Genomic DNA, 55,535 nt, shown 5'->3' on the forward strand with positions numbered 1-55,535 from the left:
AGCGGACCCGGCACGGCTGCTGCAACTGCACCACCATCTTGGAGTGGTCGTTGCGGTAGGTCTCCGACGGCTGCGCCAGCTCGAATTCCCAGTCCCGCAACAGGATGGAGAAGATCGCCTTGAGCTGCATGAGCGCGAACGGCGCGCCCACACAGCGGTGGCGGCCCGCACCGAAGGGGATCCAGGTCCAGCGATTGACCAGATCCTCCTGCCGCGGATCCAGATAGCGGCCCGGGTCGAAGGTGTCCGGGTCCGGGAAGTCCTCCGGTATCCGGTTGGAGATGGCGGGCGTGGCGGCCACCATGTCGCCCGCCTCGATCCGGTGCCCGCACACCTCGAACCGGGCACGGGCGATACGCATGAGGATGATCAGCGGCGGGTGCAGGCGCAGCGCCTCCTTGAGCGCGGCCTCCAGATTCGGAATCTGGCGCAGCGCATGGTGACTGACCTCCGCGCCGTCGGCGTACAGCTCGTCGAGCTCGGTCACCACCGCGGCCAGCGTCTCCGGGTGGCGCAGCAGTTCGATGATGGTCCAGGCCGCGGTGCCGGAGGTGGTGTGGTGCCCGGCGAACATCATGGAGATGAAGATGCCGGTGATCTCGCTGGCCGAGAAACGCGGCACGCCGTTCTCGTCCTTGACCGAGATCAGGACGTCGAGCATGTCGCGGTCGTCCTTGCCGGTCGGCGGATTCGCCTCACGCTGATCCATGATCGCCTGCACCAGCTCGACCAGTGCGGCGCGGGCCGCGTCGCGGCGGCGGAAGCTCTCGATCGGCGCGTAGGGGTCGACGTAGGCCAGTGCGTCGGTGCCCTGCTCGAGTTCGTGGTAGAGATGCGCGAAGCGGGAGTCCAGCTGCTCGCGGAACTTGCGGCCGATCAGGCAGGCCGAGGACGTGTAGATGGTCAGCTCGGCGAAGAATTCGAGCAGATCGATCTCGCCCTCGTCCGCCCAGCCGGCCAGCATGCGATCCACCTCGCGGGCGATGGTGGTCGCGTGCCCGCGCATGTGGTCCGCGCGCAGCGCCGAATTGTGCAGCATCTCCTTGCGGCGTTCGGGCGGCGCGTCGAAGACAACGCCCTCGCCGAAGATCGGCTTCATGAACGGATAGGCCGCACCCTGATCGAGGTCCTCGTCGCTGGCGCGGAAGAAGAACTCGTTGGCCTCGGCGCCCGACAGCAGGATGACATCGCGCCCCGCGAGTTCGAAGGCTCCGATATCGCCGCATTCGGCGCGCACCCGCCGCATCAGCGCGATGGGATCGGTGCGGAACTCCTCCAGGTGTCCGTGCTCATCCGCGCCCCCGGACACTCGCTGCGGCTTGACCAGCGTCATTGGAAATCCTTCCACGAATAACCTTGTCCAGACACATGGTGGACATGTGTCCGGACGGTACTATGGTTGGCGGCGCGCGACAAGGTCTGTGGCCGGCGTCGGACGTTGAATCGGATCGGCGGACGCGCTTTCGCGGCGTGTGCGTGCTCCGATGACCAAGGGCCACTTGGTGATCGGCTGCACGCGAAGGTGCCCAGCCCCTGGTTGCGATGGGTGACCGGTGGGGCTCGTGGTGTTCATCGGGATCGGTGTGTGACGGTTCGCCGCCCGTCGATCACTCGGTTGCGGGAGCTGCCAGCAGTCGCCGCGCGGACGCTTCCAGGAGATCGGCGACCTGCTCGTAGGAGAGCAGGCCCATCCCGGCCTGGAGCAGCGCGCCGGCGTAGAGCAGCTCCAGCATCGAAACCCGTTCGGGGTCATCGGATCCCAGTGCCTCGGCGAGGCGGCCGCGGATTTCCCGGCCGATGCGCACCCGCAGATGCCGGACGTCGGGATCGTCGCCCAGCAGTGCGTTGCTGACCGCGCCGGCGAGAGCTGGGTCATGGGCCACGAGCAGGGATACCTGGCGCAGCACGGCGACCACCCGGGTGGCCGGGTCCCCGGTGGCGGTGTCCAGTTTCGGGGTTGCGACCAGTCGCCGCCAGAACACCTCCGAGATCAGGTGCTCCTTGGACGAGAAGTACGTGTAGGCGGTGGCGGTGCCGACTCCCGCGGCCGCGGCGACGAGCCGAATCGTCGTGCCGGAGAAGCCTTCCCGGGACAACACCTCGACTGCCGCCGCGGTGAGGCGGTCGACGGTGTCGGCCTGCTTCTCGGTGAGACGCCGTCGGGTTGCCTCGATGCCGGTGGATGCGAGTTCGGACATGTGTCTGGATGATACTGAGGCCCGGAAGTCTGGACTAGTGTCTGTATTGGCTTCCAGGTCTGTGATAACGTCGCTGGACCTGCGAAAGGGCCGGCATGCAGATCACCGACGCGATGATGGACGGTCAGCTGCGTGCGACCGGTGTGTGGTTGCGGCGCATGGGGTCTCGGCACAGTGAACGGCGGCTTCGCGCCGCCGGGGCTCTGGTCGACGGGCTGCTGTGGCTCGCGCGGGCCCGCCGTCCGAAAACCCTGCGGGTCGAGGAATTCGGAATCGATCGCGGCGACGGAACGCGGCTGCGCGTGGTCGTCTATTCGCCGCCGGCGCCCACCACGGCCGCGGCCGGGCTGCTCTGGCTGCACGGGGGCGGATACTTCCTCGGGCGACCGGAACAGGACATGCGGATCTACCGGCGATTGGCCGAGCGGACCGGCTGCGTGGTCGTCGCGCCCGACTATCGGCTCAGCGTCGCCCACCCGTATCCGGCGGCCCTCTACGACGGCTACGCCGCCTTGATCTGGATGCGCGACAACGCGATTCGGCTCGGCATCCGCGAGGATCAGCTGGCGGTCGCGGGGGAGAGCGCCGGCGGGGGACTGACCGCCGCGCTCACCCTGCTCGCGCGGGACCGTGGCGAGGTGAACATCGCCTTCCAGATGCCGATCTATCCCATGCTCGACGACCGGCAGTCCACCGAATCGGCGCGCGAGAACGACGCGCCCCTGCTCGATTCGGTCACGCTGGCCTCGGCGTGGAAGCTGTATCTGCGGGATCTGCATGGGACGCAGCGGGTTCCGGTGTACGCGGCGCCCGCGCGGGCCGGTGATCTGCGAGGTCTGCCACCGACCTTCACCTATGTCGGGGGCCTCGAGCCGTTCCGGGACGAGACGATCGCCTACGTGAACGGCCTGCGATCCTGCGGCGTGCCGGTGGAGTTCGAGGTCCATCCCGGCTGCTGGCACGGGTTCGACCGGCTCGTTCCCCGCGCCGCGGTGAGCCGGCGGGCGTTTCGATCGCGGGAACGGTGGCTGCGTCGTGCGCTGGACACCTACGTCGCGCCACAACCCGGAACTGACCGGGACCGGGCCTGAGGGCATCCCAGCCCCCTACCGGACAAACGAATACACGACTCTCTGTGCGCAGTGGGAGGGCAGCAGGCATGGTCAAGCCGCCGCTATCGATGAAGCCGACGGGATGGTTCCAGGTGGCCTGGTCGCCGGAGATCGCCGTCGGGGACGTGCACCGGATGACGTACTTCGGCCGTGACCTGATCGCCTGGCGTTCCGCGGCGGGCGCGGTGACCGTGATGGACGCCTACTGCGAGCATCTCGGCGCGCACCTCGGATTCGGCGGCCGCGTCGACGGTGAGCGCATCGTCTGTCCCTTCCACGGCTGGGAATGGGACCGCGACGGGCGCAATGTGTGCATCCCCTACGAGAACCGGCCCAACCGGGGACGGCGCATGCGCACCTATCCGGTGACCGAGCGCAACGAATCCATCTATATCTGGCACGATATCGACGGTCGCGCACCGTATTTCGATGTGCCCGACGTCTTCGCGGGATTCGGCGACGCCGGCAGCGCGGCCGACTACTACCCGGCCCATCCGCAGGGCACCCTCTACCGGGAGCGGCTCGAACTGCATCCGCAGTACGTGCTCGAGAACGGCGTCGACTTCGCGCATTTCACGTTCGTGCACAAGGTTCCGTTCGTTCCCGAGTTCACCCGCCACGACTTCGACGGCCCGGTGTCCCATTTGGACTTCACCGTGACCTTCGGCGACGCCACCGGGATGACCGCCGACGATATGGCCAGCGGTGTCGAGGCGATCAATGCCGGACTCGGCGTCGCGGTGACCAAGAGCTGGGGCATGATCGACAATCGCACCATCTCCGCGGTCACTCCGGTCGACGACGACACCTGCGATGTCCGCTTCACCGTGTGGGCCGGGCGTACCCCCGGTGACAACAGTGCCACCGCGCCGCCGTGGGCCGAGCGGGTGATGCGGGCGGTGATCGACCAGTTCCTGGCCGACGTGCATATCTGGTCGCACCAGCGCTATTCGGATCCACCCGCGCTGGCCCGCTCCGAATACGACGGATTCATGGCCCTGCGCACCTGGGCCGCCCAGTTCTATCCGCAATCCTGATCACACGAAAGGCGATGCCGCCCATGGTATCTGCGTTCCCCCGGCGGCCGATCCGGGTCTTCCAGGTGGCGACCGGCAATGTCGGCACCGAGATGATCAAGCGCATCGGCGCCCATCCCGACCTCGAACTGGTCGGATTGCACTGCTACACACCGGAGAAGATCGGCCGCGACGCCGGCGAGCTGGCCGGGCTCGAGCCCATCGGGATCACCGCGACCGGCTCGGTCGACGACATCATCGCCGCACGGCCCGACGTGGTGACCTTCCACGGCGTGTTTCCCGACGAGGACCTCTATGTCCGGGTCCTCGAGGCCGGAATCGACATTGTCACCACAGCGGATTGGATCACCGGTCACCACCGCGACAGCAATCATCCGCACCCCTCCGGTCGGCGGACGTCCGAGGTTCTCGAGGAGGCCTGCCGCCACGGTGGGTCGACGTTCTACGGCACCGGCATGAATCCCGGGCTGACCCAGATCCTCGGCGTGGTCCACAGCTGCGATGTCGCCGATCTCGAGAACGTGACCGTCATCGAATCGGTCGACGTGTCCTGCCACCATTCGGTGGGCTCCTGGCAGATGGTCGGATACGGCCGCCCCGTCGACGATCCCGCGATTCCTGCCATGCTGGAGAAGGGCACTCGCGTATTCGCCGACGGCGTCCACCTGATGGCGGACTGCTTCGGCCTGGAACTCGACGAGGTCACCTTCGGCTACGAACTCGGCGCCTGCACCAAGGACATCGATCTGGGCTGGTATCAGCTGCCGAAAGGTTCGCTGGGCGCCAACTACATCAAATACCAGGGCCTCGTTGCCGGCGTGCCGAAGGTGGAAGTCCACGTCGAATGGCAGATGACCCCGCACACCGAGCCGCACTGGAACGTCCAAGGCTGCTACATCACGAAAATCACCGGCGACCCCTGCATTTCGAGCAAACACCGCGTCCTGCCCAAATGTGGCACCGACTTCACCGACCCCGCCGCCTTCGCCTCCGTCGGCATGACGGTCACCGGCCTCCCCGCCCTCAATGCCATCCCCGCCGTCGTCGCCGCCCCACCGGGCATCATCACCAGCGCCGACCTCCCCTTGCGCGCCTTCGCCGGGCGATTCGAGCAGTAGCCGGCCATCGCAACGGCTCTGCGACGTCGATGACCTCGTGACCCTCTGCGCGATGCTCGGTGCGCGCCGGACTCACGTAGTATCGCCCGAGGTAGTTCGCTCCTCGAAACCCGTTGCGGTGGCGGGTGATCGGGACCTGACAGGGGGTTTGCATGGGCAAGGACTGGGTGCGTGAGGCGGAGTCGCTGACCGCGGAGGTGCTCGAAGGGCGCGCCGCGGAGGTGGATCGCGGCGGGCTGATTCCGCCCGCGCACTTCGAAGCGCTCGCCGAACGGGGGTTCTACGGGTTTCCGCTGTCGGACGGTATGACTCCGGAAACCCTGATCGATACCGCGGCGACCGTCATCAGCGGTTGCCTGGCAACGGGGTTCGTGTGGGCGCAGCACCTGGGTGCGCTGCGCTCGGTCGTGGCCGGCAGCAATCGGGACCTGCTTGAGCGGTACCTCGCCGAGATGATGAGCGGCGCCTATCGCTGCGGTGTCTCCTACGCGGGAACTCGCACCGAGCCGACTCTGTTCGCCGAGCCGGTCGACGGTGGATACGTGCTCACCGGCACGACGCCCTTCGTGACCGGGTGGGGTTACATCGATGCGGTCGCCACCGCCGCGCGCGTGCGTGAGGGGGCGGCCGAATCGGTGGTGACGCTGTTGGTGCCGGTGCGTGAGGCGGAGAACATTCGCGCCGAACGGCTCTCGTTGATCGCTGCGGACGCCAGTGCCACGGTGAGGCTGACCTTCGACGGCGCGTTCGCGGGTGACGAGCTCGTGCTCGACGTGAAAGCTGTCGCAGTCGGGCCGGAAGGCGGTGTCGCGCTCAGTGATTGGGTCAATGGCGGACTGGTACTGGGCGTCCTGATGCGTTGTGTGCGATTCCTGGAGGACTTCGGCGCGGAGGCTGCCCCGCACGCGGCGCGGCTCGCCGGCCTGCGGGAGCGCTACGGCCGGGCGATCGGCGACATCACGGCGACCCACGCCCTGCGCGCGGAGATGGCGCACGCCGCGGTGAATGCCGCAGCGGCGGGCGTCGTCTGCTCCGGCAGCCGGTCCGCCGTTGCCGGCGCGACCGCGGAGCGACTGCTCCGGCAGGCGACCTTCGCCCTGATCGCCACGACTCGCGATCCCATCAAATCCGCGCTGCTGCAGGCGCTTCAGCCCAGCCCGCAGCCGGTCGGGAGCTGACCGGAACGCGTCGCGGCCGCCGGCTACCGCCTCGCTGCTCGGGTCGAATCAGCACGGGGTGGCGACCAGGCGCATCCCGGGCCACGGATCCGGTGGAGGCCGCGACCTGGTGACAGAAGCCGGCCGATCCGAACTGTGATCGAGGTCAGGCGATGACCTGTTCGGCCCGTTCACGCTCGGTGTACAGGGTCCAGTAGGTCTGCGCGATCTCGTCGGGGGAGCGGTGGGGGATGCCGTCGGGGGCAGTCGCCGCGATCATGAGGTTGATGGCGGTGGTGGCGGCGTAGATGCCGGTGCCGGTGAGCGCGTTGTGCAGGTTGAGCGCCCAGTTGCGTAGGCCGGCTTGGGCGATGTTCACGGTGGCCAATTGCGGATACGGCGAGATCGCGCCGCCGCCGGTGGTGAACAGCAGCGTGCCCGAACCGGCGGCCAGCATCGCGGGCAGTACCGCCTGGGTGGCGGCGACCGCGCCGAACAGGTACTGGTCTATCTGGGGTCGCAGATTCTCGATCGTGACGTCCTTCGGCTCGACCACGACCAGGCCCGCGTGCGGCGAGAACTCCAGGACGTCGATGGCACCGAAACGTGCTGCGGCATCGGTCAATGCTGTGGTGAGAGCGGCGTGGTCACCGGTGTCGGCGGCGAATCCGGCCGCGGTGGTGCCGGATTCGGCCAGTTCACGGACCAGGGCGTCGAGTGAATCCTTGTTGCGGGCGATCAGGGCGACGTCGAATCCGTTGCCGCCGAAGACTTTCGCGAGGGACAGTCCCAGACCGGGTCCGGCTCCGACGATGGCGATAGTGGGCATGCGAGTACTCCTCGATGATCTGATGGGAACGGCCGCCGAGTCAGGAACGCTCGGGGTCGATGGCGGCCAGGAGACGCTCGGAAATAGCGCCGAGCTGCCGCTGCTGGGTCTTGGTCAGAGCATCGAAGACGAGTCGGCGCACCTCCTCGACATGCGAAGGCGCACTGGCGACAACCTTGTCCCACCCGTCCGGGGTCAGGACAGCACGCGTCGCGCGCCCATCATCCGGATCCGGTTCCCGCCGCACCCACCCGCGCTTCTCCAGCTTGGCCACCACATTGGACAGCCGCGACAGCGATCCGCCCGTGAAATGCGAGAGCCTACTCATCCGCAACGCCCCCTCTGAATCCGAGGACAGCGCCGACAACACCAGATAGTCGAAATGGCTGATATCAGCATCCCGCTGGATCTGGGTGTCCAGTGCGGCGGGCAGCCGGATCAGCAGATAGGCGAAGGCATGCCAGATCTGCTGCTCGTCGGCATCCAGCCACTGCGGTTCGCGCTGCTCTCCCATGACCCCACCATAGCTTCAAACTTGAAGTGTTTGGAAGTGACTATTACTACAATGTTGAAGTTACTGGGGTCGGTCGATGCGTGCCCGCCCGGAGGCGGAAATGCGGTTCGCACAGGGTCTGCCGTGATGGCCGCAGGTGCGGTCGCCGGATCTGGCGCGGTGTCACTGCGAGCGCGACGGTGTCGGTGAGGTGGCGGTGGTTTTCGAGCGCCGTCGTACGGCCCTGCCGGGATGACACGCGGGATTGATCAGCGGCTGAGGATTCGCCGGATCCAGGTGTCGCGGGCGGTGTCCTGATGACCCTGGCACCACTGGTCGGCCGGTATGGCGGCGCGAACCTGGGCGACGTGGGCGCCGCAGCCGGACCAGGTGGTTTTGCCGCAGGACCGGCATCGGGTGGGGTGGCACATGAATGGTTCCTCCGGGGGTGTCAGGCGGGGGATTCGCCGGATTCGACGGCGTCGGCGAATTCGCAGAACGCCTCGTAGGCGCGGGCGCCGTGAATAGTGGCGGGGCCGCCGTGCATGAGGAAGGTGACGCCGATTGCCTCGGCCGCCTCCTGCCTGGTCGCGCCGGCGCGCGCCGCGGCCTGACCGTGTGAGGCGATGCAGCCGTCGCAACCCTCGACCACCCCGATGGCCAGCGCGATCAGCTCCTTGGTCTTGCGGTCCAGCGCGCCCGGTGCGAACGCCGCCTTGCTGAGCTCGCCGAAACCCTTGTACACCTCGGGAATCGCACGCCGCAGCTCCCGATGGAGCGGAGACAAATCGTTCAGGACGGCCTTACCGTGCGGCGAGGCGTGGATGACATCGGTCGGTGCGGACATGGCTACTCCTTCGGCTGCTTCGGCGAGGCACGGCATCGTCGGATCGGCCGCGTCGCGGATACCCCATGGGGTATGAATGCAGGCTAGCATACCCCTGGGGGTATATGCCGCGATGTGCCTCACACCGGCCGTCCCGGCTGCTGAAGCGAGGTGCTGACCGTCAGTCCAACCCGAGGACCACTGCGTTGCCGTCGTGATCGTCGGTAGAGGCAGTGGCGGTCCGGATCTTGGATCGTTCACGCCGATCCCGGCGACTCACTCACCGTGGCGGCGTTTAACCAGGTGGTGAACCAGTCGCGTGCGAGCTCCGCGGCCTTGTGCAGGGTGCCGGGTTCCTCGAACAGGTGCGTCGCGCCCGGCACCTCCATCAGCGCAGTTTCACACGACATCGCCTCGGCCGCCTGGCGATTCAGATCCATCACGAGGTGATCGCGGCTGCCGACGATGAACAGGGTCGGAGCGCGCACCGCGGTCAAGGCATGGCCGGCCAGATCGGGTCGCCCGCTCCGGGACACCACCGCGGCCACGTTCACGCGCGGGTCGGCGGCGGCGTACAAGGCCGCCGCAGCCCCGGTACTGGCCCCGAAGTACCCGACCGGCAGACCTTCGACGTGCTGCTGGCGGGTCAGCCAGGCGGTGACGTCGATCAGTCGCCGGGCGAGCAGGTCGATGTCGAACACGTTGGCGCGGTTGATTTCCTCGGCCGTGGTGAGCAGGTCGAACAGCAGTGTGGCCAGCCCGGCCTGCTGCAATAGCTCGGCGACGTACCGGTTGCGGGGGCTGTGGCGGCTGCTGCCGCTGCCATGGGCGAATACCACCACACCGATCGGATGCTCCGGAACGGTGAGGAGTCCGGCGAGTTCGATCTTCCCGGCCCGCACACGCACCTCCTCGTCACGCAGTGGCGGATCGGCCGCCGGATCCCGTTGGGGTAACGCGGCCCGTGCCGCGGCGTGGTCCAGCAGTTCGACGACCTCGTCGTCGGTGGTTTGCCCGAAATGGTGATACCACCGGCCGACCGCATAGAAGAACGTCGGCTGCTCGATACAGATCACCTCGTCGGCCTCCCGCGCCAGCGTTTGCAGCGCATGTCTGGACGCGACCGGGACCGCCAGCACGACCTGGGAGGCGCCTTGCGCCCTGGCGACCTGACACGCTGCGCACGCGGTGGCCCCGGTCGCGAACCCGTCGTCGACGATCACCGCGATGCGGTCGGTCAACGGGATGTGCGATCGCCCGGCTCGGAAACGGGCTGCGCGGTGGTCCAATTCCCAGCGCTCACGTTGCTCCACCAGCGCCATCTCCGTGTCGGTGAGATCCGCGCGCTTCACCACGGCGTCGTTGATCACCCGGATCCCGTCTTCCCCGATGGCGCCGAAAGCAAGCTCCGGCTGGTGGGGCACGCCCAGTTTCCGCACGACGATGACATCCAGCGGTGCGTCCAGCGACCGGGCCACTTCGTACGCGACGGGGATGCCGCCGCGGGGCAGCCCCAGCACGACGACATCCTTGCCGCGCAGCGTCACCAGCCGTTCCGCCAGCCGTCGGCCCGCCTCGGCGCGATCCTCGAAGAACATCGAAACCTCCTGGTAGACAGGCCCCTTCAACCTCAAAATCGCGACCCTCAACGGCAGATCCGACTGTCACCGGTTGAGCGGGTCGATGGTTCTCGGTGACCGATCACGGGCCTTGAAACGCGGGAACAGCCCCGCCCATCGGCGCATGCGGCCGTGGTGTCCGTGCTGCATATCGCGCGCTGTAGTCCTGACGCACTTCGTTTCGGATCGGTGTCGAACACGGCGGCAGCAAACCTCATCATCGAGGGCGGCCGGACCCCACCGCGAGAGGCGAAAGTCCTGGCCTGCGCCCTTTCATCGATCGCGACGGAGCTGCGCTGGATGGCCGGCCAACTCGAACCGATTGCTCAGTCGTGCCGCCGGGGCCCTACCGCCTGGGGCGGGGTGCCGTTCCCGCGTGCATGAGCGGTGGCTCGTCGTGGCGGGGCGTTTGGTCGACGCGGGAGGAATTGCGGCCGAATGGCTTCGGCGCGATGTCATTCGCCGCTCATCAGCGCTGGACCACGTCCTTTCGGGCCCTCCGGCAGGCGAACGGGGACCTTTGCCGCTCCCGATCCGGCACCGCCCCCGGCCAGACTCGAAACCGTACGACGAACCAGCGACTGTTCGGCGAACAGGGGCTCCACATGACCATCGGTGAGACCGTGACCATCGACCGGACGGGCCTTGATCGACTTGTCGACGTGCTCGGAGAGCACGGCTATCGAGTAATCGGCCCGCAGGTCCGCGATGGCGCGATCATCCTGGACGAACTCGACTCGGGTGCCGCGCTACCCGACGGGTGGGGCGTGCGCACCGAGCCGGGACGGTATCGGCTGTACCGCCGCGACGACGAAGCCGTCTTCTCGCATTCGGCGGGACCGGGATCGTGGAAAGAGTTTCTCCAGCCGCCGCACCGCAAGCTCGCACAGCTCGACGCGGACCTGAATTCCGAAGCGGTACAGGAGATTCCGGTGCCAACCGCATTCCTCGGCGTGCGCGGCTGCGATCTCGCCGCGATCGCGGTCCTGGGCCGAGTGCTGGGCGGCGTGGATACGGCCTTCGCGGCCCGGAGCAAGGAGCTGTTCATCATCGCGGTGAACTGCACCGAGCCCGGCGGGGTGTGCTTCTGCGCCTCGATGGGCACCGGCCCGGGTGTCTCCTCCGGCTACGATCTCGCCCTCACCGAACGCCTCGACGACACCGGACACCGGTTCCTCGTCGATGCGGGCACCGATGCGGGCACTCGGATCATCGCCGAACTCGTCACCGAACCGGCCTCGGACGCCGAGATCTCGGCGGCGCGGACCGACGTCGCGGCGGCGGCCGGCCGAATGGGCCGCAGCATGCCGGACGTCGATGTGCGCGAGGTGATTCGCCGCTCTCGCGAGTCCCCGCACTGGGAGGACGTCGCGAGCCGCTGCTTCGCCTGTGCCAATTGCACCATGGTGTGCCCCACCTGTTTCTGTACCACCACCGAGGATGTCACCGACCTCACCGGCGCCCACGCCGAACGCTGGGAGCGCTGGGCCTCGTGTTTCGAACTGGACTTCTCCTATCTGCACGGCGGCAGTGTCCGGCAGTCCGGGGAGAGCCGGTACCGGCAGTGGCTCAGCCACAAACTGGGCACCTGGTACGACCAGTTCGGCAGTTCCGGCTGTGTGGGCTGCGGGCGATGCATCGCGTGGTGCCCGGCGGGCATCGACCTGACCGTTGAGCTCGCCAGGCTCGCCGAACTGGCGGAGGCTGGTGATGATGACCACCGCTGACGACCTGTCCACCTTCTCTTCGCTCGCCGCGCTGGATCACGCGAAACTCGAGACCCTCGCCCGTGCGGGGCGGGACGTCGACTATCCCGCCGGGCAGCGCCTGATCGCGGAAGGTCATCGGGCGGACCGGTGCTGGCTCATCCGCTCGGGAAGCGTGGTGCTGGACGCGACGGTGCCCGGACGCGGCGATGTTGCGATACAAACTCTCGGCCCCGGCGATTTGCTGGGCTGGTCCTGGCTGGTGCCGCCCTACCGCTGGCACTTCGGTGCCGTCACCACCGAACCCGTGCACGCGATCGAATTCGATTCGGCCCGGCTGGCCGAGTTCGCCGACACCGACCCGAAATTCGGGCACGCGCTGACGCTGTTGCTCTTCGAAGCACTCTTGGAACGGCTGCAGGCCACCCGGGCCAGGCTGCTCAACCTCTATCGCAACTCGGGCGAAACCTGCACGACCGCGCCGCTGCGCCTGGGTGAGGCCGGAGGTAGGCGATGAGCTGCGCGCTACCCACTCACCCGACACCGGATCCCGACATCATGCTCCGTTATCGTCTGGCCGACCGTGTCCCGCAGACCGCCGACACCGTGACCCTGTTGCTCGCACCGATCGACGCTGCGGCACAACGATTCCGGGCCGGGCAGTTCATGATGCTCTACCGGTTCGGGGTCGGTGAGATCGCCATCTCGATCAGCGGGAATCCCTGTGGCCCGGATGATCTGCTCGAGCACACCATCCGCTCGGTCGGCGCGGTGAGCGCCGCCCTCCACGATGCCCCGGTCGGTGCGGTGATCGGCGTGCGCGGACCGTTCGGCACCGGATGGGATCTCGACTCCGCCGCCGACCGCGATCTGATCATCGTCGGTGGTGGGGTCGGTATGGCACCCTTGCGCCCGGTGGTGCTGGAGGTGCTGGCGCGGCGCGCCGAGTACCGGAGGGTCGTGCTGATCACCGGTGCTCGAACCCCTGACGACATCCTCTTCCGGCACGACCAGCGCTCGTGGTTCCAAGGCGGCGCGATCGAACTGCACCAGACGGTCGACCACCCGGCTCCGGGGTGGACGGGACGGATCGGGTTCGTCACAGAACCCCTCGGAAAGCTCGTCGTCGACCCCGCGCGCACCACCGCGTTCCTGTGCGGACCGGAACCGATGATGCGGTTCTGCGCGCAGACATTGCTGCGTAAGGGCATGCCCCCCACCGACATCCGGATGTCCCTGGAACGTAATATGCAGTGCGGCGTCGCCCGGTGCGGCCACTGCCAGCTCGGTCCGCTACTGGTCTGCCGGGACGGCCCGGTCGTGGACTACGCGGTGGCCGGACCACTGATCTCGGTGCGGGAGCTGTAATGGCCACCCCGACCCTCGCGGTATGGAAGTTCACCTCCTGCGACGGCTGTCAGCTCACCCTGCTGGACTGCGAAGACGAGCTGCTGACTCTCGCGGGCCGGGTCCGCATCGCCCATTTCACCGAGGCATCCAGCACGGCCGAACCCGGGCCCTATGATGTGTCGCTGGTCGAGGGTTCGGTTTCCACACCGGAGGAGCTCCGTCGGATCGCCGAAATCCGTGCGCAGTCGCGAATTCTCGTCACGATCGGTGCCTGTGCCTGCCACGGCGGCATTCAGGCGCTGCGCAATTTCGCCGACGTCGCCGAGTTCGCGTCGGTGGTGTACGCCAGCCCCCAATACATTTCGACGCTGGCCACCGCGACACCGATCGCCGCGCACGTGCCGGTGGACTACGAGCTGCGGGGCTGCCCGATCGACCGCCGCCAACTCCTGGACACCCTGACCGCCCTGCTGGCCGGGCGGGCCCCCGACCTGCCGGACACCAGCGTGTGCACCGAATGCAAGCGCCGCGGCACCACCTGTGTCATGGTCGCCGACGGCATACCGTGCCTCGGTCCGGTCACCCAGGCCGGCTGCGGCGCCCTGTGCCCGGCCTACCATCGGGGCTGCTACGGCTGCTTCGGCCCGATGGCGCGGCCCAATATCGGTGCGCTGCTGCCGATCCTGCGCGTCAACGGCATGTCCGTCGACGATACCGACCGAGTGTTCAGCACATTCGCGGTGGGCGCGCCGCCCTTCGCGGAGAGGAAGCGGGATGAGCCATCGCAGTAGGCAATTGCGGGTCAGTTCGCTGGCCCGGGTGGAGGGCGAGGGCGCGCTGCGGGTCGTTGTCGAAGGCGGCCGGGTCGAGCGCGCGGAACTGAACATCTATGAGCCGCCGCGGTTCTTCGAGGCGTTCTTGCGGGGCAGGGGTTACACCGAGCCGCCCGATATCACCGCCCGAATCTGCGGTATCTGCCCGGTGGCCTACCAAACCAGTGCGTGCAACGCCCTCGAACAGCTCTGCGGCATTGAACTCGACGCGCCGCTCGCCGCTCTGCGGCGGTTGTTGTACTGCGGCGAATGGATCTCCAGTCACACGCTCCACATCCACCTGCTGCACATCCCGGACTTTCTCGGATATCCAGACGCCATCACCCTGGCCCGCGACCACCGGGAACTGGTGGAACACGGGCTGGCATTGAAGAAGGCGGGCAACGGTCTGCTCGAACTCATCGGCGGGCGCCCAATCCATCCGATCAACGTCCGCGTCGGCGGCTTCTTTTCCGTGCCCGCTCGCGCCGAGCTGGACGCGATCGCCGAACAGCTCCGCCGCGCACAGGAATACGCGCTCGAAACCGCGTATTTCGTTGCCGGATTCGAGTTCCCCGATTTGGAATTCGAGCACGACCTGCTCGCCGCCACCACACCGGAGCGTTACGCCATCGAGAACGGGACCGTCCAGACCAGCGCCGGATCGTCCTTTCCCGCCGCCGATTTCGGTGCCCACGTCATCGAGGAACAAGTGCCGCATTCCACCGCGCTGCACGCGCGGCTGGACGGCAGGCGCTACCTGACCGGTCCACTCGCCCGGTACAGTCTCAACTCCCGGCAGCTGTCACCGCTCGCGCGCGAGGTCGCCGCCGCGGTCGGTCTGGGATCGGAATGCCGTAACCCGTTCCGCAGCATCGTGGTTCGTGCTGTCGAAGTCGTGTATGCCATCGATGAAGCGCTCCGGCTGATCGGCGACTATGAACCGCCCGCCCGCCCGTTCGTCCCGAGCGCGCCGCGCGCCGGTATCGGACACGGGGTCAGTGAAGCCCCCCGTGGACTGCTTTATCACCGTTACGAAGTCGACGACAGCGGAACGGTACGCGCGGCCACCATCATCCCACCCACCTCTCAGAATCAGTCCGCGATCGAGGACGACCTGCGCCGGGTGGCCGAGAACAATCTCGAACTGGACGATGCGGCGCTGACGCGCCTGTGCGAACAGACAATTCGCAACTACGACCCCTGTATCTCGTGCTCGGCGCACTTCCTCGAACTCGACGTGGTGCGCCGATGAACCGGCCACGGGCGGTGGTGATCGGTGTCGGCAACGATTACCGGCGCGACGACGGCATCGGCCCGGAGGTGGTTCGCTACCTCGAAAAGCTCGGTCTACCGGGTGTTTCGGTAGAAATATGTGACGGCGAGGCCACCGGCCTGCTGGACCTGTGGGCCGATGCCGAGCTGGCGGTGGTGGTGGACGCCGTGCTCTGCGAGCCCTCGACCCCCGGCCGCATCTGGCGTACCACCGTCGACACCTTGCGCGGACTCACCCATGCCACCAGCTCTCACGCCCTGGGCATCCCCGATGCCCTGCCATTGGGCCGCATGCTGGACCGTGTCCCAGCGGAACTGGTCGTCATCGCGGTCGAGGCCCAGCGCCTCGATCTGGGTTTCGGCCTCTCCGGACCCGTGGCCGCCGCCCGCCCGGACGTAGTAGCGGCCGTGCTCGCCGAACTCGCCCGTCTGGGCATCACACCCAGCCACACGCGCTGACTCGGTCCGGGCCGGAGTCCGGGCCGTCGGGGCCCGGATCTCGTCGTCGCGGCCCGAAAACAGGGGCTGGGACACTAGGCTGACCGGCCGATCCGCGGAGCGATCGACGCCGGTAGGGATGCCACCCATGCGCCCGCAGGGCGAAGGTCCCCCCGAGGACGGGCCCGGGGACCCTGTGCGTGGCGAGGCTGGGCGAGGAGAGTGGTGCTCGACGGCCACCGCGAGCCGCGGGGGTGCCGCTGCCAAGGGAATCATGACGGTGACGGTGCCGCTCGGAGAACCCCCGGCCGCGGTCAAGACCGTCGAGGTGAAGATCGCCGAGTGAATCCGAAGCCGGTGCCTTCGACACTGCCGACCGCATGTGGCCGGTCGGCTGAAACGTTATCGGGCAACAAATTCGGACGCCCCGGAGGTAGTCGATCGTCAAGCGGCACAGAAAGGTTCGGATCATGCATGCCAAACCAGGGGACTGGCTGATCGTCGAACACACCACCGTCGGCGGTGCGGTGCGGCACGGTCTGATCGAGGAGGTGCACGGCGATGACGGAGAGCCGCCATATCTGGTGCATTGGACCGACACGGGGCACCGGGCGCTGATGTATCCCGGACCCGACGCCTACGTGCTCAGCGCCGAGGACCTACGGACCCGAGAAGAGCTCGAGTCCGCGCACCTGTCCTCCATGCAGCACCGCCCCGGTCGTGCTGCGGGTCCCGGCGTGAGCTGATTGCCGACTACAGTCGAGCTGATTGCCGACTACAGTCGGTGGCCCGTCGGACGGCCGACCTTGCAGCCGCCATAGGTTCACGCATCGCTATGGCTTTCGCCGCACTTTCAGGGGCCGTAGACCCATGACAATCGGTGCGGGCCGGTCGAGACTCGAAATGCCACGAAACCCCGGTCGTCTGCCCGAGACTCTGCCGAGGCGGCCGGTCAGTGGAGCGGGGCCGACCAGCGGAGGCGGGTGCCGGTGTCGTCGGGGTTGGGGAGGATGGTGAAGGTGCCGCCCAGGTCCTGGGCTCGGCGGGAGAGGTTGGAGAGGCCGCTGGGGGTGATGTTGTCGGGAATGCCGGTGCCGTCGTCGGAGACGGTGATGGTGAGGTCGTCGGCTACGTCGAGGGTGACGGAGAGGGAGTGGGCGTTGGCGTGGCGGACGGCGTTGGAAACCGCTTCCCGGACAACGGCTTCGGCGTGGTCGGCGAGGACGGGGGCGACGACGGAGAGGGGGCCGGAGGCGCGCAGGGAGGTGCGCAGGTCGATGTCGGCGGTGTGCTGGGCGATGACCTGTTCGAGGCGTTGACGCAGGCCCGGGGATTGGCTGTTGGCGCCGTGCAGGTCGAAGATCGAGGTGCGGATCTCCTGCACCACGTCCTGCAGGTCGTTGACCACATCCGAGAGGCGCTGCCGGATCTCGGGGGCACGGGTGCGAGCGATGGTGCCCTGCAGGCTCAGGCCCGCGGCGAACAGGCGCTGGATCACGTGGTCGTGCAGGTCGCGCGCGATGCGGTCGCGGTCGCTGAGGATGTCGAGTTCGCGCACCCGCTGCTGGGCCTCGGCCAGCTGGATGGCCAGCGCCGCCTGCTCGGTGAAGGCTGTTGCCAATTCCAGGGTTTCGGCCGAGAACGGAGGAGCGCAGATCGGTCGGACGATGACCAGCGCGCCGAAGGTGGCACCTTGGGCGTGCAGCGGCAGGATCAGCGTCGGGCCGGGGTCTGCGATCGGTTTGCCCAGATCGATATCGCTCGCGTCGTCGAAGCTCAGCGGCGTGCCCTCGGCGATCGCCCGTCCGATCGCGGTGCCGGTGGTCCGGACGACCAGGCTGCTGGGCCCGGCTCCGGGCCCGGCCCAGCGCGCGATCCGCAGCTCCCGCGTCTCCTCCACCGGAATATCCGGATCGTCCTCGATCGCCAGGAACGCGCGTTCGGCCTGGGTCAGCGTGCGGACATGCTCGACCACATGCGCGAGCACCTCATCGGCGGCGGTCCCGGCCAGGAACGCGGTGGCGGTGTCGCGGGTGGCCTCGATCCACGCCTGCCGGGCGCGGGCCGACTCGTACAGCCGCGCATTGTCGATGGCGATACCGGCCGCCGCGGCCAGCGCCTGGACGATCACCTCGTCGTCCTCGTTGAACGGCAACCCGTTCTTCTTCTCGGTCAGATACAGGTTGCCGAAAATCTCGTCCCGGATCCGCACCGGCACCCCGAGGAAGGTGTGCATGGGCGGGTGATTGGCCGGAAACCCTACCGACGCAGGATGACTGGCGATGTCGTCGAGCCGGATCGGCTCGGGCTGATGGAACAGCACCCCCAGCACACCGCGCCCAGCGGGTAGGTCGCCGATGGCGTCAGCGGTGTCGTCATCGATGCCCTCGTGCACGAACTGGGTGAGGTTCTCGTCCACGCCGCGCACGCCCAGTGCGCCGTAGCGGGCGTCAACCAGGTTGATGGCGGTGCGCACGATGGTGCGCAGTGTCTGGTCCAGATCCAGCCCGGCGGTCACCGACAGCATGGCCTCGACGAGTCCGTCCATCCGGTCGCGTGCGTCGATGATCTGATCGACCCGATCCTTGACCTCGGTCAGCAGTTCACGCAGTCGCAACTGCGACAACGTGCTTCGCACCGAGTGCTCGGCATCGGAGGGGGAAGTCATCTGAAGGCATCCTGGGGCTGTCGCGGTCGAATCCGAGCTATCGCTCGCCCACAGTGTATTGGCGCTGCGCCGGATACGGCCTCCGGAGCCGCCGGCGCCCCGGGGCCCGGATCACTTCATCCCGCCACCGCGGCCGGGTGGTGCAGCGCGGCCAGCGCCGCACCGAGCAGCCGGTGTGCTTCGGCGGCAATACCGTTGAGCGCGGGTTGTGCGAGCGTGCGCACCTGAACCTCGGGATCGGCCGCCTCGATCAGCACTCCGGTCTCGTCCTCGCGCAGCACGATCCGGCTGGGCAGCAGCAGACCGGCCCGCTGGTCGGCCTCCAGCGCTCGTGCGGCCAGTCGCGGATGGCACAGCTCGAGAATCAGATGGTCCCCGATGTGTTCACCCGCCTTCTCCCGCAGTATCGCCTGCATATCGATCTCGGCGACGACGCCGAACCCCTGCTGGTGCAACGCTTCTCGAGTCCGGGCGGCGGCCTCGGCGAGATTGCCGTCGAGATGTACGGCGATCGCGGGCGCGGGCGCGACCGGGACCCGGATTTCGGTGATCAACTGGCGCGGATCGCTGACCTCGTCGGGGCCGATCAGATACGCCTCGGTCGGCGGACCGATCGGTGTGCAGCCCGCTTCGCGCACCCACTCGCCCAGCGCGCGGTAGGCGGTGTCCAATCCGGCGTAGCCGCCGCGGTGGCAGGTGCGTGCGACCAGTGTCGACGGCAACACCACCAGCTGCGCTCCGGAGGCGGGCCCGAGATTGGGCGCGGGCTCGATGGGCAGTCCGAAATCGACCTTGATGGAATCCCCGGCAGACGACTCGTGATGAAACGTGATGGTGGGGGCTCCTGAAGCCGTCAGGCCGGCACGGTCGGCCACCTCCGCCATGCGTTCGACGCCCGCGACAATGGCGTCGCTGAGTCGATCGGGCGGGATCTCGAGGGGAATCTGCACAACGGTCTGTGGCGCCGTCTCGCACAGACCGATTCGATAGTTCATCACGTGCCTCCTGTTCGACGGGTGTCTGTTCAGACTCCGACTCGCGGCAGGGTCCGCCACAGAGGCGAATGTCCCCGCGCCCGAGGCAGAAACGCAGTGCCGCTCGGAAACAGCACAGTGCCGCTCGGAAACAGCACAGTGCCGCTCGGAAATCAGGAAGGTCATCGAGGACCTTAGGCCCTGCCGGGCAGGGGAATTCAATGGTCCTATGGAGATCGAATGCCCATCGAATCGATGAACCATGACAGGAGACGACGGCATGAACCGTTTCCGGGCCGAGGATGCCACGCGGGGCCTGGCCGAGGAGGCCGCGCGCAGCGTGGTGGATCTCTCCCGGGACGAGTCGTTGCGCCTGCTGGCCAGTGTCCCGTTCGGCCGGGTGGTGTTCACCCGAGACGCGTTGCCGGCCATCCGGCCGGTGAACCACATCGTCGACGGAGAGACCCTCATCGTGCGGACCCGGCTGACATCGCGACTGACCTCGACCGTGCGGGCCGATTCGGATGTGGTGGTCGCCTACGAGGCCGACGATATCGATGGGGCGACCCGATTGGGCTGGTCGGTGGTGGTGACCGGCATCGCGCGGACCATCACCGCCCCGGACCTGGTGGCCCGCTACGATGCGCTGGTACGGCCGTGGGTGGGCGGGATCATGGACTCCATCGTGGCGATCGAGCCGACGCTGGTGACCGGTATCCGGCTGGTCGAGCAGGAATCGATCGGGGCCGAGCCGCTCCGGTGAGCGACGCTCCGGCTACCATCCACGCTGCCGCGTCTCGGATGGTGTGCCGATCCGAGGACGCCGTCCGACCCGACCGATCCCGAGAGGACCACCATCATGTGTCAACCGACCCCTTGCGACTGCGGCAAGATCACCTGGGCCGGCTGCGGCGAGCACATCGACCAGGTCAAGGTCAGCGTCCCCGCCGAGCAGTGGTGCGACGGCGAGCACGAGACCGCCGGCAAGTAGCCGCCGATCGCCTCCCGCGACCATCGGCCCGCGGCGGGGCGGTCTTTGGGCCCCTGGTCCCATGACCATCGGCCGCAGTGCCGGCACCCCGGTGATTCATACCGTGAGGGTGGGCGGCGATCCGCCGCCCGGTAACCGCACCGCCGGGAGATGGCAATGGCTGAGCAGGAATACGACGATCCGCATCGACTGGTCTCCGCAGGAGTGGTCGTCGGCGTGGACGGGTCGCCGGGATCGGACATCGCGCTGCGGTGGGCAGCCGACCTGGCGTCGCGCCGGGGACGCACGCTGCAGGTCGTCCATGGGCTGGATCTGGTGGGCACCAGCGCCGTGGTGGGCCCGTATGCGGTGGTGACACCGGAGGTGATCGACGCTGCACAGGCCAAGGGCCGGGAGGTGGTTCGGCGTGCGGTCGAGACCGCGCGGGCCGCGCACCCCGATCTGCAGGTGACGGCGCACCTGTTCAACGACTCCGCCGCGGGATTGCTGATCGACTTCAGCGCCCGCGCCTACGCCGTGGTGCTCGGCGCCACCGGGACCACCGGAACCTTCGCGCATCTGGGCTCGACGCTGCTGTCGGTCACCTCGCACGCAGCGGGCACTGTGTTCGTGGTGCGCCCGGATCACCAGGCGGACAACATCGTTCGTGATTCGGGTCCGGTGGTGGTCGGCATCGATTGCGGCCCGGTGAGCGAGCCCGCCATCGCCGCCGCGTTCGCCGAGGCGTCGGAGCGGGGCACGGACCTGGTGGCCGTGCACGTCTGGAGTGACTGGAGTGCGGGGGTGTTCGCGGGCGATCATCCGACTCCGATTCTCGACGACGTCGAAGCCGTCGAGGAGTCGGTGCTGGCCGAGCGGCTCGCCGGGTGGCAGGAGAAGTATCCGGACGTGACGGTGGTCCGCCGCGTCCACTTCTCCGCTCCGGCGGCGCACCTGCAGGATTGGTCCAAGCACGCGCAGCTGGTCGTGGTCGGCAACCGCGGCCGCGGGGGATTCCTGGGCTTGCTGCTCGGGTCGACCGCGCACTCGCTGGTGCAGCACGCCCACTGCCCGGTCATGGTCGTCCACCCGGCCGACTGACGCCCGCACCGCCGACAACCCTCGGCCGGCCCGCGCCCTCGTGAAACCCGTTCGGCCACCGCCTTTCCGCGATACCGGGCGAATCCCCGCCGTCAGCGGGTTTCGCGCATGTTCCCGACGTGTCCCGTACGCCAGATGATGCGGTTCCGCACCTCGGTCATGCGCCACCCATCGGGGGTGCGGGCCACATCCGCGGTAACGACGCCGCCTGCCGTGAACGACCGCTCGAGCATGCTCGACTCGACCGGCATGTCCTTCCACAGATGTATCGCAACGAGATTGGCCCGCACATCGGCCGTGTCACCGTCGATCGCGACATCATGACCGGTGAGCAGGTGCTGGGTGGCCTCGAAGCGAGCGAAGCTCACCGCATGGCTGCCCGCGATATTCGCGGGGCCCGCCACAACCACCCCGTTGGGCCGCACAATTCGCCCATCGCAGGTGAAGATCCGCTCGAAACGTGCTCCGTCGAAGCACATCTCGTCCAACGCGAGAAAATAGCTGTTGAATACCTCGGTGATCCGCGCAGTCTCGACCCAGCAGTCGACGTCGATCCGATCGATTCTCGGCACAGGCTCCTCCTCCTAGCGGTCCTCCCCCCGACGCTAGATCCTGACCCGACGTCAGTTTCAAGTCCGCACGGTCAATGCGGGAAACTGCGCCGCTCCCGCGGATCCACCTGCCCCCGATACTCTTCGATCACTCGATGAACATCGAACATTGTCTCGGTATCGCGCAGCCGATCCAGGTAGCCCACGGACGCGGCCAGCGTCGGCAGATCGACGCTGAAGTACACGCCCATCAGCGGATTGACGAACAGCTCGCTACCCGCGGTGTCCGGAGTCGCGTCCACATCGCCGAATTCGCCGCGCAGTGCGGCCGCGATCTGACTGTTCACAATGCTCGGTCGCGTCGGTGTCGCCGCGTGGGCATGCATCACCGCATCCCGATAGCCCCGCGCCTCCGGCGAATTCGAGGGGATCGACAGCGCGCCCAGATAACCGCCCGCACGATCCAGCGCCGCGAGATTCTCGAGCACGTGCGCGTGGCAAACCCCGTGGTAGGCATCGATTCCGAAGCCCAGGCAGGCCACGACCCGCGGTATCTCGTCGAGTCCGGCGACCGCCGCGAGACTGGTCATGTCCTCCTCGGGTGTCCCGAGGCCGGCCTCGTCGCCGCGCAGCAGGATGTCCGTGCCGCCGTCGATCAGCACGATCGCGTCCAGTTCCAGCCGTTCGACCAGTGCCCGGTAGGCGGCTCGCAGCGGTCGAACACCGACGCCGGGGAAGGCGTATACGGTCGCGGGCATTGTCCGGAGTTCGAGCCAGCCGGCCAGGGTTCGTTCCGGGAAGTAGTCGTCGGGTCCGGTACTGCGCGGTCCGATCGCGGCGAGCGCCGGCGTGGCCCAATCGTCGAGCTCGAGTCGATCGAGATCGCTGAAGGACAGGTTCGCCAGGTGGACCTGTTTGCCCTGGGCGCGCAGGGCGATCGCCAGCGGGATACCGGCGTACACATCGAAACCTCCACCGGCACCGGCGATCAGCACGCTCGTTGCGGACTTCAACCGGCTGAACAGAGGCGGTTCGGCAAGCGAGAACACCCCGCCAGCGTAAGGGGCTCCGACCGGCAACTGTGTGGGCGTCTAGTTGATCCGGAATCATTCGGTCTTCGTACTGGTCCGCGCTGAATCGCGGGCTCGGCGGGGGGTTCTTGACAGGCAAGTAGTGACTTGCCTATGGTCGGGTGGTGGGCGATATTTTCAAGGCCCTCGCCGATCCCACGCGGCGGATCATTCTCGATGAATTGGCCGAGCGGGATGGGCAGACGCTGTTCGAGATTTGTGCCCGGCTCAGTGGGCGGCATCAGCTGAGTCTGACGCGGCAGGCCGTGTCGCAGCATTTGGCCGTGCTGGAAGAGGCCGGGCTGGTCGAGACGCGCAAGCAGGGCAGGTACAAGTTCCACCACCTCGATACGACTCCGCTGGCCGCTATTCAGGAACGGTGGCCGGTACACAGGAAAGGGTAAGGGCCGTGCGGATTTACATCACCAGCGTCTTCGTCGACGATCAGCAGAAGGCGCTCGACTTCTACACCGGGGTACTGGGCTTCACCAAGAAGCATGATGTGCCGCTGGGCCCGGGGGCCCGCTGGCTGACCGTGGTGTCGCCGGAGGACCCCGAGGGCGCGGAATTGCTGCTCGAACCGGATGGGCATCCGGCGGTCAAGCCGTACAAGGACGCGCTCGTGGGTGACGGCATACCGGCAGCCTCGTTCCAGGTGGAGGATGTGCAGGCCGAATTCGAGCGGCTGAGCGGCCTCGGGGTGACGTTCACGCAGCAGCCGCTGGCGGCGGGACCTGTCACCACCGCCGTATTCGACGACACCTGCGGGAATCTGATCCAGATCGTCACCCCGGCCTGACCCGTCCGCTCAGACGCGGGCGCGCTCACGGGCGAGGGAGCGGTCGCGCTGTTCCTCGAAACGTGGAATCTGCACCTGGTGGAGATTGTCGAGGTAACGGGCCAGCCGCTCCCGCGCCTGTTCACCCTGGGGCCCGAAGTCGGTGCGGCCGAAGACATTCCAGTGCCGCAGCACCGGCATCAGTACGTCCTCGTAGTGCTGGCGCAGATCGTAGATCCCGTGCTTGGCCATGAGGACGCCGTGGCGGCGGAAGTTGGGCATGCCGGTGCCGGGCATGCGGAAGTTCTCGACGATCAGGTCGATGGCCGCCATGGCCTGGTCGGGCACGAGGTCCAGGGCCGCGCCGCACAGGGTGCGATAGAAGATCATGTGCAGGTTCTCGTCCAGGGCCAGCCGCTGCATGATGCGGTCGGCGACCGGGTCGGCGCAGACCTCGGCGGTGTTGCGGTGGCTGATCCGGGTGGCCAGCTCCTGGAAGCTGACATAGGCCACCGAGTAGAGGAAACCGGCGTGCGCGGCCGCGGTGCCCGGATCGACGGGCGCGGCGAAACCATTGGTCATGTGGGTCATCCGGTCGTTCTCCAGCGCGACCGGATCGACGCCGCGGGTGACCACCAGATAGTCGCGCAGGACCACGCTGTGCCGGTTCTCCTCCGCGGTCCAGCGGCCCACCCATGTACCCCACGCCCCGTCGCGGGAGAAGTTCTCGGCGATCTCGCGGTGATAGGAGGGCAGATTGTCCTCGGTGAGCAGATTGGTGATGAGCGCGGCCTTCGCCACCTCGGAGAGCCCGGATTGGTCCGGATCCCAATCGATTCCGCCGAGCTGCGCGAAATTTCGCCCGTCGTCCCAGGGCACGTAGTCGTGCGGATGCCAATCCTTGAACACCGACAGATGCCGGTCCAGCGCCTGCCCGGCGACCGGCTCCAGTTCCACGAGAATCTCACGCTGCGTCAGCTCACGCGCCACGAGTCCTGTCCGCCTTCCTGTCCGATGAGTGGAGGCCATGCGGCCACCGCCCACCGTTCCGGGCCGCGCCCGAGCGCGACAGAGCCGAAAGTCCCGACCGCACCGGGACTTCGATCTCGAGATCCGGGATCCACCGAAAGGTGCGCCTGGCCATCTGATCCCGGGACCTTCGGCCCTGTTTGCGCCGCAGCGACCGGTGCTGACATGGACCAGTCGATATCAGGGTCGATCACCCACCAGGAGGTCGTGCAGCGTGTACGCGAACGAGGTCGCCACCATGCCGGAATCGTTCGTCGAGGTGATCGTGGACGGCACGGTCCCCGCGCAGGAGATGGACAGGGCTCGCGCTGAGTTCACGCAGGTGCTGCGCGGCCACGGCCTGGCCGGCAGCGCGAGCCTGCGGCTCACCCGCGACGCCCGCGTCGAGGGCACGTCGCTCGCGCAGGTCAACCTGTGCGTCGCCGGTACTCCGGTGCGCTGCCAGATCGAGGGACCCGGCGCTCTCGTCCTGCGCCTCGCCGCCGAACGCCTCGACCGCTCGCTGAATCGCCAACTGGCGCAAGCACTCCCGCGCTGGGCGCCCGACCCGGCCCGCGCGCCGCTGGTCACCGTCGGCGAGGAACGCCCCATCGTCCGCCGCAAACACTGCGTGCCGCGTCGATGCGACCCGGCGACCGCCGTCGCGACCATGGACGCCCTGGACTACGACGCCCACCTCTTCACCGACCTGGACACCGGCGAGGACGCCATCGTGTATTGGGCCGGGCCCCTGGGTGTTCGGATGGCCCGGCAGCACCGCCTGTGCCCGCCCCGCGATTTCGAGCACCTCCCGATGACCATGAACCCGCACCCGACCCGCATCCTCACCGAATCGGCCGCCGCCGTCCGCCTGTGCGGCCACGGCCTGCCGTTCCTCTTCTTCACCGACGCCGACGACGGCCGCGGCCGCCTGCTCTACCGCCGCTATGACGGCGATCTCGGCCTGGTGATCGCCACATCGGTGCGCCCGTCGCGGGACCTGCCGTGACGATCGGGTGCGTGCGCATCCGCTCCGTCAAGGATCGGCGGCGGTTCGCGGGCGGATGGGTCAGCTGATCGGGGTCAGCTTCGGGGGCTGCCGGTCACAGCTGATGGCCGGGGACTTCGGGGCGTGCGGGCGCATGGTGGGGCGCCGGCATTCTCCGCGAACACCGCTGGCGCGTAGCCGAACTCGCCATCGACGGTGTCCGCGAGGTGACCGCGGCCATGGCCATCACCGCCCCCGGCGACGTCGACGCCGCCACCCACATGTGGATGAGCGCCCTGTCCACCCTCGTCCGCTGGTGGCCGGCCCACCCCTGAGAACTCCGCCGCCGACATGCTCGCCCGCTGGCGCCGCCCCCTCGGTGGCCTGGCCCGAGCCCTCGGCCCGCTGCCGTCCCGAGTGACCCGTACCAACCCGGTACGCGCGCGGTCACAGCGTTCTCTCAGCGGCGATCGGCTATTCCTCGAGCAACGCGCCCTACGCTCACGGGGCCACGCAACGACAGGAGCTACCGATCGCCATGGGACCCAACACCATCAACGGGCTGCCCGCCCACGTCCTGCTCGTGCACGCCGTGGTCGTGCTGGTGCCGCTCACCGCGCTCCTGCTGATTCTCGCGGTGGTGTGGCCCGCGGCCCGTCGGCGGATCGGGGTGGTGTTGCCGGTGGTCGCGTTCGTGACCCTGGTGTTCGTTCCGCTGACCACCCACTCGGGCGAATGGCTCGAGCACCACACGCCGCGAGATCCGCTGGTCCGCATCCACACTCACCTGGGCGACGATCTGCTCGTCTGGTCGGCGGGCACCTTCCTGCTGGCGGCCGTGTGGTGGGCGATCCACGATGAGCACGTCCGGGAGCGACTGCGGCGGCGGGTCCCGCGGATCGACGCGATGACCGCTCGCCGCGCACTGTCCGCCGTGCTTGCCGTGGTGGCGCTGGGCGTTGCGGCCGGGTCGGTGGTGCAGGTGTATCGGATCGGCGACAGCGGTGCGAAGGCGGCGTGGCATGAGCGAGCCGATCAGCTGACGGCCGCAGCAGATGATCGGACGCCCCGGAACAAATGATTCCGTGCGCGACCTGGTGTTTCCCGGGCGGGTGCGGTCGTGGAGGTGGCTCAGGCGCCATCGAGCGGCTGAGCCCCGGCCTCGTCGGCGGCCGCGGTGACGGACGGGTCGTCGCGGGTGACCTCGGCGCCGGTCACGAAGTCGCCGGTCCAGCGCACGACGAGGTGCTGCAGAGCGGAGGCGTTCGCCGATTGCGGTACGCCGCAGGCCAATTCGCCCGCCACGTCGGAGCTCGCGCCCTCCGCGTCGGTGTGCGCGCCGGACGGAAGCCGCACGCCCACGAAGCTCCGGTGCAGGAGGGTCCGCACGGCGGTCGTGCCGCTGCCGAAGGTGTTGCAGAGTCCGGGCGGGCCGGACACGGTCAGGACCGGCAGGGGCGTGCGGTCGAGATCGGTCAGGGCGGCGTCGGTGTTGTTGCCCAGGAAGGACTTCACCGGGTCGAGCAGGATCAGGCCGCGCAGGGTGGACCAGGCGTCGGGTTGGGTGGTGTGGAGCCGGTGTGCCACGTACTCGACGGCCTCGGCGCCCGCCGAGTGGCCGATGAACACGAACTGCCGGGGCAGGGCCGGTGCAGACAGGCCGGCGGTGGAGGCCGCGGCGGCGAGGCTGCGCGCCAGGGCGCCGGCGGGATCGTCCGCGGTGGCGAACAGGTCGGCCACCGTGTCGAGGAACGGGGTGTTGTCGCCGAGATTCTGCAGGGTGCAGCCGGACGGATTCACGAACGGGAGGCTGGGGGCGAAGACGAGATAGCCTGCGGCGGACAGCGTTCCGGCAAGCGACGCGACATTGGCGGCGGTACGGGCGAAACCGTGTTGCAGCCACACCAGACCGCGTGGCGGGTCGTCGGGGAGATACCAGTCGGCGCTCTGCCGCAGTGGCGTCGCCGCGCAGGGCAGGTCGATCCCGCCGGGGAGGGTGGCGGCGGACGCTGGGGTGACGCCGGCGACGGTGACGGCGCACAGGGCGGCGAGGACGAGCGGGGCGCGGCGTCGGACGGCCATGACGACTCCTGGGTGGATCGCGGCGGATCAGTGCGCGACGTGGCCGAAGAGGACGGACTCCATGAGGCGGATCACCCACTGGCGTGAACAGATCCGCTCGCTGTCGCCGAAGACGCGGCCATAGTCGACGACCAGGCCGAGGGCGGCGTGGACGAGGATGTGGCCCTCGGCGGGGGTGAGCTCGGGGCGGACCCGGGCCAGCAGGGTCGCCCATTCCGCGACGACCAGGCGTTGGACGACACGCAATGTCGCGCGTTCGTCGTCGGGTACGTGGCCGAATTGGGCGAAGTAGACGACGATCAGTTCCCGTTCGTCGAAGGCCCCGGCCACGTACATGTCGATGAGTTTGGCCAGCGTGTCGGCGGGACCGGCGGATTCGGCCAGCGTCGGGCCGATCACCGCCGACATGCGGTCGGCGGCGCGGCGGAATGCCGCAGTGAGCAGATCGCCCTTGCCACGGTAGTAGCGGTACACCGCCGAGGGTGAGGGCAGGCCCGCCGCGGTGGCGATCTCCTCCACGCTGACATTCGGGTACCCGCGCTCGTAGAACAGCCGGATCGCCTCGTGCAGGAGCAGTTCGTGCTTGAGGGTCGGCGGCACCTCGACCGCGCGCGGTGCGGCGGGCGGCAGTCCGGGCGCGGGCAGGTCGGCCTCCACCAGCGCCCAGCAGGCCGAATTCAGCAGGGCGGCCATGGCTTTCGCGCCGAGGGTGATGCGGTGGTCGCCCAACCCGCTGGCCGTGCTGAACACGCCCACCGCCCGGATCCGCCGCTCGTGGTCGGACAGTTCGGGGCGGACCTCGCCCATCAGGCCGCCGAGCGCGGTGATGGCGGTGGCGAAATGCCCGTCCACCGTGCGCTTGTCGGCGTCGTCGAGGTAGCGGGACTCCCAGCGCGCGAGTCCCACGGTGGTCCGGTTGGCGATGGTGCCCGCGATGATCCCGTCGATGGCGTGCCCGAGCCGCTGCCGGGCGGGCCAGTCCGCGGCCTCCGGCGGCAGACTCACGGTGGCCACGGTCAACTCGCCCAGCCGCAGCAGTTCGCTCGCGAACAGCGCGTACTTGCTCGGGTAGTGCCGGTACAGCGCGGTGGAGGTGATCCCGAGCCGGGCCGCGATGTCCTCCATGCTCACCCGGTGATAGCCGAGGGCGGCGAACTCGGCCGCCGACACCGCCGCGATCTGGGCGCGCCGGTTCTTGGGGCGCCGTCGCGCCGCCCGCGCTCCCGGGTCGGAGGCGGCTGTGGTGGCGCGGCTCATGACTGCGGCGGTTGTGCCAGCGGCGAATTCACCTTGTTCACCAGCCACCGGTCGCCGGACCGCTCCAGCCGCATGACCATGGACAGCTGCCCGGGCGCGGGCTTGCCCTGGGTGCCGAGGCTGGTGATGGTCTGCCCGATCACCACGATGGCCTCGGCGGAATCGCGGTCGGCGCTGCGGACCGCGCACTGCACGTCGGTGGCCTTGGACACCACCTGTCCCTGGGTGAGCACGTCCCGCAGATCCTTGCTGGTGGAATCGAATTGCTTGCGCCAGTCGCCGGTCGCGCCGTCCAGCACGCCGGTGACGTAGGCGTCGAGGTTCTTGGCATCGTAGGTGGCCAGCAGTGGCGCGTACTTGCAGGCCGCGGCCCGGGCCTGCTCCTGGGCGGTGAGCAACTCCCGATGGTGCGCGTCCTGCTGGTGGAACACGATGCTCGAGCCGAGGGACGCCGCGAGCGCGAGCACGACCGCCGCGCGCGCCACCAGGCGGCCGCGCTTTCCCAGGGCAGGGACGGATCCGCCGCGCAGCCGGGACTTCTTCACGCGTGCAGCAACGTTGGGCGCCTCGACAGTCTCGGTCGCGCTCGGCTCGTCGGGAGCCGCCTGCTCGACTCCGACGGTGATCTTGTCAGCGGCGTCGTCGACGGTGGTTTCCCGCTCGCTGCTCTCGGTGCTCGTCGGCACGGCTTCGGTTGTCGTCTCGACCGTTTCGGCGCTCGTCCCGTCGGACTCCGCGGTAGTCGCGGCCGGGTCCTGCTGAATCGTGTTCTCGCTCATGGGAAGTCTCCTGAATTGCTTCTGCGATCTATCGGGGGACGGGCTGGGACTTTTCGTTGCCGGTGGCCCCCGGCGGCTTGGTCACCCCGTTGTCGGGCACGTCGGGCCGTGGCGCGTCGGCCGAGCCGCGGATCTGTAGTGCCGGATTCGAGGTGACGCAGTAGTTGTAGAGCCGGACCCGGGTATCGGCCTGGACATCGGTCGGCACCACCGGAATGGTGTCGTAGTCGCAGCTCGGCCGGGGCCAGGGATCGACCAGGGTGTTGTAGGCGCCGTCGTGCGCGGGCGCCCCGAGCGCCTCGGTGCCCACCCGCAGGGCCGGGAAGAGCGCGGCGATGGCCGGCGCGCGCAGTTTGGCGGCCTTGGTGACGGCCACGAAGTTCGTCACCAGATTGGTGATGGGGTCCTGGGTTTCGGTGATGAACCCGTTGAGGGTGGCCAGCTGGCCCGGCCCCTGCCGGAGCAGTGTGCGCAATTCCTGGTCGGCCGAGGCGAACTGGTCGAACAGCACACCGCCCGCCTTGGTCAGCGTGCCCAGGTCGGGCTGGGCGTGCTGGGTGGTGCCCGCGATGACCTCGAGATTCTCGATGAGCTGCCGGGTCTGGGGGAGCAGGTCGTCGAGTCCGTTCATGGCCCGGCTGATGCCGGAGATCATGTTGCGCAGCCGATCCGGGCCGCCGGTGAGCGCCTTGTCCAGCTCGTCGATGATGACATCGAGCCGGTCCGGGTTCATGCCGCCGATCAGGTCGCTGAGATTGGTGAACACCGACTGGATCGGCACCGGCACGCTGGTGCGCGCCCGTTCGACCAGCGAGCCGTTGTGCAGATACGGCCCGGTGTCGGAGTCGGGCCGGAAATCCAGGTACTGCTCCCCGGCCGCCGAGAGCCGCCCCACCGCGACGGTGCCGCCGATGGGAAGCTGTGCGCTGTCGTCGATCTCGGCGACCGCGGCCACGCCGTCCCCGGCGACGTGCACGTCGGTGACCTTGCCGATCCGGCTGCCCCGGAAGGTGACGTCGTTGCCGGGTAGCAGCCCGCCCGAGGATGCCAGTTCGACGGTCACCTTGTAGGTGTGCGGGATCGGATTGAACCGCAGCACATATCCGCCGATATAGCCCGACCCGAGCACCAGCACGACGATGAGTCCGATGTTCGCGATGGCGATGCGATGCCGCACCACCCAGTGCCACAGTGGCGGATTCATCGTTCCCCTCCCTGCTGTGCCGGGCCGGGCTGCGCCGGATCCGGTTGTGGGTCCGGCTGCCGGGGTGGGCTGGTGAGTCGGCCGAATACCTTCTCCAGCACCTGCGCGAGACTGCCGATGAACTGCCCGGCGTCGCCGAGTTCCGGCCAGCGGCTGCCGCTGGGGTCGGTGAGCGCGCCGACGCTCAGATACGACACGGTCGCCGCGACCGCCAGCGCCGGTCCGCGCAGGCTGGCCATGAGCGACGGATAGAGGGTGTGCAGTCCGTCCAGCGCCCCGGTCAGCTGATCGCTCTGCGCGAATCCGGACATGAGCGCCTGAATGCTGTTGAACAGGCTCACGAAATCCCCGCCGGTGGTGTCGGCGAAGTCGCCGAGCGCGTCGGTGGTGGTGGCCACCTTCGACAGCAGGTCCACGATCTGCTGATTGTTCTCGGTCAGCAGGGCGATCAGCGCGGGGAAGGTGTCGGCGGCGGCCCCGAGTTGCGCCTTGCGCCGGGCCAATTCGCCCGAGAGCGAGTTCATCCCGCCCAGCACCTGGTCGATGTCGCCGGTGCGGGCGTTGAGCGCGCTGATGGCGGCGGTCATCTCGGTGATCAGATGCGACAGCTCCGGCGCCCGCCCCGCGAACATGGAGTTCATCTGGCCGGTGATCTTGGCGGCCTGGTTGATGCCACCGCCGTTGAGCAGCAGCGAGATCGACATCATGAGCTGCTCCACCGACGCGCCCGCCGCGGTGTGGTCGGTGCCGATGGTGTCGCTGTCGCGCAGCGGATCCCCGGCCTCCTGCGCCGAGGGCAGCGTCATGGCCACGAACATGTCACCGAGCGGGGTGGCCTGGCGCAGTTCGACGGTCGTGCCCTTGGGCAGCCGGATGTCGTCGCGGATGAGCATCTGCACGTCGGCGATGAAATTCGTGCTCTTGATCTTGGTGACCACGCCGATATCGGTGCCGCCGATCTTGACGTGCGCGTGGTCGGGCAGATTCAGCGCGTCGGCGAAGGCCGCGTGGATCGTGTAGCCGGGCGCGCCGAGCCCGGGCTTGGGCATGGGCAGGTTGTCCACCGTGACCGCGCATCCGGTGGTGCCGAGCAGGGTGGCGGCGGTGAGCAGTCCGCCGAGAGCCGTGGTGCGTAGTCTCATTTCAGGTTCGCGATTCCCAATAGTGCGGCGGTGAGGCCGAAGTCGGGGCCGAAGTCCTGGACCTTGCCGGTGCGGCAGCCGTCGAGCCGCATCTGGATGCGCTGGCAGAAGGTGGACAGGATCTCGCCGTCGAGGATCGACTTGTCGAGCAGCCCGTGCAGCCGCAGTGCCTGGTCCTCCTTGCTGGTGGCGTTGGCGATGTTCTGGAACAGCAGCGGCCCGACGTCCACGATCTCGGTGAGGCCGCGGGCGTTGGCGCGCATCTGGTCGGTGATGGCCACGAAGCGGGTGAGTGCCCCGGCCAGCTGATCCTTGTTCTGCCCCACCAGGGTCGAGGTGTTGGTGACGAAGTCGTCGAGCTGCCGCAGCACCGCGTCGATGCCGGGGGCCTGTTCGCCCATGAGGTTCACCAGTTCGGTGAGCCGCCCGCTGAAGTCCCGCACCGTCTGGTCGTTGGATGCGATGACCTGGGTGATGTCATTGAGCTTGATGATGGTGTTGGAGATCTGGTCCTTGTTGGCGAAGGTCACCTCGAACGCCGAGGACAGCTGGTCGAGGGTCTCGCGCAGCTTGTCTCCATTGCCGTTGAGCAGCGGGAACAGCACCCGGCTGGCCATCGGGCCGGTGGTGTTGTCGCCCGCGAGCGCATCGCCGAGCTGGGAGAAGGTGGCCAGGATGCGGTCCAGTTCCACCGGAACCCTGGTGCGCTGCAAGGGAATGTAGGCGCCGTCGGTGAGGGTGGGGCCGTCGCCGGTGTAGGCCGGAGCCAGCTCCACGTGACGATTCGTGATCAGCTGCGGATTCACCAGTGCCGCCATGACATCGGCGGGAATTTTGACGTCCCGGTCCAGGGACATGGTCACCTGGACGTAACTGCCCTTGGGCGTGACGGTTTCGACCGTTCCGACCGGAACTCCGAGCACCGCAACATCATTGCCCACGTAGAGGCCCGCCACGTTCTCGAAGTCCGCGGTGACCTTCATCTGCCCGCCGAGGTACTCCTTCCCCAGCGAGGACACCGAATCGGGCAGGATGCCGCACGCGGAGGCGAGCAGCAGTGCGCCGCAGGCCGCGGCCAGCTTCAGTCGTCTGCGGAGAGTCATCACTTGCACCCCTGCACGGCCTGCGCGAAGCACAGCCAGTTGTCCGGGAACAGCCACGGCGCGTACACATTTCCGTATGGGCCGTCGCCGAGCACATTGTTGAACTGCCGCAGGGTCACCGGCATGATCTGGTACAACCGGTCCAGATTGCCCTTGTTCTTCTCGAGACCCGCCGACATGGTGTTCAGGTCGGTGATGAGCGGGCCGAGCTGGTTGTTGTTCTCCAACCCCATCTGCTGCAACAGCTTCGACAGCGACGCCACATTGTCGAGCAGCTGCTTCAGTAGAGTCTGCCGCTGCTGCACCGCGCTGCCGATGGCCTCGCCGCGGGTCAGCAGCAACAGCACGCTGTTCTGGTTGTCGGCGGTCAGCTGCGAGACGGTGTCCATGCTCTTGAGCAGGGTGTCGACCTCGTCGCGGCGGTCATTGATCACCTTCGCCAGCGCGCCCACACTGTCGAGGGCCTGCACGGTCAGCTCGGGGGAGTTGCCCATCTGCTGATCGACCAGGTCCAGCGCCTGCCGCAGTTTCTGTGGATCCAGCTTCTCGACCCGTTCGAAGCTGTTCTTGTACTGCGGATCCTGGATCACTTTGCCCAGGTTGTACGGCACCTCGGTGTGGTCGAGTTCGATCCGGTCGCCGCGCAGCGCCGGGCCGGCGCCGGGCGTCAGGTCCACGTGCAGCCGGCCCAGGATCGTCGACATCTTGATGGCCGCGCGCGCTTCGTCGCCGAGCTTGATGTCGCGGTGCACCTTCATATCGACCAGCACCTTGCCGTTGTCCAGCTTCACCGCGCTGACCTGGCCTACCTCGATGCCCGACACGTCCACCGTCGCGCCCGGCCGCAGCCCGGCGGCCTGGGCGAACTCGGCGTGAATCGTCTTGTCGCCCAGTCGCGCCTGCTCGATCAGGGTGGATCCGACCAGCAGCAGCACCACGAACCCCGAGGCGATCAGGCCGAGCCGCAGATGGCGGTTGCGCAGGAAGCCCGGGTAGCGGATCGAGGGCCCGCGCAGCGCCGGAACGCGTGTCCGCCTCATCGGCACACCTCCGAATGGGATTGGCCGCCGATCTGGTTGAACAGACCGGGCGGGAGCAGCACGCCCCACAGCGAGACGTCGAGGCTGCACAGGTAGGCATTGCCGTATGCGCCGTAGCTGCTGAATCGCGCGACGCCATTGAGCATGTCGGGCAACTCGACGGCGGCCTTGTCCAGTGACGCGCCGTTGAGCAGCAGCAGCGCGACACCGGCCGAGGCGTCGGTCTGCGCCTCGGCCGCTCCGGGCTTGACCTGGGCGAGCACGTTCACCAGCGAATTCGTCGCCGTCGCAACGCGTTCCACGGACGACTTCAGCGTGGAGCCCTGCGTGTAGAGCGCCTCGGTGAGCGCCCGCGCCTGGGTGATCAGCGTCTCCAGTTCGTTGCTGCGATTGGCCAGACCGGAGATGACGCTGCTGAGATTGCCGACCACCTGCCCGAGAATCTCGTCGCGCTGACCGAACGTGGCGGCCAGCTGCGCGGACTGGGTCACGAGCGCGCCGAGCGAGACGCCATTGCCCTGCAGCGCCTGGATCAGCGTCTCCGACAGCGAATTCACCTGATCGGGCTGCAGCACGCTGAACAGTGGCTCGAACCCGGACAGCAGCGAGGACACATCGAAGGACGGTTCGGTCCGCTCGATCGGGATCTGCCCGCCCGGCGCCATCGGAGTGCCGGCGTCCTTGCCGGGCATGAGCGCGATATAGCGCTGCCCGATCAGGTTCTGGTACCGCACCAGCGCCTTGGTCGAGGTGGTGGGATGCTGGTCGTCCTCGATGCGGAAGTCCACCCGGGCGCGGTAGCCGTCGGTGAATTCGATCGTGTCGACCCGGCCGACCCGCACGCCAGCCATGCGGATGTCGTCGCCGACCCGCAATCCGAGGACGTCGGAGAAGACCGCGGAGTAGTCGTGCGTGCGGCCGGACACCGAACGCTGGAGCGTCGACCACATGGTGTAGGTCAGGATGACGGCCACCACGGCGAAAATGCCGAAGCCCGCCAAGGCTTTTCCGGATTTCACGAGGCGCCTCCGGTCTCGGCGGGAACCAGCGATCCGCCCGCCAGGATGGGGGTCAGCAGCAGGACCTGCGCCGCATCGGGCTTGCCGCCGACCAGGGCCGCGATGGCGTCGGTGCCGCGCAGCCCGGCGGGCTGGGCCTCGGCCGGATTCGTCTCGGTCGCCGACGCCGGCGCGGTGAGACCCGGAATCGCCGGCAGACCGGGAATCGCGGGCAGACCGGGAATGGTGGGGACGCCGGGCGCCGCGGGCTGGGTGGTCTCGACGGGCGCCGGTCCGGCGGCGTCGAGTGGCTTGGGCATGAGCTGCTGCGGAAACTCCTGCGCCGGAGCGATTTCCGGCACGGTCGAGCCGCCGCACCGGGGACCGGAGAGGTCACCGTAGTGCGGGCAGTCCGCTGCCGTGTACTGCTTGAACGGTGTGAAGGTCACGTCCATCTTCCAGACCATCTGCTTCTTCGGCCCGAAGGTGAAGGTGCCCTGCAACCGCTGCAGCGCCGTATTGAGATTGGCGATGGCGGTCGGAATCGCCTGCGGGTCCCGGGCCAGGCTGCCGAACAGCTGATCGAGCCCCGAGACCAGGAACTTGCCGGAGTCGGGATTGCGGGCGAAGAGCCCGTTCACCGTGTCCACCGCGGTGCCGCCGCTGGTCAGCAGCTCCATCAGCGCCGCGCGCTGCTCGGTGAGGGTGCGCGCGGTGGTCACCGACTTCGCCAGTGTCCCCACCAGATCCGGGGCCGACTCGCTCAGCGCGCTGGCCGCGCGACCGAGATTGCCGAGCAGATCCCCGATGCCCTCGATGCCACGCACCTCGGTGATCCAGTGGTCGAGGCGCTCCACGGTCGAACCCGGCACGCGCGCCGAGGGATCCAGCGCCGCCGACAGCGTGGACAGCACCCGCCCCAGCTTCTCGGGCTGAATGTCGTTCAGCACGGTGCGCAGCACATTGAGCGTGGTCTGCAGCTGCACGGTGGCGCTGCTGGTGTCCTCCGGAATGGTCGCGCCCGCCCGCAGCGTGTCCCGGGTGGGCGTGGTGTCGACCAGTTCGATGGCGGTCACCCCGAACAGATTGTTGGGAATCACCCGCGCCGCCACAGTCGACGGAATCGTGCCCGCCACTGGTGGTTTCAGCGCCAGCGCGGCCCGCTGCCGCTCGCCCTTGGCCACCACCGACACGTCCTCGACGCGGCCGACGACCATGCCGCGGAACTTCACGTCGGCATGGTCGGGCAGCCCGTCGCCGGTGCTGGTGAGCTCCGCGGTGACCGCCACCTTGTCCTCGAAGCGGCCGTTGTAGCGCATCGCCAGCAGATACAGCAGCAGCGATACGGTGGCGATCAGAGCGAGCCCGGCCAGCGTGAGCTGGCGGGCCGTGGGGCCCCGCCCGCTGGGATCGAGAATCATCGAAACACCTATCCCGAGATGCGGAAGCCGGGGTCGATGCCCCAGATCGCGAGGGTCAGAAAGAGATTGACGAAGACCATGACGACGATGACCATCTTGATGGCCTGCCCGGCCGCCACCCCGACGCCTTCGGGCCCGCCGGTCGCGACGAAGCCGTAGTAGCACTGGATGAACGTCGAGATCGCCACGAACACCATGACCTTGAGCAGCGACCAGAACACGTCGGGTCCCAGCAGGAACTGGAAGAAGTAGTGGTCGTAGGTGCCGGCGGTGGTGCCGCCCAGGATCAGCACCGACAGCTTGGTCGCCAGGTACGCCACCGCCAGGCCCACGCTGTAGAGCGGGATGATGGTCAGCGTGGAGGCGATCATGCGGGTGCTGATCAGATACGGAAGCGGCCGGATGGCAAGCGATTCCAGCGCGTCGATCTCCTCGGAGATACGCATGGCGCCCAGCTGCGCGGTGAACCGGCAGCCCGCCTGAATGGCGAACGCCAGGGTGGCGATGACGGGTGCGATCTCGCGGGTGGTGGCGAACCCGGAGATGGCGCCGGTCAGCGGCGACATGGTGAGCAGGTTCAGCGCCGTGAACGACTCCATGCCGACGGTGACGCCGCCGAAGCCGCACAGCGCCACCACCACGCCGATGGTGCCGCCGCCCACCACCAGCGAGCCGTTGCCCCAGCCGATGTCGGCGGTCAGGCGCAGCACCTCCTGGCGATAGTGCTCGAGCGCGAACGGAATCGCGAGCAGCGCCCGGAAGAAGGTGATGACCTGGTGGCCGAGCCGCTGATTGGCCTGCACCGGGATCGAGACCACGTTCGCGGCCATCCGCACCGGCTTCAGCGCCGGGGGAGTGTAGGTCGTGCCCACCTCACACCACCTTCGTCGGCAGCAGCGTGTTGTAGAGCTGGGTGAGCGCGATATTGGTGGCGAACAGCATGAGCGCCGAGCTCACCACCGCCGAGTTCACCGCATTGGCCACCCCGCCCGGGCCGCCGTGCGCGTGCAGGCCGATATCGCAGGCGATCACCGCGGTCAGCAGGCCGAACACGGCCGCCTTCAGCACCGCGACGACGAGGTCATCGGCCACCGCGAAGGACGCGAACGAGCCGATGAACGAACCCGGAGTCCCCGACTGGGCATAGACATTGAACATGTAGGCGGTCGCGAAGCCGACGAACACGATGAACCCGCACAGCAGCATGCTGACCAGCACCGCGGCCGCCAGGCGCGGCGCGACCAGCCGCCGCACCGGGTCCACGCCCATGACCATCATGGCGTCGATCTCCTCGCGGATGGTCCGCGAGCCCAGGTCGGCGGTGATGGCCGATCCGACCGCGCCCGCGATCATGAGCGAGGTGACCAGCGGCGCGCCCTGGCGGATGATGCCGAGCCCGGCGACCGCGCCGATGAAGGTGGTCGCGCCGACCTGATTGACCAGCGCCCCCAGCTGAATCGACACCACCACCGAGATCGGAATGGCCACCAGCACGGTCGGCGCGGCCGACACGCTGGTCATGAACGCGCACTGCTTGATGAATTCGCGGTACGGGAACCGCCCGCGCAGGATCGACCCGACCAACTGGCCGATCGCGTCACGACCCAGGTCGACCTGCCGGCCGAGGGTTTCCAGCGAGCGCTGAGGATGGCGCCGCCACAGCCCGCGCACGCTCTCACCGATCCGCTCGAGCTCGCCGGATTCGGTATCCGCTGCGGCGGAGGGCTTTTCGAGTGTCGTCATCAGGGCATGTCCTCGAGATGGCGCTGGAGCAGGACCAGCAGGTACCCGGCCACCGCGAGGCCGGCGGCCAGGGTGCACAGCACGGCCACCCACAGTCCGAAGCGCAGCACGGGATTGACTTCCATACGCCCACCGAGGATCTTGATGCCGATCACCAGGATGTCGATGAGCCAGACCAGGGCCATCATCTACGTCATGCACACATTCGAGAAGGTGAGCACCGGCCAGCACACGATCGATCCCAGGAACGAGATGATCACGTCGATGCCGTGCAGCTGCTTCAGATGCGAGGTGTGGGTCAGGGTCCAGATCACCCCGACCAGCCCGTAGGGGATGCCGAGAATGACGAGGGTCCCCAGGAACTCCGACACCTTCATCTCGTAGCTGAGTAGCCGATCCAATCGTTTCAGCATGTCGCGTATGTCCTTTCACTTCCCTGCCGGCCTCGGGCGCGGTGCGTGCCTCATTGCCGCTGCCGCGCTGTCCCCGATGCCGGTGTGCCCCCGGGCCGCTTCGCGAGAGCTGCCCGCAGCAGCGTATGTTACTAACGATTCTTAGATCGGGAGGCGGTTCCGGTGATCTTCTTCGGACCGATGTGCTCTGAAGTAGCCTCAGTGTCGGCTGGTCACTGTTGGGACTGCGCATCTAAGTTATTCATGATTCCTCCAGCAAACGGCTGCCTCGAAACGAGAATAGTCAGTAACATAGCAGCCGTGCCGGGGTGCTCGGCGCAGGTTCGGCGAGCAGTGTCCGATGCAGGCAGGGCTCGGGTACGCCCTGATCACCACGGAGAGAGGTAACCCATGACAACCGGGGCAGCGCAGCCGTCCGGCTGGAATGATGATGAGGCGCAGTCGAATCCGGATCCGACACGAGATCCGGGCAGACCCCGGGTCCGGCGGATCTCGGTGGCGTCGCCACCAGCGGCCGGGGGCGCGGCGGCCCTGACCCTGGAACAGACGCGCATCCACATCCCGGGCGTGCACCGCCCGGACACCAAGCGGCCGCCGAAACTCGAAGACGCGCTGGACTTCTGGCAGTTCTCCGGCGCCGCCGCGAACGTCGCCATGCAGATGGCGCGACCCGGCGTCGGCCACGGGGTGGCCGACAGCAAGGTGGAATCGGGAGCGCTCATGGTGCATCCCTGGAAGCGGTTGCGCACCACGGCCTCCTATCTGGCGGTGGCCATCCTGGGCACGCCCGAGGAGAAGATCGCCTTCCGGGAAGCGGTCAATGTGGCGCACCGCCAGGTGAAGTCGGAACCCGGCGCCGCCGTGAAGTACAACGCCTTCGACCGCGACCTGCAGATGTGGGTCGCGGCCTGCCTCTACATCGGGTTCGAGGACTCCTACCAGCTGCTCAACGGCCGGATGAGTCCCGAACAGGCGGAGGCGTTCTACTCCACCGCCGCGCCGCTGGGCACCACGCTGCAGGTCACCGAGGAGATGTGGCCGACGACGCGCGCCGAGTTCGACGAATACTGGGTCCAGGCGTGCCGCCAGGTGGCCGCCGACGACACGATCCGCCGCTTCATCGAGGACCTACTGCACCTGCGGATGATCCACTGGTATCTCCGGGTCGTCTTCGGCGGACTGCTGCGCTTCCTGACCGTCGGCTACCTACCGCCCTACTTCCGCGAACAGCTCGGTGTGGAGTGGACGGCCACCGACCAACGCCGCTTCGAGCACCTGTTCCTGTTCGTCGGCTTCGTCAACCGCTTCATCCCGAAGTTCCTGCGCACCATGGGCACCCGCACCATGATGGCCGACGTGCGCCGGCGCATACACCGGCACAAGGCACTGATCTGACCGTCGCGGTTCGGTTGCACCCGAACGGGATTCGGCGCCGAATAGCAGGCCCCTCTGTAAACCGGCACCGGGAGGCAGCGCCGTGCCTCCCGGTGCGAGTCATCAGGTGAGCCGAGTCCAGCGGCCGACCATGCCCTGCATGGTGTGGGACGAGACCGCCAGCAGCCGGATCAGGCCGGCGATCTCGGTGCTCACCTCGCGCAGTACGGAGGTCTCGGTGGGACAGGCCGGGCCGGCGTCGTGCGCGTGGCGGGCGCGAACGGCACGGTCCGCCTCGCCGGAAATCCGGTGCAGCTCCTGCCAATACGGGGGCATGACGTGGGGTGAGCGGACCAGGGCGATGCCCTGGGCGGTGCTCCACACCGCGTCGGCGGTCAGGCGAACGAGGGTCAGGACCTCGTCGGGGAAGGTGTCCAGCGCATGGATCTCGATCATGCGGCCCACCGATTCGAGGTGGTCGACCGCGTAGTCGAGTGTGCTGCCGACCCGGTAGAGCTCGGTGCGGTCGGGGACGTCGAACCGTTCCGCCACCAGCAGGCGCACCAGCTGCTCGGTGAGCTGGTGGCTGACCCGCTCGAAGGCCGAGAGCCGGACCCGCACGCCGTGCGGATCGGCAGCGCCGAGGCGGATCTCCTCGAGAGTGCGGGCCGCGGCGGCGAGATTGTTCGCCGCGGAGGCGAAGTAGAGCTCGACCGCCGGGCCCGGTCGCGAGCGTCGCGGGTCCGGCGTCACGCGCTCACCGGCTGCGACAGGTCGTAGACGGTGACACCGCCCACGGTGATCGTGGCGAAGTGGGACTTCACCCAGTCCGAGATCTGGGTTCCGGTGGAGTTCCCGCCGCCCATGGAGAAGCCGGTCAGGAAGTAACGGACCTGACCGGCCGCCACATAGGTCTGGAACTGTTGCAGGGTGGGGGAGTTGTCGCTGCCGGTGAACCCGCCGATCGCCATGACCGGGCGGCCGGACTCGAGGGCGAGCGTGGCCGCGGAACCCGAGCCCACGGTCGCGGCGGCCCAGCGGCCGTCGGCGTGCTCGAGCAGTGTGACCAGTTCGGCATTGTTCGACGAGTCGCTACCGGGGCCGCTTCCACCCGGCGAGGTCGATGCGCCCTCACCACCCGGAAATCCTTCGGGCCGTTGGCCGGACGTGCTGTCGGGCTGCTGAGCAGAGTCACCACCGGGCTGCGGGCCCGACGCACCGCCCGGCATGTCACCGCCGGATCCGGGACCGCCGTCCGGGTCGCCCGAGGGCATCGGCCCGAACGCCTGACTGGTGGGTCCGGAGTTAGGATTGCCGCCGCTGTGGGAGTGGCCCGCGGTGGCGACGGCCCAGGCTCCCGTCCCGCCGAGCCCGAAGAGCAGGCCTGCCGTCGCGAGGGCCACAACGAAGCGGCGGGACTGCCTGGACACCACGATCAACCCGACGGCGACCAGGATCGAACCCGCCAGGATCGTCCAGCGCAGCCACGGCAGCCACTCGGGAGACCGGTCGAGCAGGACGAACGACCAGCCGCCGGTCACGACGGCCATGGCCGCGAGCGTCAGCCGTGCCGCGGGATGCGCTGCACGGGACCACAATTCACGCACCGACAGGGCGACCACAGCGCCGATGGCCGGGGCCAGGGCGACGGTGTAGTACGGGTGCACGGTGCCGCTCATGTAGGAGAAGGTCACGCCGGTGACAATCAGCCAACCGCCCCACAGCACGAAGGCCGCGCGCGTCCGGTCCGTGCGCGGGGCGCGGCGAGTCAGCTAGAGCCCGGCGACCAGCCCGATCAGCGCTGCGGGCAGCAGCCACGAGATCTCGCCGCCCATCTGGGAATCGAACAGACGGGTGATGCCGGGCGACCCACTGAATCCGGGGAAGCCGTGCATGCCCCCGGGCATGTCGCCCCCGCCCCCGCCGCTGCCGGACCCGGGATTGCCGTGGTCGCCGAAGATCCGGCCCAGCCCGTTGTAGTCGACCGCCAGCTGCCAGAGGCTGTTGGCGGTGGAGCCGCCGATGTACGGGCGAGAGTCGGCGGGCCACAGCGCGACCAGCGCAAGGTACCAGCCCGCCGAGACCACGACGGCGACGGCAGCCACGATCAGGCCCCGGATGCGGTGCCACAGTGACGAATTGGCCGCGATCAGATACGCCAGGCCGAGACCCGGCAGGATCAGGAAGGCCTGCATCATCTTGGTGAGGAAGCCGAAACCAACAGCCGCTCCGGCGAATACGAGCCACAGCGTGGGCGCGGAGAGCAGCCGATCCCCGGTGGCCCGAATCGCGCGCACCGTGCAGTAGGCCGCCGAGACCAGCGCCAGCACCAGCAGAGCATCCGGATTGTTGAACCGGAAGATCAGCACGGCGACCGGAGTCAGCGCCGCGATCGCCCCGGCCAGTAGTCCTGCTCCGGGGCCACTGAGCCGGCGCACGGTCGCGACCAGCAGTCCCGTCGAGGCGACACCCATGAGTGCCTGCGGCGCCAGCACCGCCCACTGCCCGAACCCGAGCAGCCTGCCGGACAGTCCCATGACCCACAGCGCCGCGGGCGGCTTGTCCACCGTGATGGCATTGCCCGCGTCGAACGACCCGAACAGCAACGCCTTCCAACTCTGCGACCCGGCCTGTGCGGCCGCCGAGTAGTACTCGTTCGCCCATCCCGACGTGGTCAGATCCCACAGGTACAGCACCGCGGTCGAGGCCAGCAGCGCGAGCAGGGCAGGCCGGGCCCACCGCGGCTGCTCAGGAGGCCCGAAGAACATTCGCCCGAACCATGTCTGGCGATCCTGCCCGCCGGGCTCGGCCGCCCGATGCGCGCCGGCCACTCTCGGCGGCTGCGTCGTCGATGTCATCTCCACGTCCCTTCGTTCACCGCGATGCCGTTGCTCCGGCGCGGTTCTCGGAGCCGATCCTGATCGACCGCCCTCGGGGGAATGTGGTGCGAACCTGGGAACCAGCTGGCAGTGCCGCGTGAGCACCCTGCGCCTCCGCTGTGCCTCGGTGTCCGGCATACGCCACGTCCCGGCCGCGGGTTGGACGGTGGTTCTCGAGTTGGCCAGAGGTTGGGTGGATACGGTCGGGTCGGTTCGGCGGTCGCGGGGCGTGGAAGGAGTTCGGGGTGGTCAGGGAGTCGGAGGGCGCGGGGTGGGCGGAGCGGCGCGTGCTGGTGCGGGGGTCCGCGGACGCGGGGCCGGGCTGTGTTTAGGTGGATGGCGTGAGCGATCTACCGGCCCGCGCGGCGACCGTGAGGGGTGGTGCGGCGCGGCGGGCTCGGGGTCTGCGGCGGTGGACCCTGCGGACGCGGCTGCTGGTGGCGGTCGTGGCGATCGCGGTGGTGGGGTTGACGGCGTTCGGAGTGCTGAGCGTGGCGGCGCTGGGACGATCGGAGCTCGCGCGGATCGACGGGCAGTTGAATTCGGTGGCGGCGGATATGGCCGCCCAGAGCCATCCGCCTCCGCCGCCGTCCACCTCGACGGTGCAGGGATTGCCCTCGACGTTCCAGATCCAGTTCTTCGACAGCGCGGGGCAGCCGGTCGGGCAGATCGGGGTCGGCGCTAACGATCTGGCCCTGCCCGCGATGGACAAGTCTGCGGTAGAGGCGCGCGGGAGCAAGATCTTCGAGGTCGACGACTCGCACGGGACACCGTGGCGGGTGCGCACGGTCGCGCAGCCTCCCAACGAAGACCAGCCGGAGGGCGGGACGGCGGCGGTCGTCATGCCGCTGGACGGCTATTACGCGACGGCCCGTGAACTGCGGACCATCGAACTGATCGCGGGTGCGGGACTCATCCTGGTGCTGGGCGGCGTGGCGGCCTGGCTGGTGCGTGTCGGATTGCGGCCGCTGTCGCGCATCGAGCACACCGCCGAGGCCATCGCCGCCGGTGATCTGGATCGCCGGGTCGAACACGCGGACACCCATACCGAGGTCGGGCGCTTGGGGACCGCGTTCAATGTGATGCTCGAGCGGTTGTCGACCACCATGCGGCGGCTCGAGGAATCCGAGTCGCGCATGCGGCTTTTCGTCGCCGACGCCTCCCATGAACTGCGTACCCCGCTGACCTCTATCCGCGGATACGCCGAGCTGTACCGGCTCGGTGGCGGCGCGGATCCGGCGCAGGTCGCCACCATGATGCGGCGCATCGAGGACGAGGCCGCGCGCATGGGCGTGCTGGTCGACGATCTGCTGCTGCTCGCGCGGCTCGACGAACAGCGCCCGCTCGATCTCGCCGAGGTCGATCTGTCCCGGATCGCCGACGAGGTGGTCGGCGACGCGCTGGTGCGGCGACCGGAACGGGTTGTGCGACTGCGCCTTCCGGACGGACCCATTCGTGTCGTCGGCGACGGGCACCGGCTGCGGCAAGTGCTGACCAACCTGGTCGGCAACGCGCTCGTGCACACTCCCGCCACGGCCGAGATCGACGTCCGGATCGCGTGGGGGACTGTGCCCTGCGAGAGCGGGGTGGCCGGAGGGCAGCGCCCCGAGACCGCAGGCAGGGAGCGGGCCGACACTGGAGTGTGCGCTGCCGGGCCGAGACCGGCGCAGGTGGTCGCGGCGGCAGGCGTGGAACTGCCCGTGGGCACGGCTGCGGCGATCGTCGAGGTGTCGGACACCGGGCCCGGCATCCCGCTCGGGAAGGCCGAGCATGTGTTCGACCGCTTCTATCGCGTGGACGAATCCCGTTCGCGGGCCGGTGGTTCCGGGCTCGGTCTGGCCATCGTGGCAGCCGTGCTGACCGCGCACGGTGCGCGGATTCAGCTGCTCAGCGGCCCCGGCGCGGGGACGACATTCCGGATCGTGTTCCCGGTCCCGGACACGCCCGGCGTCCTGCCGGACCGCTCACAGGAAACACCCAGCTGACACCGAGGTCGAGGGGTGGTCACCGCAACCAGGATGACCGGTATGAATCGGTGTCGGACGCGGGCGGGCATAGGGTGTCGAGCGTGAGCGATCGCGCCCCGGCGGGGGCGGCGACCGTGCTGGTCGTCGACGACGAGCCCTACATTCTGGACCTGCTCTGTTCCGCGCTGCGGCTGAGCGGGTTCGAGGTGTACTCGGCCGACACCGGGCGCGGCGCGCTGGAGGCGGCGACCCGGCGGCGACCCGATGTCATGGTTCTCGATGTCATGCTGCCGGACCTGGACGGATTCACCGTCGCCCGGCGGCTGCGCGCGGCGGGCAGTGAGGTGCCGGTGCTCTTCCTGACCGCCCGTGACGCCGTCGAGGACCGCATCGCCGGACTCAGCGCCGGCGGCGACGACTATGTGAGCAAGCCCTTCAGCCTCGAAGAGGTGGTCCTGCGGTTGCACGCGATCCTGCGCCGGACCCGCCCCGGCGACGAGGACGGCCCCGGCCGTCTGCGCTTCGCGGATCTGGAACTCGACGCCGGCACCCACCTGGTGTTCCGCGCCGGTGAACAGATCTGGCTGTCTGCCACCGAATTCAAGCTGCTGCACTACCTGATGCTCAATGCGGGCAAGGTGGTGAGCAAGCGCCAGATCCTCGATCGCGTCTGGCAGGCCGAGGACGGCCGCGCCGACCGGGTGGTGGAGACCTTCGTCAGCCAGCTGCGCCGCAAGATCGACACCGGCCACCCGCCGCTCATCCACACCGTGCGCGGCGTCGGCTACACCCTCCGAGAATCCCCTGGCGCGGACTCCGGCGATCACACCCGATCGAGGAAACCGTTGCCGTAGTCGATGTTCCGGGCATCACGCAGATCCGCGTCCGGGGTGAACCGTACCGTGTCGGTGCGATCCCACAGTTCCATTCCGGCTATGGCGGACTGGCAGTCGCGAATGCAGCGGCGGACGCCATGGCGGATTCTCGGCGGCAGTTGCAACGCATCCATTTCTGCCGTCATCGCCTCGGCCGCCGCCCGATGGTCGGCGATCCGGACCTCTATCAAACGGCGGACTTCCGTGACCGCCTGCGGCAGCTCCATTCCCAGATGATGCTGCAGAGTCGTCACCAGATTGATGGTGTCCTCGGCATCGGTTTCGATTGCCAGCGAATGCAGATCATTGATCAGGCACATGATATCGGCGGTGGTGGCGATCATCTCCTGATACGCGGGACCGTAATACAGGGCGTCGGGAATTTCGGTGTGCTCGATCACCTCCGTCAAATCCGCCGTCGGCAATACGGTGCACGCGTCCCGGCGTAGTCGCGGATATTCGTCCGGACTCGGCGACTTTCCCGCCCGGCGAAATGCATTCTCGCGCGCGTGACCGACCAGCCACAATTCCAGATTCAATGCGAAGCGGCGCGCCCAGGCCTCGGAATTGCGCGGGAAGGTGCGGGTGCAGAGATTGGACAGAGCTGCGATGACGGGTGGTACCGGTCCCGCGACCCCGCGCTCGTGTACCACCTCCAATGCGGTGTGCCGGAGGTGGTCGTAGTCGTCGAGCCGGCCCGTGATGATGGCCAGATCCTGCAGATCGTCGAACACGAAGAATACGGTGATCCATTCGGCGACCAGCAGCATGTCGGCGAAAGACGAGGTGGGGCACCAATATGCCGAGAATCGCGCGTAGCCGAGCGATTCGAACCTGCGGGCCGCCGCCTCGTCCTGGAGCAATCCGAAACGCTGTGCCCAGATCTGAACTCTTTCCTGCGCTCGGTCGCTCATCGAATGCCGCTGCGGCGAGAACGGAAGCGGGATCTCCAGGTGCCGCAAGTCGTGTTCGTTCATCGGTAACACCTGGGTTCACTCGGACGGAGGCGGGATCCCTCCGGCGGTCAGCGTAGCCGACATTTCGGGCAGATAATCGCGATTCGCAAGATCCGCAGAGCGGCAACCAATTTCGCCGCGACCGCGGACGGCCGCGCAACGGCTGCCGGAGGTACGGTGAAGGGTTCCGGTCCGGTCCGCAAACACCTGTGAGTCATCGTGTCCGAGGAATCCACCAGCGCTGTCCGCAACCATGCCCTGATGTCGTTGTGGCAGTTGATCGGAGCCGTCGACGAGGATCCCGACGGCATGATCAGTGGTCGCCCTACGCCACGGCCGGCGTGGTCGGACGGCTGTGGCAAACACCCCGAGTGCTGCCCGCCATGCCGGCGAGGCCGGGGCCGAATGCGTTGGCGCGCACCCGGAACGGCGACGGCAGCCGGGGGAATCTCGTACCCCGGGGCTGGACCGGAGACCCGCACGCCCATGACGGCGCGGTCGCGTGTTCGCCGGTGCTGACCGTGGTGGCTCGCGGGTGGCGCGGCGCCGAATTCGCCGGAGCCGAGCGGTATCTCCGCCGCGAGGGCGTCCGCCGGCGGGGCCTGCGGCCGGTGCTCGCGCCCGCCGTCGATTTCGAACGGGCGACGGCGGCGGCGCTTTTCGCACCGTGACAGACAGGTCGCCGCGGTGGGCCTGCTCGTCGAAACCCAAGAACTGGACGGTCATTGGGGCGACCGGGCGGTCGTCTTCCGTATCCGCCGACCGCCGCCGCGGCCATGGCGCTGGTTCGCGCGATCGAATCGGCGTTCTCCGCCGATGCTTTGCCGGCGGTAGCCCGGGCGATCGCCTGGTTGCTCGCGACCCGGCGGCCGGGCCGATCCGGGGGGTGTGGCATCCCACCGCGGAGGAGAGGGCCTGCGCGGTGCACGCGCTGTGTGCCTGTGCGAATCGGTCGGCCGATCGTTCGATGGCACGTGCATTGCGCCGGTCTCACATTTTCCTTGCCGATTGCTATGACGCCGGGAGGGCCGATTCGACGCGAACCCCGTTGTGGCACTACAAAGATCTTGGATCGCGGCTTAGAATCGAGTGTCTGTTTACATTGACCGCCCTGCTCATGAGCGGTTCACCGCGGCGGTGAGGCCATGGTGGGGATCTCGGTCACCGACCAAGGACGGAACTCGTTCGAAACGTGGTTGCTGAGCGATATGTGGTGGGAAGATTACCGACGTGGAGCAAGCCGTTTTCGGCGCTGTCGAGATCTCGTCGTCCTCGACCCTTTCGCCACGTCAGGCGTTCGAGCAGTGGGAAGCCCTGATGGCGGATGCGGTCGCACCGTCGGTGATCGAGCCATTGCGCACAGGTCACTGGTACGGACAAGTCACCACAACTCAATTCGACGGATTCGCGGTGTCGCGCATGCAGGCCAGCGCGCAACGGGCATTGCGGACAAAGAAGATGGTGGCGCAGTCGACCGGTGAGTTCTTACTGGTGAATATCGTGCTCGAGGGAACGAATTGGACCGAGCAGCACGGCCGGACGGCCGAATGCAAGCCCGGCACCATCTCGTTCTTCGACAGCGGCGTGCCGCTGGAGAGCCGCACCACCGACAATTGCCTGTCGACGCTGGTACGTGCCCCGCTGCAGCTGGTGCTCGAGCACTCGGGCCTCACCCGCGACCAGCTACCCACCGCCACCGCCGTCCCCACCACGGGGGCGCTGGGTGTGGTCGCCGGGTTCTTCCGCAATCTGGCCGACCTACCGCCCGACGACATCGCGCGTGCGGTCACCGTCTTCGGCAGTGACGCGGCCGGCATGATGGCGTCGGCGTTGCTGCTGGCGACCGGCGAAAGTTCGCCCGGCCCATCGGATTCCCTCTACACGCGGCAGCAGGTGCTGGCCTACATCCGCAAGAACTTCACGAACCCGGAACTCACGGTCGACGAGATCGCGCATGCCTGCCTGATCTCGCGGCGCACGCTGTACCGGATCTGCGAGGGCTTCGGCGAGCCGGGCGCGATCGTCCGCCGCACGCGGATCGCCCATTCCCGCCGGCTCATCCGCGCCGACCCCTCCCGATCCCTGGCCGCCGTCGCCGCCGCGTCCGGTTTCGCGACGGACCGCCACTTCTATCGGGCGTTCCGCGAGGAAACCGGGCTCACCCCGGGCCAATTCCGGGACCAGCTCGGGTCCCGTAACCGAACACCCTGAGCCACAACGGGAGTGGGTAGCCCTCGCCCGGACTCGTGCGCGAATTCGGTTCGTGGTCAGGGGCGGGGTCGGGTGAGGGTGAAGGTGTCGACCGAGGTGGGTTCGCTGCGGGGTCCGACCAGGGCGTAGTAGGTGGCGGTGATGGTCGTACGGCCGCCGGGACTGCCGGGGTCGACGTCGAAGCAGCAGAAGCCGTAGGGATCCGTTGCCGTGAACAACCCGCGCCGGCTGACTCGCCGGCCCGCCCCCGGACCACCGCTCTGCTCTGTCATGTCCGGCAAGCTGATCGCGCCCGGAACGCCCTGCCATGCGACAATGCCCACTCCTACTGGCCGGAGATCGTGGTTGACGCACAGCGAAAACCGTGTGGACGGCATACGCGGAGAGGGGAATCGAATGTCGGAGCTGCCTGCGTGGTCGAGGCAGGACGGGTACGGAGTGCGATTCGAGTGGGGGCTGACCGGTGCGCGGGCACTCGGGCCGGGTTGTGCGGTGCTCGTGGTGATCGATGTGCTGTCGTTCACGACCGCGGTGTCGGTTGCCGCCGAGGCCGGGACACGGGTGTTCCCGTATCCCGCACGCGATTCCACCGCAGCGGATTTCGCGGTGTCCCGGAATGCCCGGCTGGCCGTCGGCCGCAGTGCCATGAGCGGTGCGCATCCGTGGTCGCTGTCCCCGGCGGCACTGCGCCGGGCGCCCGCGCCGGATCGACTGGTGCTGCCGTCGCCGAACGGATCGGCCATTTCCGCTGCGGTCGAAGGGATTCCGGTGGTGGCGGCCTGTCTGCGGAACGCGTCGGCGGTGGGCCGGTGGATCGTGAAGCAGGGCTGGGGCACCGGGGATCGGCCCGTCGGGGTGATCGCCGCCGGTGAGCACTGGCCGGACCGGGAGGTGCTGCGCCCGGCGATCGAGGACTGGCTCGGCGCCGGTGCGGTCATCGCGGCACTGGCGGAGAACGGCGCGGGGCCCTTGTCGCCGGAGTCGACGGCCGCGCGGGCCGGTTATTCGGGCATCCCCGACGTTCCGGGGCTGATCGGTGACTGTGCCTCCGGACGGGAACTGGCCGCCATCGGATTCGGCGACGATGTGGCCGTCGCGGTCGAGATCGACAGCAGCGCGGCAGTTCCCGTGCTGAGCGGTGACAGCTTCCACGACGCCGCGGGCTCGACCCCTGCCCGCCGTGGCGGATTCGGTGCGGCCCAGGAGCATGCCGCGTCGGCGGATCAGAGTTGGTAGCTGTCGATATCGAGGCCGGCCGGGGTCTCGCCGCCGGCGCGGGTGAAGGCCGACAAGGCGCGGATCAGGCCGGAGCGGTCGGCTTTCGGCATCTGCTCCACCACGGCGGCGAGCTCGCGGCGGCGATGGGCGGTCACTGCGTCGACGACTTCGCGTCCGTGTCCGGTCAATTCGATGATGAGCTCACGGCGGGAGTCCGGATTCGGTTTGCGGTCCACCAGTCCCGCGCCGACCAGTCGGTCCACCATGCGGGCTGCGGTCGAGGGCTGCACATCCAGTGCGGTGGCCAGCGTGACGACCTTCGAGGGCCCTCGGGTCGAGAGGATCATCAGGGTGCGGAACTGCGGGATGGTGATGGAGTCGTCGACCAGGGCCAGCGAGCGCGCCGAGAGCGCAACCAGCAATCGCGACGCGCCCAGCAGGGCATCGGTGATCTCGTCCACCGACTCCGCGGCCACCGCGTCCTTCGCCGCCACCACTACCTCCGCACGTTGTGCCGCTGTCTGATTGCTCCCATCCTGCCGGTTGCGCCGTGGGCGTGTGCAGCGGCCTCGGCTTCGTGATGGAATCGAACTCACGCACATGGCAACTGTTGCATACTGCCTGTATCGGGTAGGGTCTCGGAATCGTGGGAGATCGTGCTGCACTTCGTCTTCGAAGCGACGGGTGCCGGTGGGGAATGGTCACTGTGATCGGTGTGGTCGCGGGGTATGCGTCGGTACTGCTGGCCAATCCCCGCCACTTCTATACCGACGACACCGAATCGCAATATGCCCCGATGTGGGTGATGCTGGGACGGCACCTGCACGCCGGGCGCTTCCCGGCGCTGGTGCCGTGGGAATGGATGTCGGGCAACTACTCCATGGAGGAGGCCGGGCTCTACAACCCTCCGCAACTGGTGGTCGACTGGTTCGCGCCCGCGGTGGACGATCTGGCGCTCTACGTGACGATCGTGAAGCTGATCTTCTCGATCATCGCGGCGCTCGGCGTGTTCCGCGTGTGCCGGGCCCACGGGACGCGCGGATCGTGGGCGGCGCTGGCAGCCATCGCCTTTCCACTGTCGGGGTGGTTCCTGTTCTTCGACGAATCCAGCTGGGCGACCTCGCTCACCGGTACCGCGTGGATGCTGCATGCGTGGGCCTCGGCGATCCGGTACACCCGCACGCCGGCGGACGAACGACGCTGGACCGACGGCCCGATACCGGTGTTCGTGTACCTGTACTTCGCCATCTCCGTCCAATACGTCTTTCCCGCGGTCGAATCCGCCCTCATGATCGGGGCGGTCGCCGTCGGCGAGGTGGTGCGGCAGCGTGACTGGCGGCCGTCGCTGCGGCTGCTGGCGGTGGCGGCCTGCGCGGGCGCGGTCGGGCTCGAGACGTATCTGCCCGGCATGCTGTCCTCGCCGGTCACCTGGCGCGGCAACGAACGCATTCTGTCCGAGGACTTCCTGACCGTGCCGTGGTCGGAGTCGCTGAATGCCAGCCTGCCCAGTACGGTTCCGGCGTTCACCGGCTGGTGGGGATACGTGCAGCCGATCCCGATGGTCTACATCGCCTGGTTCCTGATTCCGCTGCTGGCCTTCATCGATTGGGGTGGGGTGCGGCGGTCGGCGCGCGAATACACCGGACCGGTGTTGTTCGCGGTCATTTTCCTGATGTGGACCGCCGGGCCCGGGCGGATCGGCCCGCTGCGCTGGCCCGCGCGGGTGCTGCCCATGCTGGCGGTCGGGCTGCTGGTGCTGGTGTGCCTGTGGTCGAGCCGCCACGGACGTTTCGGGGTCCGGCGCCGTGGCGTGGCGGCGGTGGTGCTGCTCGGGCTGCTGTTCGTCCGATCATTCTGTGCCGCACCGCATCTGGTGATCCGGCATCTGATCGCGGTCGCGGCGGTGGCCGCCCTGACCGCCGCGTTCGTGTGGCTGCTGCGCACCCGCGGTCCGGCGGCGGCCTGTGCGCTGGCGATCGTGGCCATGTTCCCCATCGCCTACAGCCAGGTGCGACTGCAAGCGCCCACACCGTTGTCGTATCACTTCCCGGAGCGCCGGTCCCGGATGACCGCGGCCTTCCCGCATTTCGACGGCGTCACCCTGCAACTCGCGGATCGGGCGCTGGTCCCGCCGGACGAGCAGAACGTGGCCGCGGCCTGGGGCTCCCTCGCCTTCGGCAACTACGCCAAGAACCTGGGCCTCGACTACGTGAACGCCTACACGCCGATCGGGTACCGGGAGTTCAGCAGGCTGCTGTGCATGGGCTGGGACGGCAGCACCTGCCCGGCCGCGTTCGGCGCGGCCTTCGCCGTCGAATCCACCACGGGGCGACCCTATGTCGACCTGATGAAGGTGGATCGCGTGGTGCTCCAACGCGTCCAGTACCCCGACGCTGGCTTCGGTCCCCCGCCGGCGGGCTGGAAGTGGGTGGACTATCCGGGGCACGAACGCTACATCTGGGTGCTCGAACGCGAGAACGGGCCGATCTCCACCACGCCCGGCCCCTCCGACGCGCGCGAGGTCACCGCCACCCGGATCGGGCGCGACAGTGTCAGCAGCCACCTGCGCGTCACCTCGCCCGACGGCGGCCGGCTGGTCTTCGCGCGCCTGGCATGGCCCGGTTACCGCGCCACCCTCGACGGCCACGACATCGGCTTCCATGCGGTCGCGAATACCTTTGTGGCCGTGGATATCCCGGCGGGCACGCGGAACGCCGACCTGGTGGTCGCCTGGCGCCCGCCGGGCTGGAAGAGCGGCATCGCCACCGCACTCGCCGGATTCCTGGGACTGGCCCTGCTGCACTGGCAGTACCGTCGTGAGCGCCGAGACGGCGAGGATCTCGAAACCGGGCTGCGCGCAGACGATTTCGATCCGCTCACCGAACCGCTGACACCCGCCCTGGTCTGATCGGCCGGGACGCGGCTCGCGCGGCGGGCGGCCGGGTGTGACCAATTCCGCCTGGATGTCGGAACATGGCCGTGATCACACCCGCCCGTCGTGGCCCGAATGTTCGCTGTGCGCGAAGCCATTCGACGAGCGGTGCCGGGCCGGGGTTAGATGGTTGTCTACTGGTAGCGATTGCCTATCACTGAGCGCCCACGGCGCTTCGCGGTCCAGCGGCGGCCGGGGGACGGGGATAGGCTGATCAACGTGTGGAGGGAGCGATCGTGAACGAGACATTCGGCGCCGGCCTGCCTTCCATCGCTCCCGATGCGGACAGGATGATCCCGGACGAGGCCTCGGAGCGGCTGACGGAGGAATTCGGCTCGGTGGTGGACGCAGCGACCGTCGAACGCATCCTCGCCAGCTCCTTCGCGCACTTCGATGCGATCGGCCTCGACCACGAACGCCGGGCGGGGGTCGCCGAGCGGTTCGCGCGGGAGCGATTGACGGCCTTGGCCCACGCCGAGGGGCGCGTCATCCGGACCGGTCCGACCGTGCTGTTCGTCTGCACGCTCAATGCCGGGCGCTCGCAGATGGCGCTCGGATTCTTCAAACGACTGGCCGGGGACCGCGCGTCCGCGTGGTCGTGCGGCTCGGCGCCGGGCGTGGCGGTCAATCCACTCGTGGTGGCGGTCATGACCGAGCGTGGAGTGGACATCGCCGACGAATTCCCCAAGCCGTGGGCCGACGAGTTGATGCGGGCCGCTGACGTGGTCATCGACATGGGCTGCGGTGACAGCAATCCGATCATCGCCGGTCACCGCTTCGAGCAGTGGCCGCTGCCGGATCCGGCCGGCGAGGGCATCGAGGAGATCCGCGGCATCCGCGACGCCATCGAGGTTCGGGTTCGCCGTCTGGTCGCCAACCTCGGCCTGGCGGCCTGACCCGCGCCTTTCCCGGCCCCCCGACCTGGTGTGCCTAGGATGGGGACCATGCTGGAGATCAGGCAGCTGAAGATCTTCAGGGCGGTAGCACGGACGGGGTCCTACTCCGCCGCCGCCCGGCAGCTCGGCTACACCCAGCCCGCGATCAGCCAGCAGATCAAGGCCATGGAACGCGTGCTCGGCACCCCGCTGGTGACCCGGTCGGGCCATCAGCTGCAGCTCACCGAGGCCGGTGCGGCATTGGCCCGGCACGCCGCGAGCGTGCTCGGCAGTCTCGACGCGGCCGAGGCCGAGATCCGGGCGCTCACCGAACTGCGGGCCGGGACGGTCCGGCTGGCGGCGTTTCCGAGCGCGTGCAATCTGCTGGTGCCCAAGACCATCGCGCGCATCCAGGCCGCGGAACCGCGGCTGAAGGTCGCCCTGATCGAGGCCGAGCCGCCGGAATCGGTGGCCATGCTGCGGGCGGGGGAGTGCGAGATCGCGATCGTCTTCGACTATCCGCACGGCAAGGTGCCCGACAGCGAAAGCTCCTGTGACGCAGCCAGTCCCGATCTCTCCGAGCTGACTGCGCACACCCTGCTCACCGATCGGCTGCGGGCACTGCTGCCGGTCGGGCACCGCCTGGCGGGGACCGCGCGCACCACGCCGATGCAGCTGTCGGAACTGGCGAAGGAGACGTGGATCGCGGGCTGCCCGCAGTGCCGGGGACACCTCGTCGACGTCTGCGCGGGCGCGGGATTCCATCCCGACATCGCCTATGCCACCGAGAATCCGGGCGCGGTCGCCGGATTGGTGGCCGAGGGGCTGGGGGTCGCGCTGGCCACCGAACTCGCGCTGTCCGGTGCGCCGGCGCCGGGGGCGGTGCGCTCGCTGCCGGTGGAACCCGCCATGGAGCGGCGCGTGCTGGCGGTCACCCTGCCCAAACTCGAGGCGGTTCCGGCGGTGCGCGCGGTCATCGGCGAACTGC

55 protein-coding genes and 2 pseudogenes (2 of these 57 cut by a window edge) are annotated in these 55,535 nt (G+C 68.4%); 28 read left to right on the top strand and 29 right to left on the bottom strand.

Annotation, left to right across the window (positions count from 1 at the left end):
- Both ACQP1O_RS21615 and ACQP1O_RS21620 read right to left on the bottom strand, forming a co-directional pair.
- Positions 1-1,333: the 5' portion of a cytochrome P450 gene (locus ACQP1O_RS21615; protein WP_433560317.1), read on the bottom strand. Its footprint begins 20 nt before the window's first position; the window shows 1,333 of its 1,353 coding nt (coding positions 1-1,333); its start codon is at positions 1,331-1,333; its stop codon lies beyond the left edge, outside the window.
- Between the two features lie 274 nt (positions 1,334-1,607).
- Complete coding sequence (locus ACQP1O_RS21620; protein ID WP_433560318.1) at positions 1,608-2,198, bottom strand: TetR/AcrR family transcriptional regulator; 591 nt, start codon at positions 2,196-2,198, stop codon at positions 1,608-1,610.
- A 95-nt stretch (positions 2,199-2,293) separates the two neighbouring features.
- Between ACQP1O_RS21620 and ACQP1O_RS21625 the strand changes: the two genes are divergently transcribed.
- From ACQP1O_RS21625 to ACQP1O_RS21640, 4 genes are all read left to right on the top strand, one after another.
- On the top strand, positions 2,294-3,289 hold the full coding sequence (locus tag ACQP1O_RS21625) for an alpha/beta hydrolase (protein ID WP_433560319.1): 996 nt from the start codon (positions 2,294-2,296) through the stop codon (positions 3,287-3,289).
- 68 nt (positions 3,290-3,357) lie between these two features.
- Positions 3,358-4,347 carry a Rieske 2Fe-2S domain-containing protein gene (locus ACQP1O_RS21630; protein ID WP_433560320.1) on the top strand — a complete coding sequence of 330 codons (990 nt, stop codon included), beginning with the start codon at positions 3,358-3,360 and terminating at the stop codon, positions 4,345-4,347.
- A 23-nt stretch (positions 4,348-4,370) separates the two neighbouring features.
- Entirely contained in the window at positions 4,371-5,465 is a 1,095-nt protein-coding gene (locus ACQP1O_RS21635; RefSeq protein WP_433560321.1) for an NAD(P)H-dependent amine dehydrogenase family protein, read from the top strand.
- Positions 5,466-5,617: 152 nt separating this feature from the next.
- The gene (locus tag ACQP1O_RS21640) at positions 5,618-6,643 is read left to right on the top strand and encodes an acyl-CoA dehydrogenase family protein (protein ID WP_433560322.1); all 1,026 of its coding nucleotides are present in this window, start codon (positions 5,618-5,620) and stop codon (positions 6,641-6,643) included.
- A gap of 145 nt (positions 6,644-6,788) precedes the next feature.
- On the opposite strand, the gene ACQP1O_RS21645 is transcribed toward ACQP1O_RS21640, so the two are convergent.
- The 4 genes from ACQP1O_RS21645 to ACQP1O_RS21660 all read right to left on the bottom strand — a co-directional run bounded on the left by ACQP1O_RS21645 (position 6,789) and on the right by ACQP1O_RS21660 (position 10,368).
- Positions 6,789-7,451: an SDR family NAD(P)-dependent oxidoreductase gene (locus tag ACQP1O_RS21645; protein ID WP_433560323.1), complete on the bottom strand. Its 663-nt coding sequence runs from the start codon at positions 7,449-7,451 to the stop codon at positions 6,789-6,791.
- A 40-nt stretch (positions 7,452-7,491) separates the two neighbouring features.
- Positions 7,492-7,965, bottom strand: a complete 474-nt coding sequence (locus ACQP1O_RS21650) for a MarR family winged helix-turn-helix transcriptional regulator (protein WP_433560324.1) — start codon at positions 7,963-7,965, stop codon at positions 7,492-7,494.
- A 430-nt stretch (positions 7,966-8,395) separates the two neighbouring features.
- On the bottom strand, positions 8,396-8,770 hold the full coding sequence (locus ACQP1O_RS21655) for a carboxymuconolactone decarboxylase family protein (RefSeq protein ID WP_433567747.1): 375 nt from the start codon (positions 8,768-8,770) through the stop codon (positions 8,396-8,398).
- Positions 8,771-9,027: 257 nt separating this feature from the next.
- The gene (locus tag ACQP1O_RS21660; protein ID WP_433560325.1) at positions 9,028-10,368 is read right to left on the bottom strand and encodes an alpha/beta family hydrolase; all 1,341 of its coding nucleotides are present in this window, start codon (positions 10,366-10,368) and stop codon (positions 9,028-9,030) included.
- A gap of 626 nt (positions 10,369-10,994) precedes the next feature.
- On the opposite strand from ACQP1O_RS21660, the gene ACQP1O_RS21665 reads away from it, so the two are divergent.
- From ACQP1O_RS21665 to ACQP1O_RS21700, 8 genes are all read left to right on the top strand, one after another.
- The gene (locus tag ACQP1O_RS21665; RefSeq protein ID WP_433560326.1) at positions 10,995-12,116 is read left to right on the top strand and encodes a 4Fe-4S dicluster domain-containing protein; all 1,122 of its coding nucleotides are present in this window, start codon (positions 10,995-10,997) and stop codon (positions 12,114-12,116) included.
- Positions 12,100-12,612: a cyclic nucleotide-binding domain-containing protein gene (locus ACQP1O_RS21670; RefSeq protein WP_433560327.1), complete on the top strand. Its 513-nt coding sequence runs from the start codon at positions 12,100-12,102 to the stop codon at positions 12,610-12,612. Before ACQP1O_RS21665 ends, ACQP1O_RS21670 begins: the two co-directional genes overlap by 17 nt.
- Before the next feature lie 41 nt (positions 12,613-12,653).
- Complete coding sequence (locus ACQP1O_RS21675) at positions 12,654-13,463, top strand: FAD/NAD(P)-binding protein (protein ID WP_433560328.1); 810 nt, start codon at positions 12,654-12,656, stop codon at positions 13,461-13,463.
- A complete protein-coding gene (locus tag ACQP1O_RS21680; RefSeq protein ID WP_433560329.1) occupies positions 13,463-14,236 on the top strand; it encodes an oxidoreductase in 774 nt (257 codons plus the stop codon). Before ACQP1O_RS21675 ends, ACQP1O_RS21680 begins: the two co-directional genes overlap by 1 nt.
- Positions 14,220-15,512, top strand: coding sequence for a Ni/Fe hydrogenase subunit alpha (locus ACQP1O_RS21685; protein WP_433560330.1), 1,293 nt, complete (start codon positions 14,220-14,222; stop codon positions 15,510-15,512). The genes ACQP1O_RS21680 and ACQP1O_RS21685 overlap by 17 nt, the downstream gene beginning before the upstream one ends.
- Complete coding sequence (locus ACQP1O_RS21690; RefSeq protein WP_433560331.1) at positions 15,509-15,991, top strand: hydrogenase maturation protease; 483 nt, start codon at positions 15,509-15,511, stop codon at positions 15,989-15,991. The genes ACQP1O_RS21685 and ACQP1O_RS21690 overlap by 4 nt, the downstream gene beginning before the upstream one ends.
- A 127-nt stretch (positions 15,992-16,118) precedes the next feature.
- Entirely contained in the window at positions 16,119-16,316 is a 198-nt protein-coding gene (locus ACQP1O_RS21695; protein ID WP_433560332.1) for a hypothetical protein, read from the top strand.
- A gap of 124 nt (positions 16,317-16,440) precedes the next feature.
- The gene (locus ACQP1O_RS21700; protein WP_433560333.1) at positions 16,441-16,716 is read left to right on the top strand and encodes a DUF1918 domain-containing protein; all 276 of its coding nucleotides are present in this window, start codon (positions 16,441-16,443) and stop codon (positions 16,714-16,716) included.
- A 206-nt stretch (positions 16,717-16,922) separates the two neighbouring features.
- On the opposite strand, the gene ACQP1O_RS21705 is transcribed toward ACQP1O_RS21700, so the two are convergent.
- Entirely contained in the window at positions 16,923-18,638 is a 1,716-nt protein-coding gene (locus ACQP1O_RS21705) for a sensor histidine kinase (protein ID WP_433560334.1), read from the bottom strand.
- A gap of 116 nt (positions 18,639-18,754) precedes the next feature.
- Positions 18,755-19,633 carry a DUF302 domain-containing protein gene (locus ACQP1O_RS21710; protein ID WP_433560335.1) on the bottom strand — a complete coding sequence of 293 codons (879 nt, stop codon included), beginning with the start codon at positions 19,631-19,633 and terminating at the stop codon, positions 18,755-18,757.
- 259 nt (positions 19,634-19,892) lie between these two features.
- Between ACQP1O_RS21710 and ACQP1O_RS21715 the strand changes: the two genes are divergently transcribed.
- From ACQP1O_RS21715 to ACQP1O_RS21725, 3 genes are all read left to right on the top strand, one after another.
- A complete protein-coding gene (locus tag ACQP1O_RS21715) occupies positions 19,893-20,375 on the top strand; it encodes a pyridoxamine 5'-phosphate oxidase family protein (protein WP_433560336.1) in 483 nt (160 codons plus the stop codon).
- 96 nt (positions 20,376-20,471) lie between these two features.
- Positions 20,472-20,603, top strand: a complete 132-nt coding sequence (locus tag ACQP1O_RS21720) for a hypothetical protein (protein ID WP_379395919.1) — start codon at positions 20,472-20,474, stop codon at positions 20,601-20,603.
- 156 nt (positions 20,604-20,759) lie between these two features.
- Complete coding sequence (locus ACQP1O_RS21725; RefSeq protein WP_433560337.1) at positions 20,760-21,683, top strand: universal stress protein; 924 nt, start codon at positions 20,760-20,762, stop codon at positions 21,681-21,683.
- Positions 21,684-21,775: 92 nt separating this feature from the next.
- On the opposite strand, the gene ACQP1O_RS21730 is transcribed toward ACQP1O_RS21725, so the two are convergent.
- Together ACQP1O_RS21730 and ACQP1O_RS21735 are read right to left on the bottom strand one after the other, a co-directional pair.
- On the bottom strand, positions 21,776-22,255 hold the full coding sequence (locus ACQP1O_RS21730; protein ID WP_433560338.1) for a nuclear transport factor 2 family protein: 480 nt from the start codon (positions 22,253-22,255) through the stop codon (positions 21,776-21,778).
- 71 nt (positions 22,256-22,326) lie between these two features.
- Positions 22,327-23,283 carry a DUF1152 domain-containing protein gene (locus ACQP1O_RS21735; RefSeq protein WP_433560339.1) on the bottom strand — a complete coding sequence of 319 codons (957 nt, stop codon included), beginning with the start codon at positions 23,281-23,283 and terminating at the stop codon, positions 22,327-22,329.
- A gap of 146 nt (positions 23,284-23,429) precedes the next feature.
- Between ACQP1O_RS21735 and ACQP1O_RS21740 the strand changes: the two genes are divergently transcribed.
- A complete protein-coding gene (locus ACQP1O_RS21740; RefSeq protein ID WP_354845514.1) occupies positions 23,430-23,708 on the top strand; it encodes an ArsR/SmtB family transcription factor in 279 nt (92 codons plus the stop codon).
- Between the two features lie 5 nt (positions 23,709-23,713).
- Positions 23,714-24,103 carry a VOC family protein gene (locus ACQP1O_RS21745; protein WP_433560340.1) on the top strand — a complete coding sequence of 130 codons (390 nt, stop codon included), beginning with the start codon at positions 23,714-23,716 and terminating at the stop codon, positions 24,101-24,103.
- Positions 24,104-24,112: 9 nt separating this feature from the next.
- Here the strand turns inward: ACQP1O_RS21745 and ACQP1O_RS21750 are convergent, their stop codons facing one another.
- Entirely contained in the window at positions 24,113-25,072 is a 960-nt protein-coding gene (locus ACQP1O_RS21750; RefSeq protein ID WP_379463679.1) for an acyl-ACP desaturase, read from the bottom strand.
- Between the two features lie 253 nt (positions 25,073-25,325).
- Between ACQP1O_RS21750 and ACQP1O_RS21755 the strand changes: the two genes are divergently transcribed.
- Positions 25,326-26,099 carry a sigma 54 modulation/S30EA ribosomal C-terminal domain-containing protein gene (locus ACQP1O_RS21755; protein WP_433560341.1) on the top strand — a complete coding sequence of 258 codons (774 nt, stop codon included), beginning with the start codon at positions 25,326-25,328 and terminating at the stop codon, positions 26,097-26,099.
- A 517-nt stretch (positions 26,100-26,616) separates the two neighbouring features.
- Positions 26,617-27,159, top strand: a complete 543-nt coding sequence (locus ACQP1O_RS21760; RefSeq protein ID WP_433560342.1) for a DUF2231 domain-containing protein — start codon at positions 26,617-26,619, stop codon at positions 27,157-27,159.
- A 50-nt stretch (positions 27,160-27,209) separates the two neighbouring features.
- Here the strand turns inward: ACQP1O_RS21760 and ACQP1O_RS21765 are convergent, their stop codons facing one another.
- The 13 genes from ACQP1O_RS21765 to ACQP1O_RS21825 are packed head-to-tail and all read right to left on the bottom strand — an operon-like array spanning position 27,210 to position 39,260.
- On the bottom strand, positions 27,210-28,160 hold the full coding sequence (locus ACQP1O_RS21765) for a hypothetical protein (RefSeq protein WP_433560343.1): 951 nt from the start codon (positions 28,158-28,160) through the stop codon (positions 27,210-27,212).
- Between the two features lie 27 nt (positions 28,161-28,187).
- Positions 28,188-29,417: a TetR/AcrR family transcriptional regulator gene (locus ACQP1O_RS21770; RefSeq protein ID WP_433560344.1), complete on the bottom strand. Its 1,230-nt coding sequence runs from the start codon at positions 29,415-29,417 to the stop codon at positions 28,188-28,190.
- Entirely contained in the window at positions 29,414-30,196 is a 783-nt protein-coding gene (locus ACQP1O_RS21775; RefSeq protein WP_433560345.1) for a hypothetical protein, read from the bottom strand. Before ACQP1O_RS21775 ends, ACQP1O_RS21770 begins: the two co-directional genes overlap by 4 nt.
- Before the next feature lie 28 nt (positions 30,197-30,224).
- Positions 30,225-31,400 carry an MCE family protein gene (locus tag ACQP1O_RS21780; RefSeq protein ID WP_433560346.1) on the bottom strand — a complete coding sequence of 392 codons (1,176 nt, stop codon included), beginning with the start codon at positions 31,398-31,400 and terminating at the stop codon, positions 30,225-30,227.
- Positions 31,397-32,542 (bottom strand): MCE family protein, encoded by a 1,146-nt coding sequence (locus ACQP1O_RS21785; protein ID WP_433560347.1) that lies wholly within the window; start codon positions 32,540-32,542, stop codon positions 31,397-31,399. Before ACQP1O_RS21785 ends, ACQP1O_RS21780 begins: the two co-directional genes overlap by 4 nt.
- The gene (locus ACQP1O_RS21790; protein WP_433560348.1) at positions 32,539-33,645 is read right to left on the bottom strand and encodes an MCE family protein; all 1,107 of its coding nucleotides are present in this window, start codon (positions 33,643-33,645) and stop codon (positions 32,539-32,541) included. Before ACQP1O_RS21790 ends, ACQP1O_RS21785 begins: the two co-directional genes overlap by 4 nt.
- Positions 33,645-34,685, bottom strand: coding sequence for an MCE family protein (locus ACQP1O_RS21795; protein WP_433560349.1), 1,041 nt, complete (start codon positions 34,683-34,685; stop codon positions 33,645-33,647). Before ACQP1O_RS21795 ends, ACQP1O_RS21790 begins: the two co-directional genes overlap by 1 nt.
- Positions 34,682-35,704 (bottom strand): MlaD family protein, encoded by a 1,023-nt coding sequence (locus ACQP1O_RS21800; RefSeq protein WP_433560350.1) that lies wholly within the window; start codon positions 35,702-35,704, stop codon positions 34,682-34,684. The genes ACQP1O_RS21795 and ACQP1O_RS21800 overlap by 4 nt, the downstream gene beginning before the upstream one ends.
- Positions 35,701-37,104 carry an MCE family protein gene (locus ACQP1O_RS21805; protein WP_433560351.1) on the bottom strand — a complete coding sequence of 468 codons (1,404 nt, stop codon included), beginning with the start codon at positions 37,102-37,104 and terminating at the stop codon, positions 35,701-35,703. The genes ACQP1O_RS21800 and ACQP1O_RS21805 overlap by 4 nt, the downstream gene beginning before the upstream one ends.
- 8 nt (positions 37,105-37,112) lie before the next feature.
- Complete coding sequence (locus ACQP1O_RS21810; RefSeq protein ID WP_433560352.1) at positions 37,113-37,976, bottom strand: ABC transporter permease; 864 nt, start codon at positions 37,974-37,976, stop codon at positions 37,113-37,115.
- Position 37,977: 1 nt separating this feature from the next.
- Complete coding sequence (locus ACQP1O_RS21815; protein ID WP_433560353.1) at positions 37,978-38,847, bottom strand: MlaE family ABC transporter permease; 870 nt, start codon at positions 38,845-38,847, stop codon at positions 37,978-37,980.
- Positions 38,847-39,035, bottom strand: a complete 189-nt coding sequence (locus ACQP1O_RS21820) for a hypothetical protein (RefSeq protein WP_433560354.1) — start codon at positions 39,033-39,035, stop codon at positions 38,847-38,849. The genes ACQP1O_RS21815 and ACQP1O_RS21820 overlap by 1 nt, the downstream gene beginning before the upstream one ends.
- The gene (locus ACQP1O_RS21825; RefSeq protein WP_433560355.1) at positions 39,036-39,260 is read right to left on the bottom strand and encodes a hypothetical protein; all 225 of its coding nucleotides are present in this window, start codon (positions 39,258-39,260) and stop codon (positions 39,036-39,038) included. It lies immediately after the preceding gene.
- Between the two features lie 390 nt (positions 39,261-39,650).
- Between ACQP1O_RS21825 and ACQP1O_RS21830 the strand changes: the two genes are divergently transcribed.
- Positions 39,651-40,655, top strand: coding sequence for an oxygenase MpaB family protein (locus ACQP1O_RS21830; RefSeq protein WP_433560356.1), 1,005 nt, complete (start codon positions 39,651-39,653; stop codon positions 40,653-40,655).
- 102 nt (positions 40,656-40,757) lie between these two features.
- Here the strand turns inward: ACQP1O_RS21830 and ACQP1O_RS21835 are convergent, their stop codons facing one another.
- Positions 40,758-41,387 carry a hypothetical protein gene (locus ACQP1O_RS21835; RefSeq protein WP_433560357.1) on the bottom strand — a complete coding sequence of 210 codons (630 nt, stop codon included), beginning with the start codon at positions 41,385-41,387 and terminating at the stop codon, positions 40,758-40,760.
- Positions 41,384-43,492, bottom strand: a pseudogene (locus tag ACQP1O_RS21840) (glycosyltransferase family 39 protein). The gene ACQP1O_RS21835 and the pseudogene ACQP1O_RS21840 overlap by 4 nt, the downstream one beginning before the upstream one ends.
- A gap of 362 nt (positions 43,493-43,854) precedes the next feature.
- Between ACQP1O_RS21840 and ACQP1O_RS21845 the strand changes: the two are divergent.
- Positions 43,855-45,498, top strand: a complete 1,644-nt coding sequence (locus ACQP1O_RS21845; protein WP_433560358.1) for an ATP-binding protein — start codon at positions 43,855-43,857, stop codon at positions 45,496-45,498.
- 83 nt (positions 45,499-45,581) lie between these two features.
- The gene (locus ACQP1O_RS21850) at positions 45,582-46,334 is read left to right on the top strand and encodes a response regulator transcription factor (protein ID WP_433560359.1); all 753 of its coding nucleotides are present in this window, start codon (positions 45,582-45,584) and stop codon (positions 46,332-46,334) included.
- Here ACQP1O_RS21850 and ACQP1O_RS21855 read toward each other — a convergent pair.
- Positions 46,304-47,332, bottom strand: a complete 1,029-nt coding sequence (locus tag ACQP1O_RS21855; RefSeq protein WP_433560360.1) for a terpene synthase family protein — start codon at positions 47,330-47,332, stop codon at positions 46,304-46,306. The two genes, ACQP1O_RS21850 and ACQP1O_RS21855, sit on opposite strands and share 31 nt — an antisense overlap.
- 362 nt (positions 47,333-47,694) lie before the next feature.
- On the opposite strand from ACQP1O_RS21855, the gene ACQP1O_RS21860 reads away from it, so the two are divergent.
- On the top strand, positions 47,695-47,982 hold the full coding sequence (locus ACQP1O_RS21860; protein WP_433560361.1) for a hypothetical protein: 288 nt from the start codon (positions 47,695-47,697) through the stop codon (positions 47,980-47,982).
- Positions 47,983-48,541: 559 nt separating this feature from the next.
- The gene (locus ACQP1O_RS21865; protein WP_433560362.1) at positions 48,542-49,522 is read left to right on the top strand and encodes a helix-turn-helix domain-containing protein; all 981 of its coding nucleotides are present in this window, start codon (positions 48,542-48,544) and stop codon (positions 49,520-49,522) included.
- 56 nt (positions 49,523-49,578) lie between these two features.
- Here ACQP1O_RS21865 and ACQP1O_RS21870 read toward each other — a convergent pair.
- Positions 49,579-49,725 (bottom strand): annotated as a pseudogene (locus tag ACQP1O_RS21870) (hypothetical protein); the annotation flags it as partial.
- Positions 49,726-49,918: 193 nt separating this feature from the next.
- On the opposite strand from ACQP1O_RS21870, the gene ACQP1O_RS21875 reads away from it, so the two are divergent.
- Positions 49,919-50,758, top strand: coding sequence for a 2-phosphosulfolactate phosphatase (locus ACQP1O_RS21875; protein WP_433560363.1), 840 nt, complete (start codon positions 49,919-49,921; stop codon positions 50,756-50,758).
- On the opposite strand, the gene ACQP1O_RS21880 is transcribed toward ACQP1O_RS21875, so the two are convergent.
- Positions 50,746-51,234, bottom strand: a complete 489-nt coding sequence (locus ACQP1O_RS21880; protein ID WP_433560364.1) for a MarR family winged helix-turn-helix transcriptional regulator — start codon at positions 51,232-51,234, stop codon at positions 50,746-50,748. The genes ACQP1O_RS21875 and ACQP1O_RS21880 overlap by 13 nt on opposite strands.
- A 203-nt stretch (positions 51,235-51,437) precedes the next feature.
- Between ACQP1O_RS21880 and ACQP1O_RS21885 the strand changes: the two genes are divergently transcribed.
- The 3 genes from ACQP1O_RS21885 to ACQP1O_RS21895 form a co-directional block, all read left to right on the top strand.
- Positions 51,438-53,648, top strand: a complete 2,211-nt coding sequence (locus ACQP1O_RS21885; RefSeq protein ID WP_433560365.1) for a hypothetical protein — start codon at positions 51,438-51,440, stop codon at positions 53,646-53,648.
- Between the two features lie 260 nt (positions 53,649-53,908).
- Positions 53,909-54,568 (top strand): arsenate reductase ArsC, encoded by a 660-nt coding sequence (locus tag ACQP1O_RS21890; protein WP_433560366.1) that lies wholly within the window; start codon positions 53,909-53,911, stop codon positions 54,566-54,568.
- Between the two features lie 48 nt (positions 54,569-54,616).
- Positions 54,617-55,535: the 5' portion of a LysR family transcriptional regulator gene (locus ACQP1O_RS21895; RefSeq protein ID WP_433560367.1), read on the top strand. It continues 41 nt past the right edge of the window; only the first 919 of its 960 coding nucleotides appear in the window; its start codon is at positions 54,617-54,619; the stop codon falls past the right edge of the window.

This window comes from Nocardia sp. CA-151230, assembly GCF_050942175.1.
Classification (GTDB): Bacteria; Actinomycetota; Actinomycetes; order Mycobacteriales; family Mycobacteriaceae; genus Nocardia.

What these genes read in the sequence shown, in the direction of transcription:
- ACQP1O_RS21710 (WP_433560335.1), bottom strand. Translation starts at nt 19,633, where the DNA reads ATGAACTATCGAATCGGTCTGTGCGAGACGGCGCCACAGACCGTTGTG.
- ACQP1O_RS21625 (WP_433560319.1), top strand. Translation starts at nt 2,294, where the DNA reads ATGCAGATCACCGACGCGATGATGGACGGTCAGCTGCGTGCGACCGGT.
- ACQP1O_RS21645 (WP_433560323.1), bottom strand. Translation starts at nt 7,451, where the DNA reads ATGCCCACTATCGCCATCGTCGGAGCCGGACCCGGTCTGGGACTGTCC.
- ACQP1O_RS21680 (WP_433560329.1), top strand. Translation starts at nt 13,463, where the DNA reads ATGGCCACCCCGACCCTCGCGGTATGGAAGTTCACCTCCTGCGACGGC.
- ACQP1O_RS21815 (WP_433560353.1), bottom strand. Translation starts at nt 38,847, where the DNA reads ATGACGACACTCGAAAAGCCCTCCGCCGCAGCGGATACCGAATCCGGC.
- ACQP1O_RS21700 (WP_433560333.1), top strand. Translation starts at nt 16,441, where the DNA reads ATGCATGCCAAACCAGGGGACTGGCTGATCGTCGAACACACCACCGTC.
- ACQP1O_RS21725 (WP_433560337.1), top strand. Translation starts at nt 20,760, where the DNA reads ATGGCTGAGCAGGAATACGACGATCCGCATCGACTGGTCTCCGCAGGA.
- ACQP1O_RS21635 (WP_433560321.1), top strand. Translation starts at nt 4,371, where the DNA reads ATGGTATCTGCGTTCCCCCGGCGGCCGATCCGGGTCTTCCAGGTGGCG.
- ACQP1O_RS21670 (WP_433560327.1), top strand. Translation starts at nt 12,100, where the DNA reads ATGATGACCACCGCTGACGACCTGTCCACCTTCTCTTCGCTCGCCGCG.
- ACQP1O_RS21805 (WP_433560351.1), bottom strand. Translation starts at nt 37,104, where the DNA reads ATGATTCTCGATCCCAGCGGGCGGGGCCCCACGGCCCGCCAGCTCACG.
- ACQP1O_RS21875 (WP_433560363.1), top strand. Translation starts at nt 49,919, where the DNA reads ATGTCGGAGCTGCCTGCGTGGTCGAGGCAGGACGGGTACGGAGTGCGA.
- ACQP1O_RS21675 (WP_433560328.1), top strand. Translation starts at nt 12,654, where the DNA reads ATGCTCCGTTATCGTCTGGCCGACCGTGTCCCGCAGACCGCCGACACC.
- ACQP1O_RS21715 (WP_433560336.1), top strand. Translation starts at nt 19,893, where the DNA reads ATGAACCGTTTCCGGGCCGAGGATGCCACGCGGGGCCTGGCCGAGGAG.
- ACQP1O_RS21695 (WP_433560332.1), top strand. Translation starts at nt 16,119, where the DNA reads ATGCGCCCGCAGGGCGAAGGTCCCCCCGAGGACGGGCCCGGGGACCCT.
- ACQP1O_RS21765 (WP_433560343.1), bottom strand. Translation starts at nt 28,160, where the DNA reads ATGGCCGTCCGACGCCGCGCCCCGCTCGTCCTCGCCGCCCTGTGCGCC.
- ACQP1O_RS21660 (WP_433560325.1), bottom strand. Translation starts at nt 10,368, where the DNA reads ATGTTCTTCGAGGATCGCGCCGAGGCGGGCCGACGGCTGGCGGAACGG.
- ACQP1O_RS21650 (WP_433560324.1), bottom strand. Translation starts at nt 7,965, where the DNA reads ATGGGAGAGCAGCGCGAACCGCAGTGGCTGGATGCCGACGAGCAGCAG.
- ACQP1O_RS21720 (WP_379395919.1), top strand. Translation starts at nt 20,472, where the DNA reads ATGTGTCAACCGACCCCTTGCGACTGCGGCAAGATCACCTGGGCCGGC.
- ACQP1O_RS21830 (WP_433560356.1), top strand. Translation starts at nt 39,651, where the DNA reads ATGACAACCGGGGCAGCGCAGCCGTCCGGCTGGAATGATGATGAGGCG.
- ACQP1O_RS21770 (WP_433560344.1), bottom strand. Translation starts at nt 29,417, where the DNA reads ATGAGCCGCGCCACCACAGCCGCCTCCGACCCGGGAGCGCGGGCGGCG.
- ACQP1O_RS21855 (WP_433560360.1), bottom strand. Translation starts at nt 47,332, where the DNA reads ATGAACGAACACGACTTGCGGCACCTGGAGATCCCGCTTCCGTTCTCG.
- ACQP1O_RS21685 (WP_433560330.1), top strand. Translation starts at nt 14,220, where the DNA reads ATGAGCCATCGCAGTAGGCAATTGCGGGTCAGTTCGCTGGCCCGGGTG.
- ACQP1O_RS21785 (WP_433560347.1), bottom strand. Translation starts at nt 32,542, where the DNA reads ATGAGACTACGCACCACGGCTCTCGGCGGACTGCTCACCGCCGCCACC.
- ACQP1O_RS21620 (WP_433560318.1), bottom strand. Translation starts at nt 2,198, where the DNA reads ATGTCCGAACTCGCATCCACCGGCATCGAGGCAACCCGACGGCGTCTC.
- ACQP1O_RS21760 (WP_433560342.1), top strand. Translation starts at nt 26,617, where the DNA reads ATGGGACCCAACACCATCAACGGGCTGCCCGCCCACGTCCTGCTCGTG.
- ACQP1O_RS21690 (WP_433560331.1), top strand. Translation starts at nt 15,509, where the DNA reads ATGAACCGGCCACGGGCGGTGGTGATCGGTGTCGGCAACGATTACCGG.
- ACQP1O_RS21665 (WP_433560326.1), top strand. Translation starts at nt 10,995, where the DNA reads ATGACCATCGGTGAGACCGTGACCATCGACCGGACGGGCCTTGATCGA.
- ACQP1O_RS21780 (WP_433560346.1), bottom strand. Translation starts at nt 31,400, where the DNA reads ATGAATCCGCCACTGTGGCACTGGGTGGTGCGGCATCGCATCGCCATC.
- ACQP1O_RS21790 (WP_433560348.1), bottom strand. Translation starts at nt 33,645, where the DNA reads ATGACTCTCCGCAGACGACTGAAGCTGGCCGCGGCCTGCGGCGCACTG.
- ACQP1O_RS21820 (WP_433560354.1), bottom strand. Translation starts at nt 39,035, where the DNA reads ATGATGGCCCTGGTCTGGCTCATCGACATCCTGGTGATCGGCATCAAG.
- ACQP1O_RS21775 (WP_433560345.1), bottom strand. Translation starts at nt 30,196, where the DNA reads ATGAGCGAGAACACGATTCAGCAGGACCCGGCCGCGACTACCGCGGAG.
- ACQP1O_RS21885 (WP_433560365.1), top strand. Translation starts at nt 51,438, where the DNA reads ATGGTCACTGTGATCGGTGTGGTCGCGGGGTATGCGTCGGTACTGCTG.
- ACQP1O_RS21630 (WP_433560320.1), top strand. Translation starts at nt 3,358, where the DNA reads ATGGTCAAGCCGCCGCTATCGATGAAGCCGACGGGATGGTTCCAGGTG.
- ACQP1O_RS21860 (WP_433560361.1), top strand. Translation starts at nt 47,695, where the DNA reads ATGCCGGCGAGGCCGGGGCCGAATGCGTTGGCGCGCACCCGGAACGGC.
- ACQP1O_RS21705 (WP_433560334.1), bottom strand. Translation starts at nt 18,638, where the DNA reads ATGACTTCCCCCTCCGATGCCGAGCACTCGGTGCGAAGCACGTTGTCG.
- ACQP1O_RS21825 (WP_433560355.1), bottom strand. Translation starts at nt 39,260, where the DNA reads ATGCTGAAACGATTGGATCGGCTACTCAGCTACGAGATGAAGGTGTCG.
- ACQP1O_RS21640 (WP_433560322.1), top strand. Translation starts at nt 5,618, where the DNA reads ATGGGCAAGGACTGGGTGCGTGAGGCGGAGTCGCTGACCGCGGAGGTG.
- ACQP1O_RS21795 (WP_433560349.1), bottom strand. Translation starts at nt 34,685, where the DNA reads ATGAGGCGGACACGCGTTCCGGCGCTGCGCGGGCCCTCGATCCGCTAC.